Genomic DNA, 57671 nt, shown 5'->3' with positions numbered 1-57671 from the left:
TATTTGTTGATTCATTATAGTTCCGCTCGCTAAAAGATCGGCCGCAATCACAGATTCGGCCGGAATCCGCGGCTCAACCATTCGGAGTCCGGCAAATTCCCACCGGAAAACGCTAGATGTTGTGGAGAACAAAAGCGGAATAATGTGGAATCCGCGATTCGTCGCCGATTCGTTCCGGCTTTGGCCCGTTTCCTGGCGCCTTCGTCCAGTTTGTAGAAATTATAAAATTTTACAAATAATTAACCATGTCGCGACGTAAATTTTCGGGCATTCCGGATTCGTTGCTTGACTCTCATTTCCACGAAAAAGACGTCGAAACGCGATTCAGCATCTGGTAGAAATCTTCCCCCGAAAATCCATATGTTGTAGTGAACAAATAAAGAACTATAAAGAGTCAGCGATTCGTCGCCGATTCGTTCCCAGGCTGTTCCGGAATCTCCGGGACTCGTATGGGATGCAGCGTAAATGTAGCTTGTGGTTGAGACGACCAATTATGAAATCGATTGTTGCCGCATCTGTTTTTTTATTCAGGTCTTGCCTTTGTCACATATGGTCGTCATCTGTTCGTTTCCTCCAAGAGGAACTCGCAGATCGGAAGACGGCGGTTTCTCGCCCATGCACGGACCCATGACTCAGACTTCGCAGCCTATGATCCTGAGCGGACGCGGCGTGACCGCGGTGCTCGGACCGACCAATACCGGCAAGACCCATTATGCCATCGAGCGCATGGTGGCACACGGCAGCGGCGTGATCGGCCTGCCGTTGCGGTTGCTTGCCCGCGAGGTCTATACGCGCGTGGTCGAGAAGGTCGGGGCTCAGCATGTCGCGCTGGTGACGGGCGAGGAGAAGATATCGCCGCCGAATGCGCGCTTCTCCGTCTGCACGGTCGAGGCCATGCCGCGCGAGACGCGCGCCTCCTTTGTCGCCATCGACGAGGTGCAGCTTGCCGGCGACCTGGAGCGCGGACATATCTTCACCGACAGGATCCTGCATCTGCGCGGCCGGGACGAGACCCTGCTGCTCGGCGCCGGTACGATGCGGCCTATCCTCGAGCAGCTGCTGCCCGGGATCACCGTCCTTGAACGGCCGCGACTGTCGCATCTCTTCTATGCCGGCCAGAAAAAGATCACCCGCCTGCCGCAGCGCACGGCGATCGTCGCCTTTTCCGCCGACGAGGTCTATGCGATCGCGGAGCTCATCCGCCGCCAGCGCGGCGGCGCCGCCGTCGTCCTCGGCGCGCTGAGCCCGCGCACCCGCAACGCGCAGGTGGCGCTCTACCAGGCCGGCGACGTCGAGTATCTGGTTGCGACCGATGCGATCGGCATGGGCCTCAATCTCGACGTCGATCATGTCGCCTTTGCCCAGGATCGCAAGTTCGACGGTTACCAGTTCCGCAACCTCAATCCCGCCGAGCTCGGCCAGATCGCCGGCCGTGCCGGCCGTCATCTCAAGGACGGCACCTTCGGCGTCACGGGACAGGTGGATCCGTTCGACGACGAATTGGTGCGCCGGATCGAGGGGCATGAATTCGACATGGTGAAAGTGCTGCAATGGCGCAGCAAGGATCCGGATTTCGCCTCGATCGCGGCGCTGCGTGCAAGTTTGGAAGACGCGCCACGCGTGCAGGGCTTGACGCGGGCGCTGCCTGCGGTAGACCAGCAGGCATTGGAATATCTGTCACGCGATCTGGAGATAGTCGATCTTGCCAGCAGCCCGGCTCGGGTTGAGAAATTGTGGGAGGCCTGTGCGCTTCCCGACTATCGGCGCATTACGCCTGCCCAGCATGCCGATCTCATTGCCGCCCTCTTTTCCGACCTTGTGCGTTATGGCACGGTAAAAGAGGACTTCCTTGCCGAACAGGTGCACCGCGCCGATCGGACGGATGGCGAGATCGACACGCTTTCGGCGCGAATCGCGCAGATAAGGACTTGGACCTATGTGTCGAACCGGCCCGGCTGGCTTGCCGATCCGACACACTGGCAAGAAAAGACGCGGGAAATCGAAGATCGATTGTCCGACGCGTTACATGAGAGGTTGACGAAACGCTTTGTTGATCGCAGGACATCTGTGCTCATGAAGCGCCTGAGAGAGAATGCGATGCTGGAAGCTGAAATCAGTGTGAATGGGGATGTCTTCGTTGAGGGACATCATGTGGGACAATTGACCGGATTCCGGTTCACGCCTATCGCGGGAACGGAGGGGCCGGACGCCAAGGCTGTCCAGACTGCCTCGCTGAAGGCGCTTGCGCTGGAGTTCGAGGCACGCGCGGCGCGCATGCATGCGGCCGGTAACAGCGATCTTGCGATCAGCGCCGATGGTCTCGTGCGCTGGCTCGGCGATCCTGTTGCGCGCCTGTCGGGTAGCGATCATATCATGCGTCCGCGCGTCATCCTGCTCGCCGACGAGCAGTTGACCGGCAATGCGCGCGATCATGTCGCGGCGCGCATCGAGCGCTTCGTGAATCATCATATCAGCACGATCCTGAAGCCGCTCGACGATCTGTCGCGCGCCGAGGATCTGCAGGGGCTGGCCAAGGGGCTGGCTTTCCAGCTGGTCGAGAATCTGGGTGTCCTGTTCCGCCGCGACGTCACCGATGAAGTGAAGTCGCTGGATCAGGATGCGCGCGCCTCCATGCGCCGTTACGGCATCCGCTTCGGCGCCTACCATATCTTTGTGCCCGCGTTGCTGAAGCCGGCCCCGGCCGAACTCATCACGCTGCTCTGGGCCCTGAAGAATGACGGCCTGGACAAGCCGGGCTATGGCGATCTCATTCCGGTTCTCGCCGCTGGCCGCACCTCGGTCGTCACCGATCCGAGCTATGAGCGCATGTTCTACAAGCTTGCGGGCTTCCGGTTCCTCGGCAAGCGCGCGGTGCGCATCGATATCCTCGAGCGCCTGGCGGACCTCATCCGCCCGCTGCTGCAGTGGAAGCCCGGCCAGGCTTCGCGCCCCGAGGGCGCCTATGATGGCCGCCGCTTTACGACGACGACCTCGATGCTCTCCATCCTCGGCGCGACGCTTGAGGATATGGAAGAGATCCTCAAGGGTCTTGGCTATCGTGCCGATGCCGTGAAGGCCGAAGAGGCGACAGCCTTCCTCGCGCAGCAGGATGCGACCGCAAGCGCGGCCGCGCCGGCGCCGGCCGCGGATGCTGCCGTTGAAAAGGCCGATCACGACGACGCCGATGCCGTGACCGACGAGCCGGCTAAGGAGACGGAAGTCGCTGCCCCGGAAACGGCTGGACAGGAAACGACAGTTGCCGGCGATGCGCCTGCCGAAGCCGCTCCCGCGGCTGCAGAGGTCAGCGTGGTCGCCGATGCGGCTGTCGAACCGACGGAGCCGAAGCCGGTTCTGCTCTGGCGTCTGGGTGGCCGCAACGACCATCAGCAGCGTCAGGGTGGCCGGGGTCATGGTGACCGTCGCGGCCAGCAGGGCGAGGGTCGCGGTCATCAAGGCAATCGCCGCAGCGGTGGCGAGCAGGCGGCTGGCGAAGGCAACCGCGAGGGACGCGACCGTCGCGACGGTCGTGAAAATCGCGGTGGCGACAAGGGTCCGCGCGGCAATCGCGAGGGCGGACGTCCGCAGCATCAGGGCAACCGTGGTGAGCGGGGCGAGCGTCAGGAACGCAACGATCGGAACGACCGCAACAATCGCGGCGCTTCGCAGCCGTTGCGCTTCGAGGCCAAGCCGCCGCGCAAGGAAAAGCCGATCGATCCGGATTCTCCTTTCGCCAAGCTCGCTGCCCTCAAGGAGCAGATGAAGAAATAAGCCATGACGGACGAGAAACAGCCATTTTCCGGTTCGCGTCAGCGCATCGACAAATGGCTGTTCTTTGCCCGCATGGTGAAATCCCGCTCGCTGGCGCAACTCTATGTGCAGAACGGCAGCGTGCGGGTGAATGGCGAGCGAGTGGTGCAGCCGAGCCATGGCGTCAAGGCAGGCGACCGCATCGAACTCTCGCTGGAGCGGCGCAACGTCGTTCTGGTCGTGCGCGGCTCCGGCGAGCGCAGGGGGCCTTTCGAGGAAGCGAAGCTGCTTTATGACGATCTGACGCCGCCGGCGGATGAGACAAAACGCCTCACCGCTTTCGAGCAGGCTTTGAGGATGCCGGGCACTGGAAGGCCCACGAAACGCGATCGTCGTGCAATTGATCGCCTCACCGCCGACGACGATTAGAAAACTCTGCCTGTCACAGGCGGTTTTCAAGATTGTTTGTCCTTGAAATTGGCTGATAAAGTCGATACCTCACGATCAACCTGCCGGTAACCAGCTGGACGGCGCGTTTGCGCATGACGCATCCGTTTGCCCGTTCGGCTCCGCGGCGAAGTGCGACGTTCCAGGTTGCGCATCCGCGGAAGCTAGAGTCATTCCTGGAGTGCTTCATGACATATGTCGTGACTGACAATTGCATCCGCTGCAAATATACCGATTGCGTGGAAGTCTGCCCTGTCGACTGCTTCTACGAAGGCGAGAACTTCCTCGTCATCCATCCCGACGAATGCATCGATTGCGGCGTCTGCGAGCCGGAATGTCCCGCCGAGGCGATCAAGCCCGATACGGAGCCGGGCCTCGACAAATGGCTGAAGATCAATGCGGAATATGCCGCCATCTGGCCGAACATCACGGTCAAGCGCGACGCGATGCCGGAGGCCAAGGAGATGGATGGCGAACAGGGCAAGTTCGAGAAATACTTCTCGACAAATCCTGGCGCCGGCGATTGATCGAAGGCCGTGACAGGCTTTCGATAAAGGTGTAGTCGATATCGCAGACAGCGAATCACTGCCGTTGGGCTGCAGGGCGGCCAACGTGACCTTTTTGGCGCGCGTGCAGCAAATTATTGATTTCCTCAGATTTTTGTGATAGGTTCCTCATACTGATCCACTGCGGCATTTCGCATGCCCAAAACCATCACGAAAGCAAATCACCAATCCGTACGCGGTTTCCTTGACATATCAACGTTTTGTGTTGTCGGGTCCCGGATCGCGATGGATGGTTTCTTTTTGCATAAGTCTGGCTGGACCAGGATGAAGTGACCCGACGGTACGTCCGTCTCATCCGGGCCTGACTGACCCGGCCCCCGGCCCCAACCGGGCGCGTAACAGGGAGTTTTTGAAAAGAATGACGACCCAGCAGAAAAAACCTTCAGCAGCACGCCATGGCTTCAAGACTGGCGAAGCGATCGTTTATCCGGCCCACGGCGTCGGCACGATCACTGCGATCGAAGAACAAGAAGTCGCAGGCATGAAGCTCGAGCTGTTCGTAATCGATTTCGAGAAAGACAAGATGCGTTTGAAGGTGCCGGTGGCAAAGGCCATGAGCATTGGCATGCGCAAGCTTTCCGAAACGGATTTCGTCGAGCGGGCGCTGAAGGTCGTGCAGGGCAAGGCCCGCGTGAAGCGTACCATGTGGTCGCGCCGCGCCCAGGAATACGATGCCAAGATCAATTCGGGCGATCTGATCTCGATCGCGGAAGTGGTTCGCGATCTTTATCGCGCCGAGAACCAGCCTGAGCAGTCCTATTCCGAACGCCAGCTCTACGAAGCTGCGCTCGATCGCATGGCCCGGGAAATTGCCGCCGTCAACAAGATGTCGGAAACCGAAGCCGTTCGCCTTGTCGAGGCCAACCTCAACAAGGGTCCGAAGCGCGGCAAGGCTGTCGAGGAAGACGATTCCCAGGACGAAGCCGCATAAGGCCAAGGCGCCACATACCGCTTCAAAAAACCCGGCCTTCGCGCCGGGTTTTTTCTTTGGAACCTTTTTTGTGCTGCCGCGTTTAAGCTTCGTGTTGACGGTCGGTGTGGGCGCGCTCCTGTGGGAGATATGTCCGGATGGCCGTTTCATTGACATTCACGAGGACCGGCCCATGCGTTTTCATCCGAAGCCCCCCGGCGATCTGAAGATGCTTCAATCGTCAGATCCGTTCGCTGAGATCGAACTAGACTAGTCATCGATTGTCCGGCGAACCGGGTATCGGTCTCCGTTTTGCATTTCATTCATTGATTTCCATCCGAACAGCGATGTTCGGAAACGCTGCTTGCTGCCCTTTTCGTCGACCGCGGCATAGAGACGATTTGAGGCCGAACCTAGGAGATGCGTATGACGAATATGTCTGCAGATCGGCGCATGATCAAAGTTGCCATGGCTGCTCCCTATCTCGATCGCGACGAAGAGCATGATCTTGCCATACGCTGGAAGGATCACGACGATCGGGGTGCCCGCAATCAGATCGCAACCGCCCATATGCGCCTCGTCATCTCCATGGCGGGGAAATTCCGCAATTTCGGATTGCCGATGAGCGATCTCGTCCAGGAAGGTTATGTGGGACTGCTGGAAGCGGCCGCCCGCTTCGAGCCGGAACGGGAGGTTCGCTTCTCGACCTATGCAAGCTGGTGGATCCGCGCTTCGATCCAGGATTATATCCTGCGCAACTGGTCGATCGTGCGCGGCGGTACGAGTTCGGCGCAAAAGGCGCTGTTCTTCAATCTTCGCCGCCTGCGCGCCAAGCTCGCGCGCAGCAATTCGAGCGTTACCGTCCAGTCGATCCATGAGGAAATCGCAGTTGCGCTCGGCGTCAGCCTTGCCGATGTGCAGACGATGGATGCGCGCCTTTCCAGCAGCGATACCTCGCTGCAGGCGCCGTCGATATCGGGCGATTCCGAAAGCGCGGAACGGATCGATTTTCTTATCAGCGACGAGCCGCTTCCGGACGAACAGGTTTCCGACATGATCGACGGCGAGCGCCGCCGCATCTGGCTCGCCTCGGCGTTGAAACATCTCAACGAGCGCGAGATGAAGATCATCCAGGCGCGACGCCTGGTCGAAGACGGAGCGACGCTCGAGGAGCTCGGGGCCGATCTCGGCATTTCCAAGGAGCGTGTGCGCCAGATCGAAAGCCGCGCGATGGACAAGCTCCGCAACGCGCTGGTGGATGCGGATCCCCGCATGGCAAGCTACGCCTGAGCGAGGCTTGCCGTCTCGCCTGTGACATGGCGGGCTGACTGTTATTCCGCGATAATCTTGACCTTGTCGCCCGGCGCGATGTTTGCGCCGGTGGGCAGGGCATTGATCAGTTTGAACAGGTCCAGCTTGCGGTCCGTGCCCATCATGCGAGCCGCAAGCGTGGTGATGGTATCGCCGGGCTTGACGGTGACGACGCGAACGCGCAACGGCTTCAGCGACGCAGCCTCGTCCGGCGTCATATGCCGGAAGCTGGCCCTGAGCACATTCGCCGTCTGATCGAGCTGGGCGATATTGCCCTTTGGCACGGCCGTCAGGAAGCGGAAGATCTGCGTGCGGTCGCGGATCACGGTCACATCGAAATCCCAGCGGTCGGCGGAAGCGCGCGCGGTTGCGGCCGGCATGCCGTTGACGGTGATCGACTTGATCGAGGAGGGATCGAGACCCGTCACCCAGCCGCTGGAAATATAATTCGTCAGGTTCTGGTTCGCCGTGTCGGCAACGCCGTCGAAGCGGATGGCGATATCGCCGGGTCCGGTCGCCATCACGGCCTCGACCTTGTTGTCGATGCGGAAGTCGGGCGGCACGTCGAAGCGGATTCCAAGGCCGCCATGCAGGAAGGTCTGGCCGCGTACATAGCCTTCCTCGGGGCTGTCGCCATAGAGCAGGCCGTCGATGCCGTTCAGATAATAGTCGCGGCCGGTGTCGCCGACCTTGCCTTCCTCGCCGAATTCACGCGCATGCGCCTTGGCGAGGTCGATGCGCTGCGGCGTGCTCGGATGGCTCGAAAGGAAGTCCAGGCTCTGGTCCACGTCGGAGTTGGCCGACATGAAGCGGCTGTAGTCCTCCATGGCATTCAGGAAGCGGGCGGCGGCATAGGGATCGTAGCCGGCCTGGCCAAGCGTGCGGATGCCGATTTCGTCGGCCTGCAATTCCTGCTGGCGCGAGAAGGCGGCAAGGCGCAGCTTGCCGCGGGCGAGCGCCTGCTTGCCGGCCAGATCGCTCGACAGGACCTCGGCGACGACGCGGCTGGCGATGACCTCGGCCTCCTCGCGCTTCTGCCGTTCGATGCCGTGGTTGGCGGTGACGTGGGCCATTTCGTGCGACAGCACGGCGGCGACCTCCGAAGCGTCGTTGGCAAGCGCCAGCAGGCCGCGCGTCACATAGAGATAGCCGCCCGGCAGCGCGAAGGCGTTGATCGAGGGCGAATTGAGAATGGTGATGCGGTACGATTGCTGCGGATTTTCCGACACGCTGGTCAGGGCGCCGGCGATGCGGGCAACCAGCCGCTCGGTCTTGGCATCCTTGTATTCGCCGCCATAGCTCGCAAGGATGCGCGGATGCTCGCGGGCGCCCATCTGGGCACGCGGATCGTTCTTCTGCACCTCGGAGACGATTTGCGGGTTGGCGGAAGGCGAAACGCTCGGCTGATAGGATTGGTCCAGCACCGTCTGGCAGCTGTCCAATATGATCGCGGCGGCAAGGAGAGGGACAAGGCGGCGCAAATAGGCTGCGACGGTCGCACTTTTCCTTCGTTCTGCTCGCTGGCTCTGCTTCAGTACCTGTATCCTACTCATTTCGCTGCCATGCCGGCTCGGCGCCATATCCGGTTGATCGTTACCGGGCCGATCATTGTCGTGCGCCGATAAAGGTTGCTTCCACCCCCATCGATCCGCATCTACCCGGACGGTCTCCACCCCTTGCTGTAGCCGATTTGGGCACCGGTTGCATAGCGAGACTCCGTTTAAATGTGGCAGCGTTGTATTTTAGCAAGCATTTCCCAGGACTTTCAGCCGCCCGTCGCGACGAAATTAAGGCAAAGCCGGCGCCAAGATGCCGCGTCGCATTCAATGCTGCAAAAATGTGGTCAGGGCCGGAATGCCGTCTGTCTCCAGGAAGGTTTCGATGGGGGCTGCAAGCCTGATCGTACCGCCATCGATGAAGACGGCATGATCGGCAAGCCGCCGTACCTCGGCCGGATCGTGCGAGACGATCAGCACGGTATTGCCGGTCTCGCGATGGAGGGTTTTCAGAAGTTCGACCATGCCGGAGCGCAGGCCGGGATCGAGCGCCGCGAAGGGTTCGTCCAGCAGCAGGATGGGCTTGTCGCGCACCAGCGCGCGGGCGAAGGCGGCACGCTGCCGTTCGCCGCCGGAGAGCGTGCCCGGCTTGCGCTTTTCGAAACCGGGCAGGCCGACGCGCGCGAGTGCTTCGGAAACCCTTTGACGGTCCTGCGCGGAGAGCTTCAACGAGGGGCTGATGCCAAGGCCTATGTTGGTGAACAGATCGAGATGGGCAAAGAGATTGTTGTCCTGAAAGACGAGGGACACCGGCCGTTCGGCGGGGTGCAGGCCTGTCACGTCCTGTCCCGCCAGCAGCACCCGGCCGCGATCGGGCTGCTCGAAACCGGCCAGCAAATTGAGGAAGGTCGATTTGCCGGCTCCCGACGGTCCGGCGACGGCGATGATCCTGCCTTGCGGCAATGCGCAGTCGAAGCGGAAATCATGCATGCCGAGGCGCAGCTCGACGCCGGCCATGGCGATGCCTTGTTCCTTCATGTCATTGCGGTCAGTCATGTCGCCTGCTTTCATGGTCGCCCGTGCCCTGGCCCGCTGTCCCGGCAATGGTGAGGAGAAGGCAGACCAGGCCGAGGATCAAGGCATATCCATCGGCGTCGTTCGTGCGGTAGCTGCCGAGCTTGCTGTAGACCAGCCAGGGCAAGGTCATCAGGCTGCTGGAGCCGAAGAGCGCCACGGCGCCGAGATCGCCGAGCGAAAGGGCCATGGCAAAGGATAGGGCCGTGAAGAACGGCTTGCGCAGGCTCGGCCAATCGATCAGGCGAAGGCGAGACATCCCGCGAAGGCCGAGGCTGGCCGCCAGCCGCCCGGTGCGACTGACATGGACGGCGTAGGCCGGCTCGACGACGCGGATGACGAAGGGAAGCGCCATCAGCGCATTGACGATCACGATGAGGACGGCTGCGAATTCGCCGGGATCGCCCAGCGGCCGAAGCGCCAGGAACCAACCGGTTGCCAGCACGATCGGCGGGACGAGCAGGATGAGCGACGAGCTTCCGCTCAACGCGATCGCCAGGCCGCGCAAGCTGATTGTCTTGCGGCGATCCGCCGATATCACCGATCGGGCGCGAATAATCGCCAAGGATGTCAGGACAGCGAGAAGCCCGGCGGCGAAGGCGATGGCAAGGCTCGTGACGGCCGCCTGCAGGAAAATCGGCTGGATAGCCAGCTTCGGAAGGTTCGCCTCCAGGCCGGCAACGACGACCGAAGCGAGCGGCAGGCCGAGAAAGAGCGCCGCCGCCGACAGCAGCGCGGCATCGACCCATCGGGCTGCCGGCATCTGCCCGTCGATGCGTCGCAGTGTGCGGCCGCTCGTCAGGCCGTGATCGTCGGGCGAGCGGAACAGCGTCATGGCGCCGAGGATCGCGACCGTGACGACGATCTGCAGCAGCGACAGCATCACGGCGCGGGCGGGATCGAAATCGAAGCGGAGCGCCTGATAGATTGCCACTTCAAGCGTGGTCGCAGCCGGACCGCCGCCGAGAATCAGAACCAGCGTGAAACTGGTGGCGCAGAGCATGAAGATCAGGCCGGCAATGCCGGGAATGAGGCCCCGCAAGACAGGCCATTCGATGAAGCGGAAGACCGAGATGGGCCGCATGCCGAGCCCGCCGGCCACAAGCCAGTATTCCGCCGGCACGCGTTCCAGTCCGGCCAGCATCAGCCGGCATGCGAGCGGCATGTTGAAGAAGACGTGCGCCAGCAGGATGCCGGTAAGGCCATAGATGCTGACGGGCTGCGACAGGCCGATCGCGGCAAGCGCCTGATTGAGCAGCCCCTGCCGGCCCCATATGCCGAGCAGGCCGAGCGCGCCGATCAGCACCGGCAGGCCCATCGGCACGGCCATCAGCCGGATGAGCCACAGCCGGCCGGGGAAACGCGGCTGACGTGCCAATGCGCGGGCCACCGGTATGGCAAGCACGACGGAGAGCAGCGTCGAAAGCGTCGCCTGCAGCAGCGTGAAACGCAGGACGCGCAGCAGGTAGGGATCCGCCAGCGTGGTTTCGCCGCCGGACTCGATGCCGGCGGCAAGCAGGACGAGCACGGCAACCCCGACGAAGAGCACGATGCCGGCGAGGCTGAGCGCCCCGCCGGAAATGGCGCGTCTTCTTTCGGATGCCGTCAGCATGGTCAGGACGTCAGTTGCCGCTGGTGGCGGTCAGCCATTCGTCGATCCAGGCCTTGCGGTTCTTGTCGACGTCGGCGGGGCTCATCAGGAAAGTCTTCGTCGGCACGACGAGCTTGCTGAAGGCATCCGGCAGTGGCTCGGAGGTTGCCGAGACCGGCATCATCCAGTTGCTGGTGGGGATGATGTCCTGGAAGCCGGGAGAGACCATGAACTTCAGGAAATCGCGGGCGAGCTCCTTGTTCGGCGAGGCCTTGATGAGGCCGGCGACCTCGATCTGGATGTAATGTCCTTCCGAGAAGGCGGCGGCCTGGTAGCGGTCGGTCTTGTCCTCGATCATGTGATAGGCCGGCGACGTCGTGTAGGAGAGCACCATCGGCGCTTCGCCCTTGGTGAAAAGGTCGTAGGCTTCCGACCAGCCGGGGGTTACCGTCAGGATACGGCCCTTGAGCTTGGCCCAGGCATCTGCCGCCTTGTCGCCATAGATCGACTTGACCCAGAGCAGCAGGCCGAGTCCCGGTGTCGAGGTGCGCGGATCCTCGATGACGATTTTCTGCGAGGGATCGCCCTCGACGAGATCCTTCATGCTCTTAGGCGGATTCTTGACCGTCTGGCTGTCGTAGATGACGGCGAAATGGCCGTAGTCGTAGGGCACGAAGACGTCGTCCTTGAAATCGCCGGGAACCTTGAGGGCCGACGTGTCGACACCGCTCACATCGAAGAGGCCGGTATCCTTGGCCTCGTCGACAAGATTGGTGTCGAGGCCGAGAACGACGTCGGCCTTGGTGCCCGCACCCTCCAGCTTGAGGCGGGAGAGCAGCGCCACGCCGTCGGTGACGCTGACATAATTGACCGTGCAGCCGCAGGTCTTTTCGAAAGCGGCCTTGACCTTGGCGCCCGGACCCCAATCGGCAGTGAAGCTCTCATAAGTGTAGATGGTCAGGGTCTTGTCGGCCGCTGCAGCAGGCTGCATGGCGAAAAGGGTCGTTCCGGCGGCAAGGGCCAGGCCGGCGAAGAATGACAATAGCGAACGGTCTTGCATGACAGCGCCTCCTTTTTGGTTTCGTCTTGAAGGGGAAAAGGGCGCTATGATTTCGTCACGCGTCTAATCCCTCCGCCGGTGTTAGCCGGATCAGGTTCCGCGGGTTGGCCGGTCAAAGCCTCTCAGCCAGATGTCCGGTAGGACATAAGGCACCCCGTTAGAGCGTCGGCAGATTTAGCCTTGTGATGAAGGGATGACAAGGGAAATGATTCCCTTGTCGATTGCAGGCGGGAGGGCGCTACTCGGCGGCGTGCGCGGCGGCCGGGCTTTCGAATTTCTTCGTTGCGCCGGGAAGCTGCACATTCTTCAGCGTCAGCGCCGTCAGAAGGCCGAGCAGGCAGATGCCCGCGGCCGTCATGAACAGCGGGCTGAAAGCGCTGGCATAGGCGTTGGCGACGGCTTCGCGGGTCGCCTCCGGCAATGCGGCCATCATTTTCGGCGTCAGTTCCTCGATGTCGGAGACGCCGGCTATGGAGACGCCGACATTGCCGAGCTTGGCGGCGATGATGGCGCCATAGATGGAGATGGCGATGGAGGCGCCGCCCATGCGCGACAGCGTGACGGCGCCGGTCGCAGCGCCGACGTCGCGGGCCGAGGCCGCATTCTGCACGCCGATGACCGGAACCTGCTGTGCCAGGCCGATGCCGATGCCGTGCAGGAGCATCAGGCCGCCGATGAAGACGATGGGCGTGCCCGCATGGACGAAGGCGAGCGAGGCAAATGCGATGGTGCTGCAGGCGGCGCTGGCGACGGCGAAGGGCTTGTAGCGCCCTTTTGCCGCGATCAGCCGGCCGGCGGACAGCGAGCCGCAGACGAGGCCTCCGGTCAGCAGAATGAACAGCAGCCCTGCCATCGAAGGCGAGAGGCCCGTCGTCGTCTGCAGGAAGAGCGCGAAATAGTTGACCATGCCGATGGCAACCGCGCCGCTGGTGATCGAGATGACCAGCAGCAGGCCGAATGTCGGATTGCGGAACAGCGTCATCGGCACGATCGGTTCCGGCGCGCGGCGCTCGATGAAGACCCAGGTTACGGCGCAGATCACGCCGAAGGCGATGATGCCGAGGCATTGCGGCGACAGCAGCGATCCGAAGAGCTCGGTGCCGTCGGCGGCAAGCACGATGCTCGTCGTCGTCAAGGCAAGGACGATGGCGCCGGCGTAATCGATCTTCGGGCGGCGGGCCGGCTTGCGATAGGGAAGCATGAAAGCAAGGCCAGCGAGCACGACGAAGCCGATCGGCACGTTGACGAGGAAGATCGAGCGCCAGCCGAACAGATCGCTCATGGTGCCGCCGAGTACGGGGCCGATGGCGCCGGAGGCCATCAGCACCAGGCTCGAATAGCTCTGGTAGCGGGCGCGCTCGCGGGGCTCGAAAAGGTCGGCGTTGACGGCGAAGATCGACACCATGATACCGCCGCCGCCGAAGCCCTGCAGCACGCGGGCGGCAATCAGCGTATTCATCGACACGGCAAGGCCGCAGACGGCGGAGCCGATGGTGAAGATGGCGATTGCCGTCATCATCACATATTTGCGGCCGAAGAGATCGCCGAGCTTGCCGTAGACCGGCATGACGGCTGAGAGCGAGAGAAGATAGGCGGATCCGATCCAGCCGAAGCGCTCCAGATGCCCGAACTCACCGACGATCGTCGGAAGCGCCGTCGATACGATCTGGTTGTCGAGTGTCGCCATGAACATGGCAGTCATCAGAAACAGGAAGAGGATAAGCCGCCGTTTATGATCCGCCACGAGCGGCGCGAACGTTGTCTGCATGTCCATGGAGCAAGAAATCCGAGCTTGGCCGAAACGCTGCGCGGTCGATCGAATGCGCGGGGCGCCCCGGTTTTCATACTTGAGATATATGTGCCATTAGCATATAATTGTCAATGACAAGTGAATGCTGTTTGCATGTTTTATTTCCTTTCTCCCTCTGATATGGTGGAAAGATGACATCCGCGACGAATACACGAGAAGTTGAAGCCCAGCCGCCGACCGAAGACGAGAATCTTCTGCGCATCGGCCATGCGATGACGCGCATGCGCCTGCTGACCGGCCGGCGCATGATTGGCAGGCTCGCCATCCAGAGCGTTGCGCCCGGGCTTGAGCTTTCGCATCTCGACGTGCTCGATGTGGTGAGGCAGGCGGAGGCGACGGGCGAGGTCACCGTCGGGACGATCGCCGAGATGGTCCGCATCGATCCGTCGCGGGCAAGCCGCATCGTTGCCGACATGGTGGCCCGTGGCGTCCTGCGCCGCAAGGCGTCGCAAGCCGATGCGCGGCGTATCGTCGTGGTGCTCACCGCCCTTGGCCAGAGGCTGCTGTCGGAAATCCAGGCGCAGAAATATTCCGTCATCGGCAGCATCTTTGCCGATTGGACGCCGGAGGAAATCGAAAGCTTCTCGCTGCTGTTCGACCGATACGTCACCGGCTACGAGCAGGTTTTCCAGGCGCGCCTCAAGGAAACGGACGACTGAACGCCCGGCACGGTCGTTCTTGCGTATGGCGCTCTTCCCTAGGGACATGACTTTGCGCTATGGGCTTGGCCCATGAGCCAGTCCACCACCTTCACCATTCTGCTCGGCGGCGAGCTTCGCCTGACGGAGCGATTGCGCGCCGCCGTTGCCGGCAGCCGCTTCATCGCAGCCGATGGCGGCATGCGCCACGCGGTTGCTCTCGGGGTGGAGCCCGAACTCTGGGTCGGCGATTTCGATTCCACGCCCGCCGATCTGCAGGACGCCTTTCCGGATGTTCCGAAACAGCCCTATCCGGCGGCAAAGGCCGCGACGGATGGCGAGATTGCCGTTTCCGAGGCGATCCAGCGCGGCGCCGTCAGGCTCATCCTCGTGGGCGCCATGGGCGGTGAGCGGTCCGACCATGCGATCCAGCACCTGCTCTATGGCGTTCATCTGGCCGAAAAAGGCCTCGACGTGTTGCTGACATCCGGCGACGAGGAGGCCGTGCCGCTTCCGCCGGGCGATCTCACGCTCGCACTGCCGGCCAGCTCGCTGTTTTCGGTCCTTGGCTTCAGCGATCTGACGGGCCTTTTCATCGAGAATGCCCGATATCCCTTGCGTGATTTTCATTTGCCCTTCGGCGCATCGCGCACCATTTCCAACGTGGCGGAAGGCGATGTGCGTTTTTCGCTCGGCAGCGGCAGGGCGATCGTTCTTGCCCGCCCTTATGACCTTACCGGAGTCTGATCTTGGCCCCTCCCATTCTGAAACTCGACGACATCTTCCTGAGCTTTGGCGGTGCGCCTTTGCTCGCCGGTGCCCGTCTGCAGGTGGAGCCGGGCGACAAGATCTGCCTTGTCGGCCGCAACGGGTCGGGCAAGTCGACGCTCTTGAAGATCGCCGCCGGCCTCGTCGAGGCGCAGTCGGGCGAGGTGTTCCGCCATCCGTCCTCGACCGTGCGCTATCTCGAACAGGCGCCGGATTTCGCGGGCTATAAGACGGTCGCAGCTTACGCGGAATCCGGCCTTGGCCCAGGCGATGACCCTTACCGGGTAACTTACCTGCTGTCTCATCTCGGCCTGACCGGCGAAGAAGACCCGAACAATCTTTCGGGCGGCGAGGCCCGTCGTGCCGCACTTGCGCGCGTTCTGGCGCCGGAGCCGGATATCCTGCTGCTCGACGAACCCACCAACCATCTGGACCTGCCGACCATCGAGTGGCTGGAAGGCGAGCTGCAGAAGAGCCGCAGCGCGCTCGTGCTCATTTCGCACGACCGCCGCTTTCTGGAGAAAGTCTCGACCGCGACCGTCTGGCTCGACCGAGGCACCTCGCGCCGGCTTGACCGGGGTTTTGCTTACTTCGAAGCCTGGCGCGATCAGGTGCTTGAGGCCGAAGAGCTGGAACAGCACAAGCTCGGCAAGCAGATCGAGCGCGAGGAACACTGGCTGCGCTATGGCGTGACGGCGCGGCGCAAGCGCAACATGCGCCGGCTCGGCGAACTGCAGGACATGCGGTCCCGTTATCGCGGCCACAAAGGAGCCTTGGGCACCGTGCAGGCGGCTGCGTCCGATGCGCAGGAAAGCGGCAAGCTGGTGATCGAGGCGGACAAGATCACCAAGGCGTATGATGATCGCGTCATCGTCGCGCCGTTCTCGATCCGCGTGCATCGCGGCGATTGCATTGGTCTCGTCGGCCCGAACGGCGCGGGCAAGACCACGCTGCTGAAGATGCTGACCGGCCAGCTGGAGCCGGACAGCGGCACGGTGAAGCTCGGCACCAATCTGGAAATCGCGACACTCGACCAGAAGCGCGAGGAGCTGAACCCGGAAGACACGCTCGCCAACTATCTGACCGACGGTCGCGGCGAGAACCTGCTCGTCAACGGCGAGCAGCGGCATGTGACCGGCTACATGAAGGAATTCCTGTTCCAGCCGGAGCAGGCGCGTACGCCGATCAAGAATCTCTCCGGCGGCGAGCGTGCCCGTCTGATGCTGGCTCGCATCCTGTCGCGGCCGACCAATCTCCTGATCCTCGACGAGCCGACCAACGATCTCGACATCGAGACGCTGGACCTGCTGCAGGAAATCGTTTCCGGCTTTGCCGGCACGGTCATCCTCGTCAGCCACGACCGCGATTTCCTCGACCGCACCGTGACCTCGACGATCGCGCCCGCCAATCCGGAAGATCCGGATGGGCGCTGGATCGAATATGCCGGCGGCTATTCCGATATGCTCGCTCAGCGCAAGGGCGCCATAGAGGAGCGCAAGCGGGCGGAAAAGGCGGCCGAGAAGCCAAAGTCGGCCGAAGCCGCGGCCTCCGGCGGCGATGGCATGAAGGGCAAGGGCAAGCTTTCCTACAAGCAGAAATTCGCTCTCGAGAACCTGCCGAAGGAAATGGCCAAGGCCGAAGCCGAGATTGCCGCCCGCGAGAAGAAGATGGCCGATCCGAACCTGTTCTCCAAGGATCCCGCGACGTTCAACCGCCTTGCGGCGGAGATGGAAAAGCTGCGGGAGGGCCTTGTGGGCATGGAAGAGGAGTGGCTCGAGCTCGAAATGCTGCGCGAGGAGCTGGAGGGCTGAGAGCCCTTGCGCTTTATCCTGATAGCCTCCTTCTCTGCAAGGAAAAACAAGCGGTTGCGGGCATTATCGCTTCATTGCCTGTTGTCGAATTCGATAAACCGTTTATACATGAGCGCGTGGTGCCGGCCCTGAGGCCGGATGATACCCGGGTTGAAGAGACCTGTGGCGCATGTTGGGAAAGTCCGAAGTGACCTGATAGCATTGCGCCAAGTGGCGACAGGTCCTTCGCGGAAAGTTGCAGGCAAATTTCGTGAGCGCTTACCGTGATGACGGCGCTTCTTGCCGTACGCGGTTTTTCGAGGGGGGCTTCATGCCGATGCTGCCGCGTGCCGTTTTGTTCATCTGTCTTACTACCGCTTTTTCGAGTGCTCAGGCCTTGGCGCAGAGCGCTCCGCCGGCCCCACCCGTCACCGTCGCCAAGCCGGTCGTCCGCGAGGTCGTCGACAGCGACGAATTCATCGGGCGCTTCCAGGCGGTCGATGAGGTCTCCGTGCGCTCAAGGGTCGGCGGCTATCTGCAGGAGGTCCATTTCAAGGACGGATCGATGGTCAAGCAGGGCGACCTGCTTTTCGTCATCGACCAGCGGCCCTTCATCACCACGCTGAACGAATCGACGGCGGCGCTGGAAGTGGCGAAATCGTCGCTCACGCTTGCCGATGCGCAGTTCAAGCGCGCCGAATCCCTGGCGACGACGGGCAGCCAGTCGGCATCGACGCTTGATGATCGCCGCCGCGATCTGATTTCCGCCCAGGCAAATGTGCGGGGTGCGCAGGCGACCGTCGACCGCGCCAATCTCGATATGGATTTCACCAGGATCACCGCGCCGCTCAGTGGCCGCATCGACCGCCGGCTGATCTCGGTCGGCAATCTCGTGCAGGCCGACCAGACGGTGCTGACGACCATCGTCTCGCTCGATCCCATCGATTTCTACTTCGATGTCGACGAACGCCGCCTGCTGTCCTATGCCGACGAGGCGCGCAAGAACGGCAGCGCCCTGCAGCAGGGCGGCGGCGGACTTGACGTGGCCGTGACGATTGCCGATTCGCGGCAGAAGCCGTTCAAGGGCAAGCTCGACTTTGCCGAAAACCGCGTCGACAACGAAACGGGCACGATCCGCGTCCGCGCCAGGTTTCCGAACCCCGATCTCGTTCTTCAGCCCGGCCTGTTCGGACGCATCCAGGTGCAGGGATCCAACAGCTACAAGGCGATCCTGGTTCCCGATGAAGCCATCGGCTCGGATCAGAACCAGCGTGTGGTCTATACGGTCGACACCGCGGGCAACGTTACGCCCAAATCCGTGCGTCTCGGGCCGAAACTCTATGGCTATCGCGTCATCCGCGACGGCATGACCGGCGACGAGACGATCGTCGTCAACGGGCTGATGCGTATCCGTCCGGGCGTCAAGGTGACGCCGCAGCTGATCGAGCTGCCGCAACAGGCGACGGATGACGAGCCGCCGGCCCAGGCCGATGCACAGGGGACGAGCCAATGAGGTTTTCCCACTTCTTCGTCGACCGGCCGATTTTCGCGTCGGTCCTGTCCATCATATTGCTGATCGTCGGCGGCATCGCCTATTTCCAGCTGCCGGTGGCGCAATATCCCGAAGTCGCGCCCCCCACGATCGTGGTGCGCACGTCCTATCCGGGCGCCGACGCGCAGACCATCGCCGACACGGTGGCGACGCCGATCGAGCAGGAAGTCAACGGCGTCGAGGACATGCTCTACATGTCCTCCTATTCCAGCGCCGACGGCTCGATGGCTCTGACGATCACCTTCAAGCTCGGCACCGATCTCGACAAGGCGCAGGTGCTGGTGCAGAACCGCGTCGCCATCGCCGAGCCACGCCTGCCCGACGATGTCCGCCGCATCGGCATCACCACGGTCAAGAGCTCGCCCGACCTGATGATGGTCGTGCATCTTCTGTCGCCGAACAATCGCTACGACCAGCTCTACATCTCCAACTACGCCCGCACGCGAATCCGCGACATCCTCGTCCGCCTCGACGGCGTCGGCGATGTGCAGCTCTTCGGCGAGCGGCAATATTCGCTGCGCATCTGGCTCGATCCGCAAAAGCTTGCCGCCTACGGCATGACCGCCGGCGACATCGTTCAGGCGCTGCGAGACCAGAACGTGCAGGTCTCCGGCGGCACGATCGGCGGGCCGCCCGTCTCGGGCACCAATGCCTTCCAATACACGGTGACGACGCAAGGGCGTTTTTCCGATGCGCGGCAATTCCGCTATGTCATCGTCAAAGCGACGGACAACGGCCGTCTCGTGCAATTGCAGGATGTCGCCCGCATTGAGCTCGGCGCGCAGGACTATGTCACCAACAGCTATCTGAACGGCAACCCGGCGGTCGCTCTCGGCGTTTTCGCGCGGCCCGGCACAAATGCGCTTGCCGCCGCCGCCGATATCCAGAAGACCATGCAGGATCTGGCGCAGGATTTTCCGCAGGGTCTCGAATATCGCATCATCTACAACCCGACCGAGTTCATCTCCGAATCGATCACCGAGGTCTACAAGACGATCTTCGAGGCGGCGGTACTGGTTGCCATCGTCGTGCTGGTCTTCCTGCAATCGTGGCGGACGGCGATCATCCCGATCATCGCCATCCCGGTTTCGCTGATCGGCACCTTCGCTTTCCTGCTGGCCTTCGGCTTCTCGCTGAACATGCTGACACTGTTCGGCCTGGTGCTGGCCATCGGCATCGTCGTCGACGATGCGATCGTGGTGGTGGAGAATGTCGAGCGCAATCTCGCGCTCGGCATGACGCCGAAGGAGGCGTCGCATGTAACGATGAACGAGGTGGGCACGGCCGTCCTGGCGATTTCGCTGGTGCTCATCGCCGTGTTCGTGCCGACCGCCTTCATTCCGGGCATTTCCGGGCAGTTCTACAAGCAGTTCGCCGTGACGATTTCGGTCGCGACGGCGATTTCCTGTCTGAACTCGCTGACACTGTCGCCGGCGATTGCCGCGATCGTGCTGCGCCCGCACAGCCACGAGAAATCCAACAACGTCTTCGCCCGCTTCGGCCGGGCCCTGGGCGACGGGTTCAATCGTGGTTTCGAGCGCATGAGCGGCGGCTATTCCTGGATCGTGCGGCACCTCGTCACCACCTGGACGGCTCTCGCCTGCGCGCTTCTCGTCTTTGCCGCGCTGCTGGCCGGCACCTGGTACATGGGCAGGATCGTGCCGCAGGGCTTCGTTCCCACAATGGACCAGGGCTATGCCATCGTCGTCGTCCAGCTGCCTGACGGGGCCTCGCTCGCGCGCACGAATGCCGTCATACAGAGGGCGACCGAGATCATCGACAAGACGCCGGGCATCGCGAATGCGGTCGCCTTCGCCGGCTTCAACGGTGCGACCTTTACCAATGCCTCGAACTCCGGCGTCATCTTCACGCCGTTCAAGCCTTTCGAGGAGCGGCTTAAAACCGGAGATACCGCCACCAAGATCATCGGGTCGCTCTATGGCGGCCTCCAGGGCATTCAGGAGGCCTTCATCATCGCCATTCCGCCGCCCTCGATCCGTGGCGTCGGCAATTCGGGCGGCTTCAAGATGCAGATCATGGACCGCGAAAATCCGGACATGCGCCGCATCCTGCCGCTTGCCTACCAGCTGATGGGGGCCGCCGCGCAGAACAAGGGCGTCAGCGGTGTCTTCACGACATTCTCCGCCAACAGCCCGCAATATTTCCTGGCCATCGACCGCGACAAGGCGCGTGCGCTCAACGTGCCGATTCCGAATATCTTCGAGACGCTGTCGATCAACCTCGGCACATCATACGTCAACGATTTCAATGCTTTCGGTCGCGTCTACCAGGTGAGGGCGCAGGCCGACCAGCAATATCGCATGGAGCGGGAGGATATTCTGGCGCTGAAGGTGCGCTCGGCGACCGGGGCCCTGGTGCCGCTCGGCACTCTGGTCGATATCCGGGACACGACCGGACCGGCGCTCGTGCAGCGCTACAACATGTACGTCTCGGTTCCCGTCCAGGGCAACCCGGGGCCGGGCGTCTCCACCGGTACGGCTCTCGACGTCATGGAGGGGCTGACAAAGAACCTGCTGCCTTCCGGCACGACGTTCGAATGGACGGAACTGGCCTATCAGGAGAAGCATACCGGCAATACGGCGATCTATATTTTCGCCCTGTCGGTCATCTTCGTCTTCCTGGCGCTGTCGGCGCAGTATGAAAGCTGGATCCTGCCGCTTGCCATCATCCTCATCGTGCCGCTGGCGGTTCTGGCGGCGTTGATCGGCGTGCATTTGAGGGGGATGGACAACAACATCCTGACGCAGATCGGCCTGATCGTGCTGATCGGCCTTGCGGCCAAGAACGCGATCCTGATCGTGGAGTTTGCCCGGCAGGCGCAGCTCGAAGGAAAAAGCGCGGTGGAAGCGGCGATCGAGGCCAGCCACCTGCGCCTGCGCCCGATCCTGATGACGGCTTTCGCCTTCATCTTCGGCGTCGTGCCGCTGATGATCGCCACCGGTCCGGGTGCGGAAATGCGTCAGTCGCTCGGCACGGCCGTCTTCTCCGGCATGCTCGGCGTGACGCTGTTCGGCCTGTTCCTGACGCCCGTCTTTTATGTCGTCCTGCGCCGGCGGCGCCAGAAGGTGGAGGCCGCCACACAGGAGCCTTCGGCTACCGACGCGGCGGCGCAATGATATCGGCTAGAGCAATTCCAGGAAAAACGCATCGCGGTTTTCCGTCCGGAATTGCGTAAAAACAAAGGGATAGAGAGTTTTCGCGATTCGAAGAAAAGCGGAAAAGCTCTAAGGCGGCCGAGCGTTTCACGGGAATCGCTCGGCCGCGCCATTTTTCCGTTTTTCCGCAATCAAGGACGGAAATCCGCCAATCGTTCAGAGATGCGGATTGCGCGGCCGGTATTTCCTGACCAGCTGCTGGTTGATTTCCTTGGCGCCCGGCATGTTGGCGCTGAGATAGACCGGCGGATCGCCATCCTTGCAGAGCTCGGCGGCGACATCGGCGAATATGGCATTGAGCACCGTCGTTCCGACGGCCGTCGATGCCGGGCCGACCTTCAAGCCGGTGCGCGGCAGGTCGATCATGGCGTCGCCCGGCGGCAGGCCGTTATCCAGCACGATATCGGCGATATCGGCGAGCTTCCTGCGTCCGTTGGCAATGGCAGCCGAATAGGCAAGCGATGTGATGGCGATGACCGTGGCGCCGATTTCCCGGCCATAGTCCGCCGCTTCGAGTGGAGCGGCGTTGACGCCGGAGTTGGAGGCGATGATCAGCACGTCGCCCGGCTGCATGCCGTAGCGCTCGAAGATCGGGCGGATGAGCCCCTCGGTGCGCTCGTAGACCGAGCTGATGACGGCGCCCTCGTGCAGCATGGCGGATCCCACAAGCACCGGAATGGTGAAGGCGAGGCCGCCGGCGCGATAATGGACCTCTTCCGCCAGCATATGCGAATGGCCGGTGCCGAAGACGTAGACGCGGCGGTCGCCGCGCGCGGCCGCGCAGATGGCTTCCGAAGCCCTGGCCATGGGCTCGGCAAGCGCTTCGCGCAGGGTTTCCAGCCGGCCGATGAGGGCGGAGAAATAGCTGTCCGTGACTGCGGTCATGCCGCGCTTCCTCGCTTGCTGTGTCAGGCCGAAGGCTGGCCGGAAATCCAGGTTTCGGTGACTTCGATGCCGTCGTTGATGTGAACGAGATCGGCACGGGTTCCCGGCGTCAGGTGACCGCGATCGGCAAGCCGCAGGAAGCGGGCGGGATAGGAGGTCGCCATGCGCAGGGCTTCGGCCAGCGGCAACTCGAGGAAATTGACGCCATAGCGGATCGTGGAGATCATATCGACATCCGAGCCGGCGAGCGTGCCGTCGTCCAGCGTCAGCTTGGAGCAATAGCCGCCCTTGGTGCGGTAGACCGTGCGGCCATTCAGCGTGAAGCTCGGAAGGTCGGTGCCGACGAGCGACATGGCATCCGTGACGAAGAACAGCCGGCCCTCGCCGCGCTTGGCGCGCAGCGCGATCCGCAGTGCCGTCGGCTCGACGTGATGGCCATCGGCGATGATGCCGCACCAGGCGGCGGGATGGTCGATCGCCGCGCCGACGAGGCCGGGCGCGCGATGGCCCATCTGGCTCATGGCGTTGAAAAGGTGGGTTACCCCGCGGGCGCCGGCATCGAAACGCGCATTCGCGGCTTCGGTGGTGGAGTCGCTGTGGCCGAGGCTGATGATGACGCCACCTTCGCTCAGCGCCTGTACCTGGCGCTCGGTGACCTGTTCTGCCGCCATGGTGATCAACAAGGTGCCGATCGCCTCGCGAGCGCGAATGAAGGTCTTGACGTCGCTGTCTTCGACCGGACGCATCAGCTCGGCGAGGTGTGCGCCCTTGCGGGCCGGCGCCAGATGCGGGCCTTCCAGATGCAGGCCGATGACGCCGCGATTGGTCTTCACGGCCTCGACCGCTGCTTCGATCGCCGCCATTGTCGCCGCCGCGACATCGGTTATCAGCGTCGGCAGCACCGATGTCGTTCCGTAGGGGCGGTGCCCGGCGGCAATCATGTACATGGAGTCGGGCGATGGCTCGTCGTTCAGCATGCGGCCGCCGCCGCCGTTCACCTGGGCATCGATGAAGCCGGGGGCCAGGACGCCGCCGTTCAGGCGGATGGTCTCGGCATTGTCGGGCACATCGTTGGCGCCGGTGATGGCATGGATGCGGCCGTTGCCGACCACAAGCGCGCTGTCTTCATGAAAACGGTCGCCGTCGAAGATGCGGGCGCCGGTAAAGACCTTGTAATCCATCACATGGTCTCCGTTACCTTGAGAAGGTTAGCCGGCTTGTCCGGGTCGAAGCCCTTGCGACGCGTCACCGATTCGATGAGGCGATAGTAGCATAGCAGCGACACCAGCGGATCGAGCAGGCCGTTGCCGGTGGTCGGCATGCGCAGATTGATGCCTGCGAGCGGCGCGGTCGAGAAGGAGACGGCGGTTGCGCCGAGCTTCTGCAGGCGCTCGAGGGCCTGCGCGTTGTTGGCGAAGGCGGCATCGTCGGGCGAGAATGCCACGATCGGGAAGCCCGGCTGCACGAGGCGCATCGGGCCGTGCATGAGTTCGGCCAGCGAGAAGGCTTCGGCGTGCAGGCCGGCGGTTTCCTTGGCCTTCAGCGCCGCTTCGAGCGCGATGGCGAAGGCGGGGCCGCGGCCGCCGGTATAGAGCGAGGACGCATTGAAGAGCACGTCTTCGGCAGCCTTGCCATCGATGCCCGAGGTCGCGGCAAGCGCCTCCGGCAGCTTTGCAAGGCCATCGACGAGCGCCTTGTCCTGAGAAATCGCCGCGGTGACGCCGGCCAGCGCTGCAACCGACGCGATGAAGGATTTCGTCGCGGCGACGCTCTGTTCCTTGCCGGCGTTGAGGCCGAGCACGATGTCCGCTTCCTTGGCAAGCGGGCTGTCGGTGACGTTGACGACGGCGATCGTGGTTGCGCCGCCTTTCTTGGCAGCGGCCTGCAGCGCGATGATGTCAGGGCTGCCGCCGGATTGCGACACCGTGAAGTGGATACCGCCCTTCAGATGGAGGGGCGCACCGTAGACCGAGGCGATCGATGGGCCGACGGAGGCGACCGGGATGCCGCAGGATATCTCGAAGAGATATTTGAAGAAGGTGGCGGCATGGTCGGACGAGCCGCGCGCCGCGGTCGTTATCAGCGACGGACGGCCCGAGGAGAAGAGCTTCGCGATCTCGGCGAAGGCGGGCTTTTCCTTTTCAAGCAGCGTCGCAACCACCTCAGGCGATTGGCCGGCCTCCGTCAGCATCAGGGACTGGGTCTTGCTCATAGGTCATCTCCAATTCTCAATTCAGCAACGAAATCATAGGCATCGCCGCGATAGTGCGAGCGGGTATATTCAACGACGCGCTGGTCTGCGAGGCGAGAGACGCGCTCGATCAGAAGCGCCGGCGCTCCGGCCTTGACGGTCAGGATCGATGCGGATGTCGGGTCCAGCGTCACGGCCGTCAGTCTTTGCTGGGCGCGTACGGGCTTGAAGCCGTTGGCCGCCAGCGCATCGTAGAGCGACCCTTGGGACACGGCATCCTCGCCGAGGAACTTGACGGGCACGACGGCGCGCTCGATGGCGAGCGGCTGGCCGTCGGCAAGGCGCAGTCGGTCGAGCCGCAGGACGGGTTCATCGACGCTGAGGCCGAGGAGGAAGGATTCTTCCGGGGCCGGGGCGCTGACGGTGCGCGACAGGATGCGCGCCGCCGGCTCGCGGCCGCGCGAGCGCATGTCGGCCGAAAAGGAGGAGAGGCGCCAGAGCGGCTGCTCGATGCGTTCGACATGCTGCGAGACGAAGGTGCCGCTGCCATGGCGGGCCTCGATGACGCCCGAAGCCAGCAGGTCGCGATAGGCGGTTCGCACGGTGACGCGACCGATCTGCAGGGCTCCGGCAAGATCCCGCTCGCCCGGCAGAGCCGTGCCCGACTTCAGCAGCCCTTCCTGGACGAGACCTGTCAGCGCCTGTGCCAGGCGCTTGTAGAGCGGCCCGCTCCCGGTCCCGTCGCCAAGGCCGCGATTGTTCAATTCGGCGATCAAACTGGTTCTATCCATGAGCGCTATATAGAACCTATTTAGAACCAATTCACAAGGTGAATCTGCCTGCATGGCTGAAAAAGAATCGGCCGGGCGCTACGAACGCCCGGCCGAGTTTCAGAAGAGCGGACATGCCCGGCTCAGTTCTTGGTGAAGATATAATCCGTTTCCTGCCGCAATACCTCGCCCGGGCGGAGCACGGCATTGGGAAAGCCTTCATGGTTGATGGCGTCGGGCCAGACCTGCGTTTCCAGGCAGAAGCCGGCGAACGGGCCGATCTTGCGGCCGTCATGGCCGGGAACCGGCACGTTCAGCTTGAAGCCGGTGTAGAACTGCACGCCGGGCTCGGTGGTGCGCACTTCCAGCGACACGCCGGAATTGACGCTGCGGGCGAGCACGACGGAGCGTTTGGCGCTGCGTTCGCCGGAGAGGCAGAAATTGTGGTCGTAGAGAGCCTGCTCGCCGCCCTCGAAGCGCTTCATTGGCGTCATCTCGCGGAAATCGAACACCGTGCCGTCGATCGAGCGGATCTCGCCCGTCGGCACCTGCTTGTCATCCGTCGGCGTATAATGGTCGGCGGCGATCATGATGTCGTGGCCGAGGGCATCGTCACGGCCGTCGAGGTTGAAATAGGCATGCTGGCAGACATTGGCGAGCGTCGGCTGGTCGGTGGTCGATTCGTAGGTCACCGTCAGCTCGCCGTTGCCATGCACCCGATAGGTCGCGTGGATGGTGCAGTTGCCCGGATAGCCGGCTCGGCCGTCGGGGTCGACGATCTTCAGGACGACGCGGTCGGTATCGTGCTCGACGATGGTCCAGTTGCGCTTGGCGGTGTTGTCCTTGCCGCCGTGCAGATGCGTGACGCCCTTCTCGTTGAGTTCGAGCTGGTATTGCTTGCCGTCCAGCGTGAAACGGCCGCCGCCGATGCGGTTGGCGCAGCGTCCCGGCGTGGCGCCGAAATAGGAGGAATGGAGGGGGTAGTCGGCGAAATCGTCGAAACCGAGCAGAAGCGCCGGCTCGTGGCCGTCAAGCCGGAGATCCTGGATGACCGCGCCCCACGACATGATATGCGCCGTCAGGCCGCCACCGACGATCTTGACGCGATAGACGGTATCGCCATCGGCCGTCGTCCCAAAAACTTCCCGTTGCAAAGTGCTTTCCGTCATATCAGCTCTTCCATGGCTATCGAATATATGTGGCCAGACCCTGCCCCCATTCTCGTCGTTCCGCAACCGGTCCGATGGCGAAATGTCGGGGCATGGGGCTGCTATCGCCCCCAGGCTCTGCCTCATGGTTCACAGACTGCACCAAACGCATGCAATGTGTGCGACAGACAGGGTTAGGGTAAGGTCGGAGGTGCGAATGTTACCGCGACAATTCCCTTGTCGCCTTTTCCAGCCCGCCGAGCGTCAGGGGATACATGCGATCGGTCATCAGGCGGCGGATGATCGAGATCGAGGTCGTATAGCCCCAATAGTTCTCCGGCACGGGGTTGATCCAGATGCATTTGCGGAAATGGCCGGTCATGCGGGCGAGCCAGGCTTCGCCCGCTTCCTTGTTCCAGTGCTCCACCGAGCCGCCGGCCTGAGTGATTTCGTAGGGGCTCATCGATGCGTCGCCGACGAAGACGACGCGGTAGTCGGAGCCGAAGGTGCGGATCAGGTCCGTCGTTGCGGTGATGTCGACGCGCCGGCGGCGATTGTCCTTCCACACGCCCTCGTAGAGGCAGTTGTGAAAGTAGAAATATTCCATGTGGCGAAACTCTGATCGGGCGGCGGAAAACAGCTCTTCCACCACGCGGATATGGTCGTCCATCGAGCCGCCGACATCGAAGAACATTAGGAGCTTGACGGCGTTGCGGCGCTCCGGCCGCGTCTGGACGTCGAGATAGCCATGCTCGGCGGTGGAGCGGATGGTGCCGGAAAGATCCAGCTCCTCGGTGGCCCCCTCGCGCACCCAGCGGCGCAGGCGCTTCAGCGCTACCTTGATGTTGCGGGTGCCGAGCTCGACGCCGTCGTCGAGATTCTTGAAGTCGCGGCGATCCCAGACCTTCACCGCGCGGCGATGGCGCGATGTTTCCTGGCCGATGCGCACGCCTTCCGGATTGTAGCCGTAGGCGCCGAAGGGCGAAGTGCCTGCCGTGCCAATCCATTTCGAGCCGCCCTGATGGCGGCCCTTCTGCTCGGCGAGGCGTTGCCGCAGCGTCTCCATCAGCTTGTCGAAGCCGCCGAGCGCCTCGATCTCTCTTCTTTCCTCCTCGGTCAGATGCCGCTCGGCGAGCTTGCGCAGCCATTCCTCGGGAATGGCGGTCGCCTCGACCGCTTCCGCGTCGGCATTGCCGCCGATCGCCTCGACGCCGCGAAAGTAATCGGCGAAGATCTGGTCGAAGCGATCGATGAAGCGCTCGTCCTTGATGAGCGTCGTGCGCGCCAGATAATAGAAGGCCTCGACGTCATAGTCGGCAATTCCCTCTTCCATCCCCTCGAGCAGCGACAGGAATTCCCGGAGCGTTACCGGCACCTTCGCTTCCTTCAGTTTCAGGAAGAAGGGAATGAACAAGCCTATGCCCTTTCCTGGCCGATCTCCTCCACATCATACGGCGTGGTCTGGTAGATCTCGTTGATCCAGTTGCCGAAGAACAGGTGCGCGTGGCTGCGCCACCGGTTCTGCGGAGCGATTTCCGGGTCGTTGTGCGGGAAGTAGTTGTGCGGCATCTTGATCGGCACGCCCGCATTCACATCCCGGAAATATTCGTCCGCCAGCGAGGTGGAATCATACTCCACATGATTGAACATGTAGAGCCGGTTACAGGCCTGTTCATGCGCGAGGCAGACGCCCATTTCGCTCGAATCCATCAGGATCTGCAGGCCGGGCACCTTCTCGATGTCGGCGCGCTTCACCTCGGTCCAACGTGAAACCGGCACGGCGAAATCGTCGGAAAAGCCGTTGAGGTAGACGGAGGAGGGTTTCAGGTTCTGGTGGCGATAGACGCCGAACGCCTTTTCCTTGAGCGTATATTTCGGCACCTTGTGGAAGTGGTAGATCGCCGCCATCGCGCCCCAGCAGACGTTGAGCGTCGAATGGACGTTGGTGGCCGTCCATTCGAAGATCTGCTGCATTTCGTCCCAGTAGGTCACGTCCTCGTATTCGAGCAGCTCGATCGGCGCACCGGTGATGATGAAGCCGTCGAACTTGCGGTGCTTCACTTCTTCCCAGGTCTGGTAGAAGGAGAGCAGATGTTCCTCGGAGGTGTTCTTGGCCTTGTGGCCGCCGATGCGTATCAGCGAGAACTCCACCTGCAGCGGCGAGGCGCCGACGAGGCGCGCCATCTGGACCTCGGTCTTGATCTTGTTCGGCATGAGGTTGAGAAGCCCGATCTGAAGGGGGCGGATATCCTGACGGAACGCCACCGTTTCGGTCATTACCCGCACCCCCTCGCTCTGGAGGGTTTCAAACGCGGGCAGCGTATCGGGAATCTTGATGGGCATCGTTTCACTCGACCAAATACAAAAAAACCGGCCGCGATCATGAATCGCTACCGGTCCGCACGCGGCCCTTTAGCGATTTATTTAACGTGGCTGCAAGCCGGCCGGCCAAATCACCACAAGGGGAAATCCATAAACCTGCTGTCCCGGCGGGTCAATGGGCAAGCTTGGAGGCGGATTGGCGGCCGCGTCCTGATGTCGGTTATCAGTTGCAGATGTTCAAGATGGCGCGGATGGCATCGCAGATAGCTATGGAAATGCATTCGGGAAATCATAGCTTAGAAGATAGAAATGATTGCTAAGCTTCTCTACGCGAATGTATTCGTCCGGCTGAGCATTGAGATTTACACAATCTTTGCTTTTGTCACACGCTTTCTGAATGCGTTGGTGCCAAGCTTCTGATTGTTGACCGATGGGCAAGCCAATCTCATCGCTCTCGTCGTAAACGAGAAACACATAAGCCTTTGAAATAAAAGTGTCATCCCAGACAAACGTGTTGAAGCGGGGCTCTGTACTTTGCGTGCCGCTTTGCCGGATTGCCGTTAGGTATGCGCTTTGAGTTAAAGCAAATCTCACCCTGTCGGGAGTTATGCCAGCAGCTGCAAGAAGAGCGAGTGGAATCAGCAGAAAAAGCGGAGTAGCTAAAAGCGATATCACGCGCCGCCAGCGGCGACGTATTGAATTGACGCAAAGAGAAACGATAATTGCAATCGTGAGCACTAGACACGCTAAGAGATCGATGCCCCACCAATTCCATCCAGCGGGGAACCAGCCAACCCATGGCTGCGCCAACACTGGTAGGAACCAGAGGGCATAAGTCCAGGTGAACTTGTCGCCATGTTTTATATTTAAACTCGCCATATCAGCTTCCGCCGATTCTCACGTGTCGATGATCCAGAAGCGCTCCGACCCGATTACGCCGTTGCTCTACTTCCCCTGCCCCCGCGCTATGAAGGCCAGCCGTTCGAAGAGGTGGACGTCCTGCTCGTTTTTCAGCAGCGCGCCATGCAGCTTCGGCAGTGCGTTCTTCGCATCGGCGCGCAGCGTGGCGGGATCGACGTCGTCGGCGACCAGCAGGCGGATCCAGTCGAGCGCTTCGGAGGTCGAGGGTTTTTTCTTCAGGCCCGGCACGTCGCGGATTTCGAAGAATTGCGTCAGCGCGGCATGCACGAGCGTCTGCTTGATGCCGGGATAGTGCACCTCGACGATGCGGGCGAGCGTCTCCATGTCGGGAAAGCGGATGTAGTGGAAGAAGCAGCGGCGCAGGAAGGCGTCCGGCAGCTCCTTCTCGTTGTTGGACGTGATGATGACGATCGGGCGGACGGCCGCGCGGACGGTCTCGCCGGTCTCGTAGACATGAAATTCCATGCGGTCGAGTTCCTGCAGCAGATCGTTCGGGAACTCGATGTCGGCCTTGTCGATCTCGTCGATCAGCAGCACGCATTTCTGCGCCGAGGTGAAGGCCTGCCAGAGCTTGCCCTGGCGGATGTAGTTGCCGACGTCGTGAACTCTGATGTCTCCGAGCTGGCTGTCGCGCAGGCGCGAAACGGCATCGTATTCGTAAAGGCCCTGCTGCGCCTTCGTCGTCGATTTGACGTTCCATTCGATGAGTTCGAGGCCGAGCGCTGCCGCCACCTGGCGGGCAAGCTCCGTCTTGCCAGTCCCCGGTTCACCCTTTACCAGAAGGGGGCGCTCGAGCCGGATGGCGGCATTGACCGCGACCATCAGATCCTTGTCGGCGATATAATCGGCTGTTCCCTGAAATTGCATCGGAAGGCTTTCTCAATCTTTCAGGTGCAAGCTAATTGCTGACCTTATTCGGTTCAAGGCGTGAAACCGTGTATATAGGAACGTGATCGCATCGATCTATTGAAGGATGGACATGAGGGCGGGTCATGATTAACTGACGGACGTGCGTCGCAGGGAAGTGCTGATGGCAGTTGAAACGCAAGCTAAGCCGAATATCCAGGGAAACGAGCAGGTCGGGTACGATTTGAGCCTTTTCTTTCGGCTGAGAATGATGTTCTCCGCTTTCTGGAATTCGCCGGTACGCATCAAGATCATTTCGCTTACCGTCGCGCTTTTCGTGATTATCCTGGTCACCGCCTATGTCCAGGTGCTGCTGAACAACTGGAACGCTCCTTTCTACGATTCGCTGGCACGGCGCGATATCTCCGCCTTCTTCCACCAGCTCGGCGTTTTCGGCATTATCGCCGGCTCGCTTCTGGTCCTCAACGTCATCCAGGCCTGGCTCAATCAGATGACGGCGCTCTACATGCGCGAGGGTCTGGCGAGGGATCTGGTAAACCAATGGCTGCAGGCCAAGCGCGCGCTTCGGCTTGCCTCCTCGGGCCTGATCGGCGTCAATCCCGATCAGCGGCTGCACGAGGATGCCCGCAATCTCGCCGAAAGCACGACAGGTCTCGCCATCGGGCTGGTGCAGGCGACGATCCTGCTGCTCAGCTTCATCGGCGTGCTCTGGGAGCTGTCGAGCGGCATGGTGTTCCATTTCAGGGACATGAATTTCTCCGTCCCCGGCTACATGGTCTGGGCCGCGATCCTCTATGCCGGATCTGCCTCGTTCCTCAGCCAGTTCGTCGGCCGCCGTCTCGTGCGGCTGAATGCCGATCGCTATTCGAAGGAAGCCGAGCTGCGCTTCGCATTGATGCATGCCAACGAGCACATGCCGGCGATCACGATTGCCGGCGGCGAAGAGAACGAGCGCCGGCGGATCAATCTCGACATTTCCGCCGTGCTTGGCGTCATCCGTCAGCTTGCCATCGCCAATACCAATCTCACCTGGGTTTCCGCCGGCTACGGCTGGCTGGTGCTCATCATCCCGATCCTTGTCGCCGCCCCCGCCTATTTCTCGGGCGGGCTGACGTTCGGTCAGCTGATGGTGGCCGTCGGCGCATTCAACCAGGTCAATTCGGCCTTGCGCTGGTATGTCGCCAATTTCGGCCCGATCGCCGAGTGGCGCGCCACGCTCATGCGCGTCACCGATTTCCGCAAGGCGCTGACGGAGATGGATGACAAGACGCCGATGCCGCATACCCTCGTTTTCGACAGGGCAGCCCCCGGTACCATGGTGTGGACCGACCTGGAGGTATCGACGAAGACCAACGACGACGCGACGGAGAACGGTTTCCGGATCGCCGAGGGCACGGTCACCATCAATGCCGGCGAGCACATCATGATCAACGGCGATCATGGCGTGAACCGGAGATTGTTGTTCGAGGTGCTGGCGCATCAATGGTACAACGGCGCCGGAACGGTCAGCCTGCCGCCGATGGAAGACATGCTGTTCGTGCCGCACACGCCCTATGTGCCGACCGGTACGCTCAGGGAGGCAATCTGTTTCCCGGACGATGGGGACGCCTATGACGATGCCGCCGTTGATGCGGTCATGGACAAGGTGGGCCTCGGCCGTCTGAAGAGCCGTCTCGACACGCAAGCCCGCTGGGACCGGCTGCTGGATACCGAGGAGCAGAAAGCCGTCGGTTTTGCGCATCTGTTGCTGGCGAAGCCGAAATGGATCGTCCTTGACGATGCCTTCGAGGGGCTGGAGGCCGAAGTTCAGGCAAAGGCCTGCGCAATGCTGGCCGAGCTCGCGGATGCGACGATGATCTATATCGGCCGCTCCGATGCCTATATGCACGCCATGTCACCGCGGGTTCTGCATCTGCAGACTTTGGCCCCGCAGGAGCATGGCATCGAGATGGCCGCGCCTTCGGAAACCGCCGATGCGGAACAGAAGGATGAGAAAAAAGCCAACGCGCCGTGACGTGATCGTTAGATCTCGCCGGCGTTGCCCAGGCTCTGGGATGGCTTCAATTCCTCCACAACGCAAAACGCCCCGTCGCGGCGACGAGGCGTTCTCAATGCAAGCAAGGCGGCTGAGGCTCAGTCCTTGGCGCGCTCGACGTAGGAGTTGTCTTCCGTTGCGATGACGACGCGGGTGCCGGCGTTGATGTGCGGCGGCACCATGGTGCGGACGCCGTTCGACAGCATGGCGGGCTTGTAGGAAGACGATGCCGTCTGGCCCTTGACGACCGGCTCGGTCTCGGTGATCTCGAGCGTGACGTGACGCGGCAGTTCGAGGGCCAGCGGAATGCCTTCGTGGATCGACAGGATGCAGGTCATGCCTTCCTGGAGATAGGCCTTCTGGTCGCCCATGGTTTCGACGTCGACGACGACCTGGTCGTAGGTGGCCGGGTTCATGAAGTGGAAGCCTTCGCCATCTTCATAGAGGTACTGGAAGTTCACGTCTTCGACGAAGGCGCGCTCGACCTGCTCGGTGGTGCGCCAGCGCTCGGACACCTTCACGCCGTCGACGATGCGGCGCATGTCGACCTGGGTGACCGGAGTACCCTTGCCCGGATGAAAATTCGCGGCGGTGAGAACGACGTAGAGCTTGCCGTCGACGTCGAGAACGTTGCCCTTGCGGACCGAAGAGGCGATGACCTTGACCATAAGACTTCCTTGTAACGCTGCGTTTTGCGTCGTAGAGGGACTGTCGAAATGCTCTCCGAGACGCAGCAATTGTTTGCTTGGGGGCGCAACTACCCTAAATCAATGGAAATTGCCACCCCCAACGCGGCCTGCGCCCCGAAGAAAGCTAGGAATGAAGCCAACGACGAGCAAAGCGTCCCCCTGGTGGACCCGCAATGTCCATGCGGACCGGCGGCCGTTCCTCATCGGCCGCAACGCGATCCAGGCGGCGCTGCGCATCTTCTTTGCGAAGAACGACTTCATCGAGGTCGATACGGCGACGCTGCAGGTATCGCCGGGCAACGAGGCGCATCTGCACGCCTTCGAGACCGAGGCGCTGACGACCGATGGCAAGGTGCTTCCCCTCTATCTGCACACGTCGCCCGAATTCGCCTGCAAGAAGCTGCTGGCAGCCGGCGAGGAGCGCATTGCCTGCTTTGCCCATGTATATCGCAATCGCGAGCGCGGCCCGCTGCATCATCCAGAATTCACCATGCTGGAATGGTATCGGGCGGGAGAGAGCTATGAGGCCCTGATGGCCGACTGTGCGGCATTGCTGGCGCTTGCGGCCGAAACGGTGGGGGCGAAGAAGTTCAGCTTTCGCGGCGCGGAAACGGATCCGTTCCTGCCGCCAGAGCGCATCAGCGTGGCGGCGGCCTTCGAACGCTATGCCGGCATCGACCTCTTCGCGTCCATCGGTTTCGACGGGTCGACCGATCGCGACCGTCTGGCGGCGGATATGCGCCAGGCGGGCATACGGGTTGCCGACGACGACGTTTGGGCCGATCTTTTCAGCCGGGTGCTGGTCGAGAAGGTCGAGCCGAATCTCGGCTTCGGGCGCGCCACCATTCTCGACGAATATCCCGTCTCCGAGGCAGCACTTGCCCGGCCGTCGGCCGGGGATCATCGCGTTGCCGAGCGCTTCGAGCTCTATGCCTGCGGCGTCGAGCTTGCCAATGCCTTCGGCGAGCTCACCAATGCCAAGGAACAGCGCCGACGGTTCGAAATCGAGATGGCGGAAAAGCAGCGTGTCTATGGCGAGACCTATCCGCTGGACGAGGATTTTCTGCAGGCGCTTGCCGTCATGCCTGAGGCAAGCGGCATTGCGCTCGGTTTCGACCGGCTTGTCATGCTGGCAACCGGGGCCTCTCGCATAGACCAGGTGCTGTGGGCGCCGGTCGCGGAGTATGACGCATGAATGTAATGCGCCCAATCCGGACTATCGGCGAGCTTGAGCGCACCGGACTGATCGACGCCGATCAGGCGGTGGCGCTCGAAGCCGTGGCGGAGCGTTATGCAGTCGCTCTGACGCCATCCGTCATGCGCCTGATCGACCCTGCCGATCCCTCGGATCCCATTGCCCGGCAATTCGTGCCCGATGCGGCCGAATTGACCGTCACGCCCGAGGAGCGTGCCGATCCGATCGGCGATCACGCGCATAGCCCGGTCGAAGGTATCGTTCATCGCTATCCGGACCGCGTGCTTCTGAAGGCGGTGCATGTCTGCCCCGTTTATTGCCGCTTCTGCTTCCGTCGCGAGATGGTCGGGCCGCAGGGGCTTGGCACGCTGGATGGCGATGCGCTGGATGGCGCCTTTGCCTATATCCGCGACCACAAGGAAATCTGGGAAGTGATCCTGACCGGCGGCGATCCGCTGGTGCTGTCGCCGCGGCGTCTGGAAGACATCCTGCGGCAGCTGGCCGATATCGGCCATGTGAAGATCGTCCGCTTCCACACGCGCGTTCCCGTCGTCGATCCCTCGAAGGTCGATGCCGCGCTGATTGCGGCGTTGAAGGCGAGTGGCAAGACCATCTATGTGGCGCTGCATGCCAATCATCCGCGCGAGCTGACGGAGGAGGCGCGCGCGGCCTGCGCCCGGCTGGTCGATGCCGGCATCGTGCTCGTCAGCCAGTCGGTTCTGCTGAAGGGCGTCAATGACGATCCGGACGTCCTGGCGGCGCTGATGAAGGCTTTCGTCGAAACACGGGTGAAGCCTTACTATCTGCACCATCCGGACCTCGCGCCAGGCACCAGCCATTTCCGCCTGACGATCGCCGAGGGGCGGTCCATCGTTGCGGCATTGCGCGGCCGCATCTCCGGCCTTTGCCAGCCGACCTACATTCTCGACATCCCCGGCGGCCATGGCAAGGCGGACATTGGCCGCAGCTCGGTAAGGGAACAGGGCGAGGGCTGCTATTCGATTTCCGACTATCGCGGCGGCGAGCACATCTATCCGCCGCAAGATTAAAGTCCGTTCTGGCGATCTTATAGTTTCACTGACGCTCTGATTGTTATGAGTCTTTTCGAATAAAACGTGGCAGCGAATTTTGTCGCATTAACCTTCTTTCAGGCCTCATCTTTCCAAAAATCGCCACACCTTAATATTAGATATATATAATATAATCGTACGGACCATCGGTTAGATGGCTTACATATGGTAAATTTCAATCAGACAAATGTTGAATATAGCAATTTTCTACGAAGTATAAGTTGCGTGTATTTACCACGTCGCTTAGCGGAATGTTCTAATTTGCCTGTTACTTCTTGGTGAAAGATAAGACGGCGTAACTGTGGTTATGCTTACAATTGCCAGAAGGGACTAGACTATGAACAAGACGATTCGCGAATTGCTGGCCAAGTTCGGTGCGCTTCCTGTTGCTGTCGACCAGATCGAAAACGATGCCGATCTCTATGCGACCGGGCTTTCCTCCTTCGCTTCCGTGCAATTGATGCTCGGTATCGAGGAAGCCTTCGACATCGAGTTTCCGGATAACCTGTTGAACCGCAAGTCCTTCGCCAGCATCGCCGCGATCGAAAAGACCGTCGGCATGATCCTGGACAACCGAAAGGTCGCATGATGAGCGCGGCCATCGCTTTGCTTGAGGTTGGCTCGGGAGACGGGCTGGCGGTGCGAGCCGCGCGCGTCGCCGTTATCGCCAGCCAACACGCCGATGCCGTCGACGTCGAGGGCCGGTTCCCACGCGAAGCTGTCGACGCGATGCGCGCCGAGAAGCTGCTTTCCATCCAGATCCCCGCCGAGTTCGGCGGCGAGGGTGCGTCGATCACTGAAATTGCCGAGCTCTGCTCGATCCTCGGCCAGACCTGCGCGGCCAGCGCCATGGTCTTCGCCATGCATCACATCAAGCTTTCGAGCCTGGTCGAGCACGGCGCCGGCAGCGATTGGCACCGCGACTTCATGCGCCGCATCGCCCGGGAACAGCTGCTGCTGGCCTCGGCGACGACCGAAGGCGGGATCGGCGGCAACCTGCGCAACAGCATCTGCGCCATCAAGGTCGAAGGCGATACCTGCTTCCTGGAAAAGGACGCAACCGTCATCTCCTACGGCGCTCATGCCGATGCGATCCTGATTACCTCGCGCAGCCACGCCGAAGCAGCCTCTTCCGATCAGGTGCTGACGGTTTTCCTCAAGGATCAATACACGATCGAGCGCACCGTCGAGTGGAATACGCTCGGCATGCGCGGAACCTGCTCGGACGGCTTCCTGTTCAAGGGCAAGGCCCCGGCCGTGCAGATCCTGCCGAAGCCTTTTGCCGAAATTGCCGCGCAGTCCATGCTGGCAAGCTCGCACCTCCTCTGGAGCGGCGTCTGGTACGGTATTGCCGCCGACGCGGTTGCCCGCGCGCAAGCCTTCGTGCGCGCCGCCGCCCGCAAATCTCCCGGCGCACCGCCACCCGGCGCGCTGCGTCTGGCCGAGACGTCGAGCATGCTGCAAATGGTCAAATCCAATGTGGTTGCAGGGCTGAAGGTCTATGAAGAGGCGAAGCTCGATGCGGATCGCCTGTCGTCGATGGCCTTCGCCGTGGCGATGAACAACGTCAAGATCGCTTCGTCCGAGATGATCCTGCCGATCATCAACCACGCCATGCTGATCTGCGGCATCATGGGTTACAAGAACGGTACGCCCTACAGCCTCGGCCGCCATCTGCGCGATGCGCACTCGGCGCAATTGATGATCTCGAATGACCGCATTCTCGGCAACACGTCGACCATGCTGCTCGTCCACAAACAAGATACCAGCCTGTTGGGGTAATCGTCATGGATATGCAAACCTCGTTTCTCGACCGCCTTTTCGAATCCGGTCTGCTGATCGATACCGGCGTTGACGGTCTCTATGGCCGCAGCGGCCAGTTCGAAGATGTGATCGCCGCCTTCGAGCGGCTGATCGACCAGTTCGGCGGCGCCGACGGCGCCGAAGCCATCCGCTTTCCGCCCGGCATGAACCGCGCCTTCTTCGAAACCAGCGGCTACATGAAGAGCTTCCCGCAGCTCGCCGGCACGGTGCACAGCTTCTGCGGCAACGAGCTCGATCACATGAGCCTGCTGAAGTGCATGGAAGTCGGCGACGACTGGACGAAAGACCAGCAGGCGACCGATATCGTGCTGACGCCGGCGGCCTGCTATCCGCTCTATCCGACGGTTGCCAAGCGCGGCGCCATTCCGGAAAGCGGCGCGCTCTACGATCTGCAGTCCTACTGCTTCCGCCACGAGCCCTCCAAGGACCCGGCCCGCCAGCAGCTCTTCCGCATGCGCGAATATGTCTGCATGGGCAGCGAAAAGCATGTGACCGATTTCCGCCAGAGCTGGATGGACCGTGGCGTCGAAATGATGAAGGCCGTCGGTCTCGACGTGACCATCGACGTCGCCAACGACCCGTTCTTCGGCCGCGCCGGCAAGATGCTCGCCAACAACCAGCGTGACCAGAACCTGAAGTTCGAGCTGCTGATCCCGATCACCTCCGCCGCCAAGCCGACCGCCTGCATGAGCTTCAACTACCACCAGGACGCCTTCGGCACGAAATGGGGCCTGAACTTTGCCGATGGCAGCGTCGTGCACACGGCCTGCGTCGGCTTCGGCCTGGAGCGCATCGCGCTGGCGCTGTTCCACACCCACGGTCTCGACGTCAAGGAATGGCCCGAGAGCGTGCGCAAGGCGCTGTGGGGCTGATCGCTTCCATGGCTGCCGTGTTTCAGGGACTGGATCCCGCCGCCTACAAGCCACATGCGCTGCACGACAGCGAGCGCATGTGGCCCGAGACGAACTGCTATATCGATCTCTGGATCGAGGTGCTCTCGACCCTGAAGCTGCCGCCGGAAGCCATGCTCGGCTTCACGGTGACACAGGATTTCGAGGGCGACCAGTTCACCTTCTTCAAGGTGCCGCTCGAGGATCTGGAAGCGCTCTACGGCGTCCGCTGCACCGAGCTTGCGATCTACGACAAGGTGCAGAACCATGTCGCCGAGCAGATCGGCCGCGGCCGGCTCTGCCTGGTGGAGATGGATTCCTTCTTCATGCCGGATACGCAAGGCGTCGGCTATCGCCGCGAGCACGGCAAGACGACGGTGGCGATCAACCGGCTCGACATGGAAGGCCGCACGCTCGACTATTTCCACAACGGCGGCTTCTTCCAGCTTTCCGGCGAGGATTTCGACGGGCTGTTCCAGCTGCATCTGACGGACGAGGACCTGCCCTTCCTGCCCTACACGGAATTTGCGAAATTCCCTGAAAAGGCACCGGCGGAAGCCGCCATCCGCGAGACGGCGCGGCAGCTTCTGTCCTTCCATTTCCGCCGCCGTCCGCGAGCCAATCCGATCCGCGCCTTTGCAGAGATCTTCCCGGCGCAGGTTGAAGCGGTTGCCGAACGGCCTTTCGGCTTCTTCCACAAATACGCCTTCAACACGCTGCGTCAGCTTGGCGCCAATTTCGAACTTGCCGGCAGTCACTTCGACTGGCTGACGTCGGATTTGTCCGAAGCAGCGGCGGAAGCACGACGGATTTCCGAGACGGCGAAATCGGTGCAGTTCCAGCTTGCCCGCGCCATCACGCGCAAGAAATTCGAGCCGTTGCGCACGGCGCTTGATCCGGCCGCCGATGCATGGGATTCCATGATGGCTGAGCTCGAGCGGAAGCTTTGACCGGCTTCCGTTCGATTGCGATACGGCTGGGTCATTTCTGACAATATTGGGGCGGGGACATCCCCGGAAAATCTCATGGGCGGGCGCTTGGCTGATCTCGGCGATGGAATGCGGCTGAGCGAAGGTTGGAATCTGGTATTGACGGAGGCCGGCACCTGCATCGCGCCTTCCGACGTGCCGCTGACGTCGGGCTTCCTCCCGGCGCCCGTGCCCGGCACGGTGGCGGAAGCCCTGGAAAGGGCCGGGCGTTTCGACCGGACCAGGCCTCATCCCCTTCATGACAGCGATGCCTGGTACATCTGCCGTCTGGTGGATGCGGAGGCCGGCGAGGCCGTCCTGCGGCTGGAAGGATTGGCGACGCTCTGCGAGGTCTTCCTGAACGGCCAGAAAATCCTCGTTTCCGAAAGCATGTTCGAAGCTCATGACGTCTCCGTCACCCTGCTTGGCGGCGACGAGCTGGCGCTCTGTTTCCGCGCGTTGGAACCAAGGCTTTCCGAACATGGTCCTCGCGCCCGCTGGCGGCCGCAGATGATCACGCCGCAGGGCCTGCGGACGGTACGCACGACGCTGCTCGGCCATATGCCCGGTTGGTGCCCGGAGGTTCAGGCCGTCGGCCCGTGGCGGCCGATTTCGCTTCTGCGGCCAAGTGCGCCGGTTGTTCGTGATCTTTCCTTGCGGCCGGATCTGCTCGAAAACGGCGAGGGCAGGCTCTATGCCTCGCTTTCGATCGAGGGCGATGTCGATGCGCTGGTACTGCGGTGCGGCGATGTCGAGCAGGCCTTCGAACGGGATAGTCCCGGCCGCTATACCGCCATCCTGAAAATTCCCGGTGTCGAGCCCTGGTGGCCGCATACGCATGGCGAGCCGCACCTCCATGACGTCGCGCTCGTCGTTGACGGCATCGAACATGCGCTCGGGAAAACGGGCTTTCGCCGACTGTCGATCGACCGCGGCAGCGATGGGCAGGGTTTTGCCCTGATCGTCAACGACGAGCGGGTTTTCTGCCGTGGTGCGGTCTGGACAACGGCCGACATCGTGCGCCTGCCCGGCGGCCGGGAGGATTACCAAGGCTGGCTGCGGCTGGCGGCCGACGCCGGCATGAACATGGTCCGCATCGGCGGCACCATGGCCTATGAGACGCCGGAATTCTTCCGCCTTTGCGACGAACTCGGCCTGCTTGTCTGGCAGGATTTCATGTTCGCCAACTTCGACTATCCGAAGAACGACAAAGCCTTCAATGCCCATGTCGAGGCGGAGGTTTCCCAGCTTCTGGGCCGCACGCGCCTGTCGCCTTCCCTGGCCGTCCTTTGCGGCGGCAGCGAGATCCACCAGCAGGCGGCGATGATGGGCCTGCCCGAGCGCTTCTGGTCAAGCCCGATCGTCGAGGAGATCATCCCGCCGGTGGTGCAATCGCTTCGGCCCGACGTGCCCTATGTGGTCAATTCGCCCTCCGGCGGCGCCATGCCGTTTTCGCCGAACGCCGGCGTCACGCATTATTATGGCGTCGGCGCCTACATGCGGCCGCTTGCCGATGCGCGCCGTGCCGATGTCCGCTTTGCCGCCGAGAGCCTGGCTTTCGCGCATGTGCCGCAAGCGCGCACGCTCGGCCAATACCTGCCGGTCCCCGCCGTTCATAGCCCGCTATGGAAAGAGCGCGTGCCACGGGATCGCGGCGCATCCTGGGATTTCGAGGATGTGCGCGACCACTATCTTCAGGAGCTCTACGGCTTCGAGCCCAACCGGTTGCGGCGGGAGGATCCCGATCTCTATCTCAATCTCTCGCGGGCCGTGACCGGCGAAGTGGCCGAGGAGACCTATGCCGAATGGCGGCGCCACGGTTCCGGTTGCGGCGGCGCGCTCGTCTGGACGCTGCAGGACCTGCTTCCCGGCGCCGGCTGGGGCGTCATTGACTCGACCGGGGAGCCTAAGCCGGTCTGGTATGCATTGCGCCGGGCCTTTCGGCCGGTGCAGGTGCTGCTATTGGACGAGGGCACCAACGGCCTCGACGTGCATGTCATCAACGAGAGCGATGCGGCGCTCGACCTGACGGTCGAGGTCTCCTGCCTGCGCGACGGCCGCCAGATCGTGGTGGGCGGCGGTCGCGACCTCGTGGTCGAAGCGCGCGGCAAGCAGAAGATCGCCTGCACCGATCTTTTCGGCGCCTTCTTCGACACGACCTACGCCTTCCGCTTCGGCCCGCCGTCGCATGATGTCACGGTGGCGCGGCTGACGGCGGCGGCAACCGGCGCGGTAGTCGCCCAGGCCTTTTACTTCCCGCTTGGACGAACCAGGGCGTTCCATGATGCCGAGATCACCGCATCGGTCCTTCGGGAAGGCGAGGATTGGTATCTGGAGCTGAGCAGCGATCGGCTGGCGCAATCGGTGCAGATCGATCTGGAATCCTATCGGGCGGAGGATGACTGGTTCCATCTCGCGCCGGGCAGCAGCCGGCGAATTCCCCTGCATCGGCGGCCGGGCGTTCCGGCCGATGTCATCCCGTCCGGCCAGATCCACACGATAGGCAGCCGGCGGATCGTCGAGGTGTGAAGACTTATCTCGCCCGCCAGGAGCGAGATAACCCCCAAAATCACCGCCAGCCCCAACTACAACGTCACACCATCCGGACCGAACAAGTGGCAGCGCTCCGGATCGATGCGGATATCAACCGTCTCGCCGGCGCGGATGGCCTGCTGATCTTCCAATGCGACCGTCAGCGTCTGACCGCCGTGCAGCGTCGCATAGAGGATCGTCTGGCCGCCCAGATGCTCGACCAGATCGACATGCGCGCTGCCGAGCGCCACGCCCCGATCGCCGACATTCAGGTGCTCCGGGCGCGCGCCGAGCGTCACGGCTTCTCCGGGCTGGAGGCCGCCGAGCCGGCGTGGCAGGCGCACCGTCTGGCCGTGCAGGTCGATGACGGCGGAGCCATCGTCCGACGCCACGATCTTCGCATCGAGAAAATTCATTTTTGGCGAGCCGATGAAGCCGGCGACGAACTTGTTCTTCGGCTTGTTGTAGAGGTCGAGCGGCGCGCCGACCTGCTCGATCTTGCCGCCGTTGAGCACGACGATCTTGTCGGCCATGGTCATGGCCTCGGTCTGGTCGTGGGTCACGTAGATCATGGTGTTGCCGAGGCGCTGGTGCAGGCGGGCGATCTCGACGCGCATCTGCACGCGCAGTTCCGCGTCGAGGTTCGAGAGCGGCTCGTCGAACAGGAAGATGTTGGGTTCGCGGACGATGGCGCGGCCGATGGCGACGCGCTGACGCTGACCGCCGGAAAGCTGTTTCGGCTTGCGTTGCAGCAGCTGCTTGATCTGCAGCACCTCGGCCGCCTTTTCGACGCGCGGCTGGATGTCCTGCTTCTTCATGCCGGCGGTCTCGAGGCCGAAGGCGAGATTCTTGTAAACGGTCATATGCGGGTAGAGCGCATAGGACTGGAACACCATGGCGATGCCGCGCTTGGAGGCGGGGACATCGTTCATGCGGCTGCCGTCGAGATAGAGGCCGCCGCCGGAAATCGGCTCCAGACCGGCGATCATGCGCAGGAGCGTGGACTTGCCGCAGCCGGAGGGGCCGACGAAGACGGTAAATTCCCCCGGCTCGATTTCCAGATCGATCCCGTGAACCACCTGAAGCTCGCCATAGCGCTTGATGACCTTCTGCAGCGAGACGCTTGTCGCCATGGGTGCTTCCTCCTTGTTCGTCCTGATGGCTCGCGGGGCAACGTTCATGCCGGCCTCCAGCTCTTGTACTTTGCGCTTTCCGGCCCGACAGGAAAGCGGACTTCGGCGCGTGTTTCCGATGATTCGTAGAACGCGGTGACGAGTTCCAGCGCCTGGCGGGCGTCGGCTGTCGTCACCGGCAGCGGCCCATTCGACACCAAGGCTTCGTGGAACAGCTTCATCTGCGTGTTGAAGCGGATTGGGATCGGCGTCCAGCCGGAGAGGAGCGCATCGATCTTCGCGCCGATTTCCTCATTGGCGGGGATGATCTTCCAGGGGTCCTGGCCGGGGCTGTAGGGCTCGTGGTTACTCTCGATCAACACGTTTTCGAAGCAGAGCCGCAGGCGGCTGATCTGCTCCTGCGAGCCGAGCGTGGCGCTGATGGTGGCGAGCGCGCCGTTTTCCATCAGCAGGCTGGCACTGGCGCAATCCTCCACCTCTATATCGTTGACGCGAGTGGCGACACGGCCGAAGAGGCCCGCGATCGGGCCCATCAGATAGGTCAGCATGTCGTGCAGGTGAATGGAGTGCGTCATCAGCACGCCGCCGAGCTCGGTCTCCCATTTGCCGCGCCAGGGAACCGCATAATAATCGGCGCCGCGCACCCAATGCGTTTCCGACGTCGCGACATAGGGCTTGCCGGCGATGCCGGCGTCGATGATGCGCTTGGCCTTCTGGATGCCGTCGCCGTAGCGATATTGGAAGATCGGCATCAGCCGGCCCTTGGCCGTCTTCTCGGCGGCGATCACGGCATCGATATCGGCGAGCGATCCCACAAGAGGCTTCTCGCAGACCACATGCTTGCCGGCTGAAAGCGCCTGCATGATGAGCTGAAAATGCGAGCCGGGCGGCGTGCAGATGTCGATGATGTCGATTTCGGGCATGTTCACGACTTCGGAGAAATCCTTGACGCGCTTCTTGATGCCGAATTCATCGCCGACCGCGTTCAGACGTTCCTCGTTAAGATCGCAGAGAACGGCGACTTCATAGCGATCAGAGTAAGGCAGATAGCCTTCGACGATGTGTGAACGGCCGATGCCGAGGCCGATGATCGCGACTTTCTTGATGTCGGACATAGCGCAATTACCTCTGAATGCTGTTGAGCGATGTTGCCTCGGCAAGCGCCTGCGCCTTCAGCGCCAGTTCCATGGCCTTGAAGCAATGCTCCTGGCCCATCGCCGTTTCGGTGCGGTCTCTTATGTCGGCGGCAAGCTGGCGACCATAGGGCAAGTCGAGGCCGGTGCAGTCGATATGCTGCATGCCCTTGCGGTCGGTGAGGAAGAGGTGATCGGTGCCGGGCCGGCCGGCGACGTCGATATATTTGCGCAGCTCGATCGTGCCTTCGGTGCCGACGATAAAGAGGCGGCCGTCGCCCCAGGTCGAAAGACCGTCCGGCGTGAACCAGTCGACGCGGACATAGCCCGTCACGTCGGGCGTGCGCAGGTGGAAATCGCCATAGTCCTGCAGGCCGGGGGTGTCGGGATTGGCGCGGTTGGAGACGGTCGCCGACAGCACTTCGGCTTCAAGTGAATCTGCGAAGAACAGGAATTGCTCGCATTGATGCGAGGCGATGTCGGTGATGATGCCGCCATAGCGCTTGCGGTCGAAGAACCAGTCCGGCCGGGTCGGCTTGCGCAGCCGGTGCGGACCGAGGCCCGTCGTGTGGATGACCTTGCCGATGGCGCCGGCCTTCACCAGCTCGCCGGCCTTGACGGTCGATGCCGTCTCGAAATGTTCGGAATAAAGAATGGAAAGGATGCGCCTGGTCTCGGCCTGCACTCTGCGCACGTCGGCGAGCTGATCCAGCGTCACCATGCCGGGCTTGTCGAGCATCACGTCCTTGCCGTGGCGCATGGCCTCGATGGCAAGACCCGACCGTTCGCTGGAAATGGCGGCGCTGACGATGAGATCAATCGAGCGATCCTCGAGGATTGCCCTCTTGTCGGCAACGCGTTTCGCCTGTGGAAAGCGCCCGGCGAAGACGGTGGCGAGGTCATCCTCGATAGCGTGGAAGGCGACGAGTTCGGCGCCGGCGCGCAGCATGACGTTGACCTGGCCGTAAATGTGATCGTGATTGAGGCCGATGGCGGCAAAGCGCAGCGCGCTCATGCGACATTCCTTTCAATGGGTTTCTGAAATGCGGTCCCGAACCTTGGGTGTTCGGGGCTGCATGGTTCATATCAGCGTTTGAGGCCTGCCGTGGCGATGCCGTCGATCAGCAGCCTCTGGAAGAACAGGAAGATCAGGAAGACCGGGATCAGCGACAGGCTCGACATGGCGAACAGGCTGCTCCAGTCGGAGCTTCCGGTGGAGTCCACGAAGGAACGCAGGCCGAGCTGCACGGTGTAGGTGTTGATGTCCGAGAGGTAGATCAGCGGCCCGAAGAAATCGTCCCAGGTCCAGATGAAGGAGAAGATGGCGGCCGTCGCCATGACCGGCAGCGACAAAGGCAGCATGATGCGCCAATAGATGCGCCACGGGCTGCAGCCATCCATCATGGCGGCCTCGTCCAGTTCGCGCGGGATGCCGCGGAAGAACTGCACCATCAGGAAGATGAAGAAGGCGTCGACCGCGAGGAATTTCGGCACGACGAGCGGCAGCATCGTCTTCACCCAGCCAAGCTTGAGGAAGAGGATGTACTGGGGAATCAGCGTGACGTGATAGGGCAACATCAGCGTGCCGAGCATCAGTGCGAACCAGAAATTCTTGCCCCAGAAATTAAGTCGCGCGAAGGCGTAGGCGGCAAGTGAGCAGGACATGACATTGCCGATGACCGAAAGCACGGCGATGATAGCCGAATTCCAGACGAAGGTTCCGAAGGTGACCTGGCCGCCAAACCAGCCGCGGGCATAGGCGCTGAAATCGAATTGCGACGGGATCAGCGATGCCGTGCCGAAGATCTCGTTCTGGTCCTTGATCGAACCGGAGAGCATCCACAGCAGCGGATAGAGCATCACGATCGAAGCGGCGACGAGGGCGACGTGGATGAGGACGGAGAGGAACCACGGGCGCTCGCGCGGCGGCTTCATGTCCTCGGCAAAATGGGTGAGCTTCGCGTCAGTCATCGTAGTGGACCCAATAACGAGCGGAGAGGAAGGAGAAGGTGGTGAATATGGCGATAATGATCACCAGAACCCAGGCGAGCGCGGCGGCATAGCCCATGCGGAAGTAGCCGAAGGCTTCCTGATAAAGATAGAGCGTGTAGAACAGCGTCGAATCGATCGGGCCGCCGGTGCCGGAGGAAATCACATAGGCCGGCGTGAAAGCCTTGAAGGCGTCGATGGTCTGGACCACGGCGTTGAAGAAGATTACCGGCGTCAGAAGCGGCAGGGTGATCTTGAAGAAGATCCGGGTCTTGGAAGCGCCGTCGAGGTTGGCGGCTTCGTAAAGATCCGTCGGGATCTGCCTGAGCCCGGCGAGGAAGATGATCATCGGCGATCCGAACTGCCAGATGGCGAGGATCACGAGCGTATAGAGCGAATAGTCCGGATTGGAGATCCAGCTCGGGCCGTTGATGCCGAAGGCGTACCAGAGCAGCGTATTGACGATGCCGTCGGCATCGAAGATCTGCCGCCACAGCACCGCGATCGCGACGCTGGAGCCGAGCAGCGACGGCAGGTAGAAGATGGCGCGATAGACCGGCAGGCCGCGGATGCCGCGGTTGAGCAGCAGCGCCACCAGAAGCGCGAAGGCGAGCTTCAGCGGCACGGAGCAGACGACGTAGAACAGCGTGACCTTCATCGACGACAGGAATTTATCGTCCGCCGTCGCGATCCGCACATAGTTGTCCAGCCCGACAAGGTTCGGCGACTGGAGCAGATTGTAGTCGGTGAAGGACAGATAGAGCGAGGCGATCGCCGGCCCGAGGGTCAGCCCGAAGAAGCCGATGAACCACGGCAGAAGGAAGAGATAGCCGGGCGCGTTGCGCGCGAATGCACTCGGCGCCTTATAGACGGTTTCCACGCGCAACGGCGCTCGCGTACCGACGGCCATGCCGCCGGCAACGCTCTTGCTGTTTGTACCCACGGTATCAGCCTCGCGTAATGTTTGCTGCTGCCTGTTCGGTGAACTTCGCGCCAGCGTCCTGCGCGCTGGTTTTGCCGAAAGCCACTTCCTCGGCGATCTTCTTCAGCAGGAACGCATTCTCGCCGGCGCCGTTCGGCGGAGACGGCGGCAATGCTCCGACATGCGGCGTCAATCGGCCGATATAGTCGACGACCTGTTTGCTGACGGCATCGAGATCCGGCGTCAGCAGATCGCGGATCTTCGGCGAGGCGGGAACGCCGCGCTCGACGCCGAGCGTCCTGGCGCCTTCCGGGTCTTCCACCAGATAGTTGACGAAGGCGACGGCGGCATCCTTGTTCGGGGACGTGGCCGAAACCGACATCAGCATCGAGGGCTTCAGATACTGGCCCGGCTTGCCGTCCGCGCCGGCGGTCGGATAGGAGACGATATCGAGCTTCTCCTTCACCAGGCCCTGGATGGCGACGAACTGGTTGGAATGGGCGTAATCGACGGCCGCCTTTTTCTGCACCAGCATGCTGGTTTCGATGGTCTGCTGGTCGAGCGACTGCATGTCGGCCGGCACGCAGGCGCCGCTCTTGCGCAGGGTGCCCCAGAAATCGAACCAGTCGGCGGCATCCTTGGCCTCGAAAGCCAGCTTACCGTCGGCCGTGTAGAGCGCCTTGCCGTGCTGGCGCAGCCAGCATTCGAAGGCGGGCTCCAGCCCGCTCGAGTCGGCCGTGCCATAGAAGCCGCGCCGCTTCTTGGCGGCCGTCAGCTTGGCAGCGGCATCGCCGAGCTGTTCCCAGGTCATGCCGTCATGTGGCGGCTCGACGCCGGCTTCCGCCCAGGCTGCGGTATTGACGACCACCATCGACGAATTCACGCCGAGACTGACGCCATAGATCTTGTTGTCGACCTTGCCGGAATCGATGTTCGCAGAGCCGAAATCCTCGATGGCAAGGCTCTTGCCGAGATAGGGCGTCATGTCGAGCAGCGCGCTGCGGCGGGCATATTCGAAGATGTAGCGGTAGTCCATCTGGATGAGGTCTGGCGCATTGCCGCCGCCGGTCTGTGTGGCAAGGCGCGTCCAGTAGCTGTCCCAGCCGAAGGATTCGCCGGCGATGGCGATATCCGGGTTCTTGGCCTGATAGGCCTTTACTGCTGCAAAGGTACGGTCGCTACGCTCCTTCGACCCCCACCACAGAAGGCGCATCGCGGTCGCGGCTTTGGCGCGGGAAAGCCCCATGCTGCTGAAAGCTACCGTCGCTGCAATACCGGCAAGCATCTGCCGGCGGTCGATCGTCAACGTCATCCTGGTCTCCTCCCCAGTTTACCGATGATTTACGAACTGCTTTGCATGATATAACTATTTGGTTACAAGTTGGATAGAAACACAACTGCTGTCAAGCGCCAATCGCGTCACAATCAAACGATGCATGCCGGAATCGGCAACGTCCATCGCGGGAGACACCCATCGGGAAGGAGGCCATCCATGGCGGTCAGGGCGAAGCAACGGACTGAAAATATAGCGGAAACGGACGCCGACAAGGCCATCAAGGCGCGGTCGGGGAAGATATCGCGCAATCCGCAACGCACCCAGGATACGATCCTCGAGGCGGCGACGGAAGAATTCGCCGCGCATGGCTTCGGCGGTGCGAGGGTCGATGCGATCGCCGCGCGGGCACGGACCAACAAGCGGATGCTGTACCATTATTTCGGCGACAAGGAGGGGCTGTATCTCGCCGTGCTGGAAGCGACCTATGCGACGATTCGCAATGCAGAAAAGCAACTCGATCTGGCGAGCCGCGATCCGGAGGAGGGAATGCGGGAACTCGCCTTGTTCACCTGGCGGCATTTCCTCGCGCATCCGGAGTTTTTGAGCCTGCTTGCCACCGAAAACCTGCATCATGCGCATTATCTGCGCCGCTCCGAAAAGGTCTCGGTCATGCATTCCCATCTCATCGACGAGCTTTCGGAGGTGCTGCGCCGTGGCGAGGTTGCCGGCATCTTCCGGCCGGCGGTCGATCCGATATCCGTCTATCTGACGATTGCCGCGCTCGGCTTCTTTTATCTGTCGAACCGGCACACGCTGTCGACGATTTTTGCGCGCAAGCTGACGAGCCAGGGGGCGCTCAATGCCTGGGGCGAGCACATTGTCGCCGTCACGCTCGCCTCGATCCGGATGTAGGGTGCCTCGAAACACGCAACCTGCGGCACTTTCGACAAATTTTCAAAAGACGATTGACAAGAATGGAGTTGTCGCGCGATCTTGTAACCATATGGTTACATTTCTTGGGCGACCAGGCATTTGCTTTTCCTGATTCTGGAGGGAATCAGGGCGAGGAGGAGATATCGTGAAGCGCGTCGGCTGCAATGTGGCGTGGCTGGAGATTCGAAGAACCGCTTCTGCAACGAACCGCATGGACGCCGGTGCCGATGCGAACAGACCTGCCTGACCATCACGGGAGCTGCCTAAACAATGACCGATCCATTGAACATCAGGCTTGTCGAGGCCGAGGCATTCGAGCGTCCGGTCAGGCTGCGGCTTCCGTTCCGCTTCGGGGCGGCAACCTTGCGGGAGGCGCGGCAGATTTTTCTGCGCCTGCGCATCGAGGATGCGCAGGGACGCTCGGCTCAGGGGATGGCGGCCGAGCTGATGGTGCCGAAATGGTTCGACAAGTCGCCCGAGCTTTCCAACGCCGACAATGAAAACCAGCTGCGGCGGTCCCTGGCGCTGGCGCTCGATGCGCTGAGAAGTGTGGGTTCGGGAACGGCTTTCGGCCTGCATGCCGCCGTCGAAGCCTCGCATCACGCACGGGCGGCGGCGGAAAAGCTGAACGGGCTGGTGGCTTCCTTCGGTCTCGCGCTCGCCAATCGGGCCGTCCTCGATGCCCTCTGCCGGCTGGAAGGGTTGACGATTGCGCAGGCGATCCGGGCGAACCGCCCCGGCATCGACGCCTCCACGGCGCGCGATCTCTCGGGTTTCGATCTCCCGGCCTTTCTGTCGGCATTGGAGCCATCGGCAAGCCTTGCCGCCCGTCATACCGTCGGCCTCGTCGATGCCATCGTGCCCGCCGATATTCCGGCGACCGAGCGCCTGAACGACGGCTTGCCGGAGAGTTTCGAGGAGGCGATCGACGCCTATGGCCTGACCTTTTTCAAGGTCAAGGTTTCGGGCGTGGCCGAGGCCGATATCGATCGCCTCTGCCGTGTCGCCGCTGTCATCGATGCCAAGGTGCCCGCCTATTCGGTGACGCTTGACGGAAACGAGCAATTCCCGTCCGACGAGGCGGTCGCAGACCTGCTTTCCCGCGTGAAGGAGGAGCCGCGGCTGGCGCGATTTGCCGCCTCGATCCTGTTCGTCGAGCAACCGATTGCCCGCGCGCATGCCTTCGAGAAGCCCGTGAAGGCGCTCGCGGCCTTCAGGCCGGTGGAAATAGACGAATCCGATGCCGATATCGATGCCTTCGTCACGGCGAGAGGGCTCGGCTATACCGGCATCTCCTCGAAATCCTGCAAGGGTTTCTATCGCTCGCTCTTGAACCGCGCGCGCGTTGCCAAATGGAGCGCGGACGACGGCGTTCCCTATTTCATGTCGGCGGAGGACCTGACGACGCAGGGAGGTCTTGCCGTGCAGCAGGATCTGGCGCTCGCCTCCCTGATCGGCATGACGCATATCGAGCGCAACGGCCATCATTATGTCGACGGCATGGCCGGCGCGCCGGAGGCGGAGCAGGCGGCCTTCGCGCAGGCGCATTCCGATCTCTATCGCATCAGCAATGGCCGTACGCGGCTGCGGATCGAGGGCGGCCAGCTTGCGATCGGCTCGGTTATAGGCGCTGTCGGTCTTGGTTCATCCGTGGAGCCGGATTGGAAGGCTATGGAGGCATCGTAACACCTTCTCCCCGGCGGGGAGAAGGTCGCGCGTAGCGCGGCTTGAGGGGGCGTTGCACCGTAAGTTGCCCTCGAGTTCGCCGTGCTGCCCCCTCATCCGCCCTTTGGGCACCTTCCCCCCGAGGGGGGAGGAAAAGCAGACTCTGGAGGAGGAGACATGCAGTCGTCATCGAAGAAACGTTATGTTCTGGTCGGCACGGGCAATCGCGGCGTGACCATGTGGGGCAAGGACCTGGTCGAGCGCTGGAGCGACGAGGTCGAGCTTGTGGCAGTGTGCGATCTCAACGCCATGCGGGCCAAGCGGGCGCTCGAGTATATCGGCGCCTCCGTCCCCGTTTACACCGATTTCGACGAACTGCTGCGGGTGGAGAAGCCGGATCTCGTCATCGTCTGCACGCGCGATTCCACCCATGACGATCTCATCGTCAAGGCGATGGAGGCCGGCGCCAATGTCATCAGCGAGAAGCCGATGACGACGACGGTCGACAAGATCAAGCATATTCTCAACGCCGAGGCGCGCACCGGCAGGCGGCTGGACGTTTCCTTCAACTATCGCTTCGCCCCGACGCCGGCGAAGATCAAGGAGCTGATCAATTCCGGCGTCATCGGGGATGTGACCTCGGTCGACTTCCATTGGTATCTCGACACCAGCCACGGCGCCGACTACTTCCGACGCTGGCATGCTTTCGTCGAAAATTCCGGCAGCCTCTTCGTTCACAAGGCGACGCATCATTTCGATCTGTTGAACTGGTATCTGGATTCCGATCCGGAAACGGTCGCCGCCTTTGCCGATCTCAAGCATTATGGCCGCAAGGGGCCGTTCCGCGGCGAGCGCTGTCGTAGCTGTCGCTACAAGGGCGAATGCGACTACTATCTCGATATCAGCGCGACGCCGCTGCTCGAAAGCCTGTATGAGGACCCGTCCACCGTCGACGGCTATGTGCGCGATGCCTGTGTCTTCCGCGAGGATATCGATATCCCGGACACGATGGTCGCCTCCATCCGCTACCGCAGCGGCGTCAACGTCTCCTATTCCCTGAATACGTATATGCCGATCGAGGGGCACCACATTGCCTTCAACGGCCACAAGGGCCGTATCGAACTCAGGCAGTATGAAAAGCAGAACTGGACGACGCCGCCGGCCGACGAGATCGTCGTCATGAAGAATTTCGGCGATGTCGAGCGCATATGGGTGCCGCACTCGTCCGGCGGGCACTATGGCGGCGACGACCGGCTGCGCAACATGCTGCTGCGCTCCGGCCCGAACGATGAGCTCAAGCAGCGCGCCGGCTCGCGCGCAGGGGCGCTGTCGGTGCTATGCGGCATTGCCGCGCTGCAAAGCAGCCGCACCGGCCAGCAGGTGTCGATCGCCGATATCTGGGGCGAGGATGGCGGCCTCAACCTGCTTGAGCCGCGGCCTTAGGGGGCCGTGGCCTTGCAGCTGCGCTGAAAATGGGTCTCGACTTCTTGCCGGTCAGCTGCAGTTCGGCAGCTGCTGCGCGTAGATTCTCGTCATGCCATTGAAGCGCCGGGCGCCGGCCAGGGCGGTCCCGTTGCCGCGCCAGGATCCCTGCAGGTAGCCTTTGGCGCCTGAATAATAGGCGAGATAGAGATTGTAGGAATCGTTCAGCGGAATGCCCGTCTGCAGGTGGGTCTGGTAGTGATACCAGCCGACGAAGTCGATGGCGTCGGAGAAGTTGGTGCGGCTTGCCGTCCAGTTGCCCGTTTCACGCTTGTACTTATCCCATGTGCCGTCGAGTGCTTGCGAGTAGCCATAGGCGGTCGTCGGGCGCTTCCAGGGAATGAAGCCGAGCAGATAGCGCCGCGGCGGGCGGGCGCGTGGTCGGAAGCCGGATTCGGTGTAGATCGTCGCCATCAGGATCGGCACCGGCACGCCGTATCTGCGTTGTGTGCGGTCGGCGGCCCGCTGCCAATTGTTGAACCATCCATCGCGCTGATCGAAGATCGCGCAGATGTTGCGGGTACGCGACGGCGCGGTGGCACAGCCTGCCAGCACGCCGAGCATCATCACGGCCAGAATGGAAAGGACGCGGGTACGCATGACTAGAACCTCTTTGCTGAAGAGATTGCTAGCGCGGAATGATTAAAAACGGGTTGTTCGCCTGTGCCGAAATGAGGCGATTTCGGGGAGTTTTCATGGATTTGCTGCGCCGCATCATGCCATGCGCGCCATGTCCTCGCGGCGGATTTCATGGAGCAGCGGCTTGCCCTCGATGAAGCGGATGGCTTCGTCGACCGCCATCTCACCAAGGCGGGTGCGCTCCAGCCCGACAGCGCCGGCAATATGCGGTGTCAGGAAGACGTTCGGCAGATCGTAAAAGGCCGACGTCGCCTCCGGAATTTCCGGATCGGTGACGTCGATGATCGCATCGATCCGACCCGTCTTCAGCACGGCGAGGAGGGCTGCCTCATCGACGAGCGCGCCGCGCGCCGTGTTGATGAAGGTTGCTCCTTCCTTCATCAGCGACAGACGGTGGGCGTCGATCATGTGCCGTGTGGCGGGCAGGGAAGGCGCGTGCAGCGAGACGATGTCGGCCGATGCCATCAATGTATCCAGCTCCGTCTTCTCGGCACCCAGCCTGGCGGCCTCGGAGTCACTGACCATCGGGTCATAGAGTAGAATCCGGTAGTCGAAGGGCGCGAGCAATTCGATCACCAGCCGGCCGATCCGCGAGGCGCCGATGATGCCGACGGTGCGGTGATAATTGCCGATGGCCTCTGCCTGCATCGGTATCGTCCGCTTGCGGTTTCGGTCGGCGACATAACGTTCGCGGAACTGGAAGACCTTCTTGCCGGCAAAGACGATGGCGGCAAGCGTGAATTCGGCAACCGGCCGGGCATTGGCCTGCGCGGCATGGCTGACCAGTATGCCGCGATCGAACAGGCTGTCGCCGAGCAGGCCTTTCACCGTGCCGGCGGCATGGACCACCAGTTTCAGATGCGGCGCCAGCGCCAACGCGGCGGCGTCGATCCTCGGCGAGCCCCAGCCCGTGACCAGGATTTCGGTTTCGGCAAGGAGCTTACCGGCGCGATCGTCATCGAAACGCAGCATCGGCGCGCGGTCGAGCACATGGCCGATGGTATCGAGGCGCCGGATCAGCGCCTCCGGCAGAACATGCCGTGTGCGCGACGGCTGCATGGCAAAGGCGATGGCCGGGCGGCCGGAAACAGATTGCGTCATGGCAGCCGACCGGGCGCCTCGATGGCGCTGACGGTGACGCCCTTGTCACGGACGAGGGCGCGCAGGGCATCGATATCGGGCCGGGCGGGCGGCCTTGTCCAAGCATGGTCGACGGCGGATGGATTTTTCTCCGCAAGCACGGCGGAGACGAGAATGGTCTCGCCCGCGGGAATACCACCACGCAGCTGCGGCACCAGGGTCTTCGAGACGATCAGGTTGGTGTTCGGCGGCGCTTTTTGTGCCACGCCCTCACGCTCGATCGTCGAGCCGAGATCGAGAATGCCGCTGAAATCCTCCTCGCCGATCGCATAGGCGGCGCTCATGGCGGACGAGAGCTTGTCGGCTTCGAAATCGCGCCGTGCGATGGCGAAGCCGCCTTCGGCCGTCTGCAATGGTCTGGGGGTTCTGATCCGGTGCAGGCGGATATGCCAGGGCGCCGCCGGTACGAGCCATGTCTCCACCGTCACGTCCGCGTAGGGGGACCATTTGGCGTAGAGCGTATCGCCGGCAAGCTTGGCCTCCTCGTTGGTTTCGCGCACGCGGTAGTGCAGCCCGTCCTCGCTGAAGGCGAGCATGCTGTCGAAGGCGCCGCCGGCAAAGATGCGCTCGTCGCTTTCGACGCTGAAGCCGTAGCGGGCGGAATAGGCGAATTTCGAATATTTCTCCGCGCCGAAACGCATCTGCTGGTTTTCCTGGCCGGAGGACAGCGCGACGACGTCGGCCCCGCTGCGCATCAGGACCATGCCGGGATGTTTCTGCGGGACGATAGCCGGCTCATTTTCCAGCGGCTTTTCTTCGGCTGTCCAGAATGGATGCGTTTCGGGCAGCGCCAAGGGCAGGAAGGCCTTGAAGGCCCAATAGGGAGAGCCGGCGGAATTGTAGTTCTCCGACATCAGCAGGTTGGGATAGGCGTAGCCGATCGGCAGGGTGCCGTCGCGATTGGCGATCGGCTTGTCGGCCCACCAGCGCAGGTGCCTGAGGCACAGGCCCTTGATTTCGCCCCATGGCAGCGCCTCGACATCGGCAAAGGCAAGCCCCGACCAGAAGCCGGCGCAGGCGAAGCGATAGGTCAGGCTGCGGCCGAAGGGGATGGTAGCGCCATCGGGCGCGAACCAATGACGGAAATCCCTGGCGAAAAGGACGGCGCGCTCGCGATAGCGCTCGGCACGGGCGTCATTGACGAGCTTGGAATAGATCAGCCCGTAGAAATGCATCGCGAAGGGAATGTAGTGATCGATGCGCCGGACATCGCCATCACGATACCAGCCATCGCCGATGTAGAAACCGTCGAGTTCGTTCAGGTAGCTTTCCGTCAGGCTGCGGTCGAAGGAGGCGCCGAGCCGGTCGAGCGCGATATCCACGAAGATGCGGAAGAATTTCCAGTTGTTGTCGGCGTAGTCGAAGGTGCGCGCATGTTTGAGATAGGCGATCAGGTTGTCGCGCGCACGCTGGTCGAGCGGTTCCCAGATCTTTTCGGGCACGAGGGCGAGCGCGAAGCCGAGCGCGGCAAGCTCGACCATGCGCTGATCGCGGCCGTTGACCGTGCCCCAATATTCCGGATGCCTCGGATCGACGCCATTGGCGAGACCTTCGGCATAGCGATCCCAATGATGAAACTCGCTGCCGCCGGCGCCGAGCGGCGCAAGGCCCCAGAGCGGGCGGGCGAAACCTTCGAGATCGGCTGCCGCACGGTCGAAATGCGCCCCGGCGGCATCGATGTGAACGCGGGCATTGCCTTCGGAAAAATAGGGCAGCAGCGGATCGAACAGGTCGGTCAGCGCGCGGCGCATGTCCGGGAGGGTCTTCAACGGGTTGCCGGCGAGCGGATTGGAGCTGGCGGGGTCATAGATCATCGGTTCGGCTTTCTCGATCGTTTCCGCGGCGGGATTGAGCTTCAGGTTTCGGGTGGCAGCGTGCCGCCGGCGATGGGCTGGACGCCGTGGCAGATGTGACGGGCCGGCGCGTCGCGGTCGCGGAAGCGGGCGATCATCAGGCCTATGGCTTCACGCCCCAGGGCCGCGCGGTCGACGCGCATGGTCGCCAGCCGGGGATTGGTCATCAGGGCGCAGGGCAGATCGTCGAAGCCGACGATAGCGAAATCCTCAGGCACCCGCAGGCCGGCTTCGACAACGGCATCGAGCACGCCGACGGCGATGAAATCGTTCATGCAGAAGGCGGCGGTAAAGCCGCCTTTTTCAGCGAGGATCGCAGCGGTCTTATCATGTGCTTCCTGGCTGGAGCTGCCGGCGAACGTCATCGGCACAAGCCGGCCCTCGGCGCCTTCCATGGAAGCGATAGCAGCTTCGAAGCCGCGGATGCGTTCGCGGATGGTCTGGCGATGCGAGCCGGTCAGATGCAGGATGCGGCGGTGGCCGGCGTCGATGAGGCGCCGGGTTGCACTATAGGCGCCGAAGAAGTTCGAGGGCGAAACGCCGTCGAAGCGCAGCTTCGGATCGGTGCCGTTGACGAGCACGACGGGCGTACCGCTCGTCTCCAGCCACCGGCAAAGCTCGTCTGAGGGATCGATGCCGACGAGAAACAGGCCCTCGGCGCCGGCTGCCTGCAGATATTCCTTCACCACCTCCGGCTCCGTTCTCGCCTCGCGGATCAGGCGGATATCGAAGCGCATGCCGCGCTCGGCGGCACCGGCGCGCAGGCCTTCCAGAATGCCTTCGTAAAAGACGCTCAAGCCGCCCGTGACGCTATCGCTGGCGATCAGTGCCAGGCCGCCTGATGTCGTCTCGGCTGCCGTTTTCAGCGGATAGCCGAGGTCGCTCGCAACCTTGAAGATATGCTGGCGGATCGTCTCGCTGATGCCGGGCTCGTTGGTGAGAACGCGCGACACGGTGGAGACGGAGACGCCGGCTGCGGTGGCAATATCGGCCTGCCTGATACGTTTGGAGCGAATGTCGTTCATATCGCAAAATTATGCAAAATTACGCAAATTTGCAATAGAGAGATTTTTTATTGCGTGCTGTAATCAAGTTGCATATCCTCACGCCGACTTGTCCGCAGGAGGCGTCGGGGAGACCGCCGCGGATGACAACGCAAGAGAAGGAGGAATCTCATGCGCATGAATCGTCGTTCGTTCATGATCGGAGCTGCCGGAACCGCGGCTGGCCTCGCCTTCGCGGGAGGAGCGATGCCGGCCTTTG

At 62.2% G+C, this 57671-nt stretch carries 47 protein-coding genes and 2 riboswitches (1 of these 49 running past the window's edge); of the genes, 22 read left to right on the top strand and 25 right to left on the bottom strand.

What is annotated here, in order from left to right; all coding sequences use genetic code 11:
• The first annotated feature begins 627 nt into the window (after positions 1-627).
• From ACQZ6J_RS15585 to ACQZ6J_RS15565, 5 genes are all read left to right on the top strand, one after another.
• Positions 628-3768, top strand: a complete 3141-nt coding sequence (locus ACQZ6J_RS15585; protein ID WP_449084701.1) for a helicase-related protein — start codon at positions 628-630, stop codon at positions 3766-3768.
• A 3-nt stretch (positions 3769-3771) separates the two neighbouring features.
• Positions 3772-4176, top strand: a complete 405-nt coding sequence (locus ACQZ6J_RS15580; protein WP_163987242.1) for an RNA-binding S4 domain-containing protein — start codon at positions 3772-3774, stop codon at positions 4174-4176.
• Positions 4177-4382: 206 nt separating this feature from the next.
• A complete protein-coding gene (fdxA, locus tag ACQZ6J_RS15575) occupies positions 4383-4721 on the top strand; it encodes a ferredoxin FdxA (RefSeq protein ID WP_163987241.1) in 339 nt (112 codons plus the stop codon).
• A 397-nt stretch (positions 4722-5118) separates the two neighbouring features.
• Positions 5119-5691 (top strand): CarD family transcriptional regulator, encoded by a 573-nt coding sequence (locus tag ACQZ6J_RS15570; protein ID WP_163987240.1) that lies wholly within the window; start codon positions 5119-5121, stop codon positions 5689-5691.
• A 405-nt stretch (positions 5692-6096) separates the two neighbouring features.
• Positions 6097-6960, top strand: a complete 864-nt coding sequence (locus ACQZ6J_RS15565; protein ID WP_163987239.1) for an RNA polymerase factor sigma-32 — start codon at positions 6097-6099, stop codon at positions 6958-6960.
• Positions 6961-7001: 41 nt separating this feature from the next.
• Here ACQZ6J_RS15565 and ACQZ6J_RS15560 read toward each other — a convergent pair whose 3' ends face one another.
• The 5 genes from ACQZ6J_RS15560 to ACQZ6J_RS15540 all read right to left on the bottom strand — a co-directional run bounded on the left by ACQZ6J_RS15560 (position 7002) and on the right by ACQZ6J_RS15540 (position 13976).
• Positions 7002-8534, bottom strand: coding sequence for a M48 family metalloprotease (locus ACQZ6J_RS15560; protein WP_163987238.1), 1533 nt, complete (start codon positions 8532-8534; stop codon positions 7002-7004).
• Between the two features lie 270 nt (positions 8535-8804).
• Complete coding sequence (locus ACQZ6J_RS15555; RefSeq protein ID WP_449084700.1) at positions 8805-9533, bottom strand: thiamine ABC transporter ATP-binding protein; 729 nt, start codon at positions 9531-9533, stop codon at positions 8805-8807.
• Positions 9526-11163 (bottom strand): thiamine/thiamine pyrophosphate ABC transporter permease ThiP, encoded by a 1638-nt coding sequence (gene thiP, locus ACQZ6J_RS15550; RefSeq protein WP_449084699.1) that lies wholly within the window; start codon positions 11161-11163, stop codon positions 9526-9528. The genes ACQZ6J_RS15555 and thiP overlap by 8 nt, the downstream gene beginning before the upstream one ends.
• Positions 11164-11173: 10 nt before the next feature.
• Positions 11174-12202: a thiamine ABC transporter substrate binding subunit gene (gene thiB, locus ACQZ6J_RS15545; RefSeq protein WP_449084698.1), complete on the bottom strand. Its 1029-nt coding sequence runs from the start codon at positions 12200-12202 to the stop codon at positions 11174-11176.
• Between the two features lie 50 nt (positions 12203-12252).
• A riboswitch (TPP riboswitch) is annotated at positions 12253-12369 on the bottom strand.
• Positions 12370-12440: 71 nt separating this feature from the next.
• Positions 12441-13976 (bottom strand): MDR family MFS transporter, encoded by a 1536-nt coding sequence (locus tag ACQZ6J_RS15540; RefSeq protein WP_163987234.1) that lies wholly within the window; start codon positions 13974-13976, stop codon positions 12441-12443.
• A gap of 167 nt (positions 13977-14143) precedes the next feature.
• Between ACQZ6J_RS15540 and ACQZ6J_RS15535 the strand changes: the two genes are divergently transcribed.
• The 5 genes from ACQZ6J_RS15535 (at position 14144) to ACQZ6J_RS15515 (ending at position 21897) form a co-directional block, all read left to right on the top strand.
• Positions 14144-14671 carry a MarR family winged helix-turn-helix transcriptional regulator gene (locus ACQZ6J_RS15535; protein WP_163987233.1) on the top strand — a complete coding sequence of 176 codons (528 nt, stop codon included), beginning with the start codon at positions 14144-14146 and terminating at the stop codon, positions 14669-14671.
• Positions 14672-14743: 72 nt separating this feature from the next.
• A complete protein-coding gene (locus ACQZ6J_RS15530; protein ID WP_449084697.1) occupies positions 14744-15397 on the top strand; it encodes a thiamine diphosphokinase in 654 nt (217 codons plus the stop codon).
• Positions 15398-15399: 2 nt separating this feature from the next.
• Entirely contained in the window at positions 15400-17229 is a 1830-nt protein-coding gene (locus ACQZ6J_RS15525; RefSeq protein ID WP_449084696.1) for an ABC-F family ATP-binding cassette domain-containing protein, read from the top strand.
• Between the two features lie 310 nt (positions 17230-17539).
• Entirely contained in the window at positions 17540-18721 is a 1182-nt protein-coding gene (locus tag ACQZ6J_RS15520; protein ID WP_449084695.1) for an efflux RND transporter periplasmic adaptor subunit, read from the top strand.
• A complete protein-coding gene (locus ACQZ6J_RS15515) occupies positions 18718-21897 on the top strand; it encodes an efflux RND transporter permease subunit (RefSeq protein ID WP_163987229.1) in 3180 nt (1059 codons plus the stop codon). The genes ACQZ6J_RS15520 and ACQZ6J_RS15515 overlap by 4 nt, the downstream gene beginning before the upstream one ends.
• Positions 21898-22092: 195 nt before the next feature.
• On the opposite strand, the gene ACQZ6J_RS15510 is transcribed toward ACQZ6J_RS15515, so the two are convergent.
• From ACQZ6J_RS15510 to ACQZ6J_RS15470, 9 genes are all read right to left on the bottom strand, one after another.
• On the bottom strand, positions 22093-22821 hold the full coding sequence (locus ACQZ6J_RS15510; protein WP_163987228.1) for an SIS domain-containing protein: 729 nt from the start codon (positions 22819-22821) through the stop codon (positions 22093-22095).
• 23 nt (positions 22822-22844) lie between these two features.
• On the bottom strand, positions 22845-24002 hold the full coding sequence (gene nagA / locus ACQZ6J_RS15505; RefSeq protein ID WP_163987227.1) for an N-acetylglucosamine-6-phosphate deacetylase: 1158 nt from the start codon (positions 24000-24002) through the stop codon (positions 22845-22847).
• Positions 24002-25033, bottom strand: coding sequence for an SIS domain-containing protein (locus tag ACQZ6J_RS15500; protein WP_449084694.1), 1032 nt, complete (start codon positions 25031-25033; stop codon positions 24002-24004). Before ACQZ6J_RS15500 ends, nagA begins: the two co-directional genes overlap by 1 nt.
• Positions 25030-25803: a GntR family transcriptional regulator gene (locus ACQZ6J_RS15495; RefSeq protein WP_163987225.1), complete on the bottom strand. Its 774-nt coding sequence runs from the start codon at positions 25801-25803 to the stop codon at positions 25030-25032. The genes ACQZ6J_RS15500 and ACQZ6J_RS15495 overlap by 4 nt, the downstream gene beginning before the upstream one ends.
• A 122-nt stretch (positions 25804-25925) precedes the next feature.
• Entirely contained in the window at positions 25926-26951 is a 1026-nt protein-coding gene (locus tag ACQZ6J_RS15490; RefSeq protein ID WP_449084693.1) for an aldose epimerase family protein, read from the bottom strand.
• A 199-nt stretch (positions 26952-27150) separates the two neighbouring features.
• Positions 27151-28344, bottom strand: a complete 1194-nt coding sequence (locus ACQZ6J_RS15485) for a vWA domain-containing protein (RefSeq protein ID WP_449084692.1) — start codon at positions 28342-28344, stop codon at positions 27151-27153.
• 2 nt (positions 28345-28346) lie between these two features.
• Positions 28347-29273, bottom strand: a complete 927-nt coding sequence (metA, locus tag ACQZ6J_RS15480; RefSeq protein ID WP_449084691.1) for a homoserine O-acetyltransferase MetA — start codon at positions 29271-29273, stop codon at positions 28347-28349.
• Between the two features lie 49 nt (positions 29274-29322).
• Positions 29323-29400: riboswitch (SAM riboswitch) on the bottom strand.
• A 119-nt stretch (positions 29401-29519) separates the two neighbouring features.
• Positions 29520-30131: a hypothetical protein gene (locus ACQZ6J_RS15475; RefSeq protein WP_449084690.1), complete on the bottom strand. Its 612-nt coding sequence runs from the start codon at positions 30129-30131 to the stop codon at positions 29520-29522.
• Positions 30132-30197: 66 nt separating this feature from the next.
• The gene (locus tag ACQZ6J_RS15470; RefSeq protein ID WP_449084689.1) at positions 30198-31040 is read right to left on the bottom strand and encodes an AAA family ATPase; all 843 of its coding nucleotides are present in this window, start codon (positions 31038-31040) and stop codon (positions 30198-30200) included.
• Positions 31041-31203: 163 nt separating this feature from the next.
• On the opposite strand from ACQZ6J_RS15470, the gene ACQZ6J_RS15465 reads away from it, so the two are divergent.
• A complete protein-coding gene (locus tag ACQZ6J_RS15465) occupies positions 31204-33054 on the top strand; it encodes an ABC transporter ATP-binding protein/permease (RefSeq protein WP_163987220.1) in 1851 nt (616 codons plus the stop codon).
• 119 nt (positions 33055-33173) lie between these two features.
• Here ACQZ6J_RS15465 and efp read toward each other — a convergent pair whose 3' ends face one another.
• Positions 33174-33743, bottom strand: coding sequence for an elongation factor P (gene efp, locus ACQZ6J_RS15460; protein WP_163987219.1), 570 nt, complete (start codon positions 33741-33743; stop codon positions 33174-33176).
• Between the two features lie 151 nt (positions 33744-33894).
• On the opposite strand from efp, the gene epmA reads away from it, so the two are divergent.
• From epmA to ACQZ6J_RS15425, 7 genes are all read left to right on the top strand, one after another.
• Positions 33895-34959, top strand: coding sequence for an EF-P lysine aminoacylase EpmA (gene epmA / locus ACQZ6J_RS15455; RefSeq protein ID WP_163987218.1), 1065 nt, complete (start codon positions 33895-33897; stop codon positions 34957-34959).
• Complete coding sequence (locus ACQZ6J_RS15450; RefSeq protein ID WP_163987217.1) at positions 34956-36008, top strand: lysine-2,3-aminomutase-like protein; 1053 nt, start codon at positions 34956-34958, stop codon at positions 36006-36008. The genes epmA and ACQZ6J_RS15450 overlap by 4 nt, the downstream gene beginning before the upstream one ends.
• 358 nt (positions 36009-36366) lie before the next feature.
• Positions 36367-36618, top strand: a complete 252-nt coding sequence (locus tag ACQZ6J_RS15445; protein ID WP_163987216.1) for an acyl carrier protein — start codon at positions 36367-36369, stop codon at positions 36616-36618.
• Positions 36618-37811, top strand: coding sequence for an acyl-CoA dehydrogenase family protein (locus ACQZ6J_RS15440; protein WP_449084716.1), 1194 nt, complete (start codon positions 36618-36620; stop codon positions 37809-37811). The genes ACQZ6J_RS15445 and ACQZ6J_RS15440 overlap by 1 nt, the downstream gene beginning before the upstream one ends.
• Positions 37812-37816: 5 nt before the next feature.
• On the top strand, positions 37817-38725 hold the full coding sequence (locus ACQZ6J_RS15435; protein ID WP_449084688.1) for an amino acid--[acyl-carrier-protein] ligase: 909 nt from the start codon (positions 37817-37819) through the stop codon (positions 38723-38725).
• Between the two features lie 8 nt (positions 38726-38733).
• Positions 38734-39693, top strand: coding sequence for a DUF1839 family protein (locus ACQZ6J_RS15430; protein WP_449084687.1), 960 nt, complete (start codon positions 38734-38736; stop codon positions 39691-39693).
• Between the two features lie 75 nt (positions 39694-39768).
• Positions 39769-42240: a glycoside hydrolase family 2 protein gene (locus ACQZ6J_RS15425; RefSeq protein ID WP_449084686.1), complete on the top strand. Its 2472-nt coding sequence runs from the start codon at positions 39769-39771 to the stop codon at positions 42238-42240.
• A 56-nt stretch (positions 42241-42296) separates the two neighbouring features.
• On the opposite strand, the gene ACQZ6J_RS15420 is transcribed toward ACQZ6J_RS15425, so the two are convergent.
• From ACQZ6J_RS15420 to ACQZ6J_RS15395, 6 genes are all read right to left on the bottom strand, one after another.
• The gene (locus ACQZ6J_RS15420) at positions 42297-43376 is read right to left on the bottom strand and encodes an ABC transporter ATP-binding protein (RefSeq protein WP_449084715.1); all 1080 of its coding nucleotides are present in this window, start codon (positions 43374-43376) and stop codon (positions 42297-42299) included.
• Positions 43377-43420: 44 nt separating this feature from the next.
• Entirely contained in the window at positions 43421-44491 is a 1071-nt protein-coding gene (locus ACQZ6J_RS15415) for a Gfo/Idh/MocA family protein (RefSeq protein ID WP_449084685.1), read from the bottom strand.
• A 7-nt stretch (positions 44492-44498) separates the two neighbouring features.
• The gene (locus ACQZ6J_RS15410) at positions 44499-45524 is read right to left on the bottom strand and encodes a Gfo/Idh/MocA family protein (RefSeq protein ID WP_449084684.1); all 1026 of its coding nucleotides are present in this window, start codon (positions 45522-45524) and stop codon (positions 44499-44501) included.
• Between the two features lie 71 nt (positions 45525-45595).
• Complete coding sequence (locus ACQZ6J_RS15405; RefSeq protein ID WP_449084683.1) at positions 45596-46480, bottom strand: carbohydrate ABC transporter permease; 885 nt, start codon at positions 46478-46480, stop codon at positions 45596-45598.
• A complete protein-coding gene (locus ACQZ6J_RS15400) occupies positions 46473-47408 on the bottom strand; it encodes a carbohydrate ABC transporter permease (RefSeq protein ID WP_204326590.1) in 936 nt (311 codons plus the stop codon). The genes ACQZ6J_RS15405 and ACQZ6J_RS15400 overlap by 8 nt, the downstream gene beginning before the upstream one ends.
• A gap of 37 nt (positions 47409-47445) precedes the next feature.
• Complete coding sequence (locus ACQZ6J_RS15395) at positions 47446-48732, bottom strand: ABC transporter substrate-binding protein (protein WP_449084682.1); 1287 nt, start codon at positions 48730-48732, stop codon at positions 47446-47448.
• Between the two features lie 180 nt (positions 48733-48912).
• Between ACQZ6J_RS15395 and ACQZ6J_RS15390 the strand changes: the two genes are divergently transcribed.
• From ACQZ6J_RS15390 to ACQZ6J_RS15380, 3 genes are all read left to right on the top strand, one after another.
• Positions 48913-49608 (top strand): TetR/AcrR family transcriptional regulator, encoded by a 696-nt coding sequence (locus tag ACQZ6J_RS15390; RefSeq protein WP_449084681.1) that lies wholly within the window; start codon positions 48913-48915, stop codon positions 49606-49608.
• A gap of 291 nt (positions 49609-49899) precedes the next feature.
• On the top strand, positions 49900-51315 hold the full coding sequence (locus ACQZ6J_RS15385) for a mandelate racemase (protein WP_449084680.1): 1416 nt from the start codon (positions 49900-49902) through the stop codon (positions 51313-51315).
• 156 nt (positions 51316-51471) lie between these two features.
• Positions 51472-52737, top strand: a complete 1266-nt coding sequence (locus ACQZ6J_RS15380) for a Gfo/Idh/MocA family protein (protein WP_449084679.1) — start codon at positions 51472-51474, stop codon at positions 52735-52737.
• 51 nt (positions 52738-52788) lie between these two features.
• On the opposite strand, the gene ACQZ6J_RS15375 is transcribed toward ACQZ6J_RS15380, so the two are convergent.
• The 4 genes from ACQZ6J_RS15375 to ACQZ6J_RS15360 form a co-directional block, all read right to left on the bottom strand.
• A complete protein-coding gene (locus tag ACQZ6J_RS15375; RefSeq protein WP_163987203.1) occupies positions 52789-53376 on the bottom strand; it encodes a transglycosylase SLT domain-containing protein in 588 nt (195 codons plus the stop codon).
• Positions 53377-53490: 114 nt separating this feature from the next.
• Positions 53491-54516, bottom strand: a complete 1026-nt coding sequence (locus ACQZ6J_RS15370; protein ID WP_449084678.1) for a hydroxyacid dehydrogenase — start codon at positions 54514-54516, stop codon at positions 53491-53493.
• Complete coding sequence (locus tag ACQZ6J_RS15365; RefSeq protein WP_449084677.1) at positions 54513-56369, bottom strand: DUF2264 domain-containing protein; 1857 nt, start codon at positions 56367-56369, stop codon at positions 54513-54515. The genes ACQZ6J_RS15370 and ACQZ6J_RS15365 overlap by 4 nt, the downstream gene beginning before the upstream one ends.
• A 41-nt stretch (positions 56370-56410) precedes the next feature.
• Positions 56411-57433: a LacI family DNA-binding transcriptional regulator gene (locus tag ACQZ6J_RS15360; protein WP_449084676.1), complete on the bottom strand. Its 1023-nt coding sequence runs from the start codon at positions 57431-57433 to the stop codon at positions 56411-56413.
• A gap of 150 nt (positions 57434-57583) precedes the next feature.
• Between ACQZ6J_RS15360 and ACQZ6J_RS15355 the strand changes: the two genes are divergently transcribed.
• Positions 57584-57671 carry the 5' end (the start) of an ABC transporter substrate-binding protein gene (locus tag ACQZ6J_RS15355; protein WP_449084675.1) on the top strand. Its footprint extends 1205 nt past the window's final position, so the window shows 88 of its 1293 coding nt (coding positions 1-88); its start codon is at positions 57584-57586; its stop codon lies off the right edge, out of view.

The organism is Rhizobium sp. A37_96, assembly GCF_053521765.1.
Note: the sequence above shows the minus strand (reverse complement) of the source record. Positions and strands in the feature narration are given on the sequence as shown.

What these genes read in the sequence shown, in the direction of transcription:
- ACQZ6J_RS15450 (WP_163987217.1), top strand. Translation starts at nt 34,956, where the DNA reads ATGAATGTAATGCGCCCAATCCGGACTATCGGCGAGCTTGAGCGCACC.
- ACQZ6J_RS15370 (WP_449084678.1), bottom strand. Translation starts at nt 54,516, where the DNA reads ATGACGCAATCTGTTTCCGGCCGCCCGGCCATCGCCTTTGCCATGCAG.
- ACQZ6J_RS15365 (WP_449084677.1), bottom strand. Translation starts at nt 56,369, where the DNA reads ATGATCTATGACCCCGCCAGCTCCAATCCGCTCGCCGGCAACCCGTTG.
- ACQZ6J_RS15375 (WP_163987203.1), bottom strand. Translation starts at nt 53,376, where the DNA reads ATGCGTACCCGCGTCCTTTCCATTCTGGCCGTGATGATGCTCGGCGTG.
- ACQZ6J_RS15410 (WP_449084684.1), bottom strand. Translation starts at nt 45,524, where the DNA reads ATGAGCGCGCTGCGCTTTGCCGCCATCGGCCTCAATCACGATCACATT.
- thiB (WP_449084698.1), bottom strand. Translation starts at nt 12,202, where the DNA reads ATGCAAGACCGTTCGCTATTGTCATTCTTCGCCGGCCTGGCCCTTGCC.
- fdxA (WP_163987241.1), top strand. Translation starts at nt 4,383, where the DNA reads ATGACATATGTCGTGACTGACAATTGCATCCGCTGCAAATATACCGAT.
- nagA (WP_163987227.1), bottom strand. Translation starts at nt 24,002, where the DNA reads ATGGATTACAAGGTCTTTACCGGCGCCCGCATCTTCGACGGCGACCGT.
- ACQZ6J_RS15570 (WP_163987240.1), top strand. Translation starts at nt 5,119, where the DNA reads ATGACGACCCAGCAGAAAAAACCTTCAGCAGCACGCCATGGCTTCAAG.
- ACQZ6J_RS15490 (WP_449084693.1), bottom strand. Translation starts at nt 26,951, where the DNA reads ATGACGGAAAGCACTTTGCAACGGGAAGTTTTTGGGACGACGGCCGAT.
- ACQZ6J_RS15440 (WP_449084716.1), top strand. Translation starts at nt 36,618, where the DNA reads ATGAGCGCGGCCATCGCTTTGCTTGAGGTTGGCTCGGGAGACGGGCTG.
- ACQZ6J_RS15405 (WP_449084683.1), bottom strand. Translation starts at nt 46,480, where the DNA reads ATGACTGACGCGAAGCTCACCCATTTTGCCGAGGACATGAAGCCGCCG.
- ACQZ6J_RS15415 (WP_449084685.1), bottom strand. Translation starts at nt 44,491, where the DNA reads ATGTCCGACATCAAGAAAGTCGCGATCATCGGCCTCGGCATCGGCCGT.
- ACQZ6J_RS15555 (WP_449084700.1), bottom strand. Translation starts at nt 9,533, where the DNA reads ATGACTGACCGCAATGACATGAAGGAACAAGGCATCGCCATGGCCGGC.
- ACQZ6J_RS15585 (WP_449084701.1), top strand. Translation starts at nt 628, where the DNA reads ATGACTCAGACTTCGCAGCCTATGATCCTGAGCGGACGCGGCGTGACC.
- ACQZ6J_RS15390 (WP_449084681.1), top strand. Translation starts at nt 48,913, where the DNA reads ATGGCGGTCAGGGCGAAGCAACGGACTGAAAATATAGCGGAAACGGAC.
- efp (WP_163987219.1), bottom strand. Translation starts at nt 33,743, where the DNA reads ATGGTCAAGGTCATCGCCTCTTCGGTCCGCAAGGGCAACGTTCTCGAC.
- ACQZ6J_RS15380 (WP_449084679.1), top strand. Translation starts at nt 51,472, where the DNA reads ATGCAGTCGTCATCGAAGAAACGTTATGTTCTGGTCGGCACGGGCAAT.
- ACQZ6J_RS15470 (WP_449084689.1), bottom strand. Translation starts at nt 31,040, where the DNA reads ATGCAATTTCAGGGAACAGCCGATTATATCGCCGACAAGGATCTGATG.
- ACQZ6J_RS15360 (WP_449084676.1), bottom strand. Translation starts at nt 57,433, where the DNA reads ATGAACGACATTCGCTCCAAACGTATCAGGCAGGCCGATATTGCCACC.
- thiP (WP_449084699.1), bottom strand. Translation starts at nt 11,163, where the DNA reads ATGCTGACGGCATCCGAAAGAAGACGCGCCATTTCCGGCGGGGCGCTC.
- ACQZ6J_RS15560 (WP_163987238.1), bottom strand. Translation starts at nt 8,534, where the DNA reads ATGAGTAGGATACAGGTACTGAAGCAGAGCCAGCGAGCAGAACGAAGG.
- ACQZ6J_RS15430 (WP_449084687.1), top strand. Translation starts at nt 38,734, where the DNA reads ATGGCTGCCGTGTTTCAGGGACTGGATCCCGCCGCCTACAAGCCACAT.
- ACQZ6J_RS15530 (WP_449084697.1), top strand. Translation starts at nt 14,744, where the DNA reads ATGAGCCAGTCCACCACCTTCACCATTCTGCTCGGCGGCGAGCTTCGC.
- ACQZ6J_RS15475 (WP_449084690.1), bottom strand. Translation starts at nt 30,131, where the DNA reads ATGGCGAGTTTAAATATAAAACATGGCGACAAGTTCACCTGGACTTAT.
- ACQZ6J_RS15395 (WP_449084682.1), bottom strand. Translation starts at nt 48,732, where the DNA reads ATGACGTTGACGATCGACCGCCGGCAGATGCTTGCCGGTATTGCAGCG.
- ACQZ6J_RS15510 (WP_163987228.1), bottom strand. Translation starts at nt 22,821, where the DNA reads ATGACCGCAGTCACGGACAGCTATTTCTCCGCCCTCATCGGCCGGCTG.
- ACQZ6J_RS15495 (WP_163987225.1), bottom strand. Translation starts at nt 25,803, where the DNA reads ATGGATAGAACCAGTTTGATCGCCGAATTGAACAATCGCGGCCTTGGC.
- ACQZ6J_RS15520 (WP_449084695.1), top strand. Translation starts at nt 17,540, where the DNA reads ATGCCGATGCTGCCGCGTGCCGTTTTGTTCATCTGTCTTACTACCGCT.
- ACQZ6J_RS15420 (WP_449084715.1), bottom strand. Translation starts at nt 43,376, where the DNA reads ATGGCGACAAGCGTCTCGCTGCAGAAGGTCATCAAGCGCTATGGCGAG.
- ACQZ6J_RS15445 (WP_163987216.1), top strand. Translation starts at nt 36,367, where the DNA reads ATGAACAAGACGATTCGCGAATTGCTGGCCAAGTTCGGTGCGCTTCCT.
- ACQZ6J_RS15580 (WP_163987242.1), top strand. Translation starts at nt 3,772, where the DNA reads ATGACGGACGAGAAACAGCCATTTTCCGGTTCGCGTCAGCGCATCGAC.
- ACQZ6J_RS15435 (WP_449084688.1), top strand. Translation starts at nt 37,817, where the DNA reads ATGGATATGCAAACCTCGTTTCTCGACCGCCTTTTCGAATCCGGTCTG.
- ACQZ6J_RS15500 (WP_449084694.1), bottom strand. Translation starts at nt 25,033, where the DNA reads ATGAGCAAGACCCAGTCCCTGATGCTGACGGAGGCCGGCCAATCGCCT.
- ACQZ6J_RS15515 (WP_163987229.1), top strand. Translation starts at nt 18,718, where the DNA reads ATGAGGTTTTCCCACTTCTTCGTCGACCGGCCGATTTTCGCGTCGGTC.
- epmA (WP_163987218.1), top strand. Translation starts at nt 33,895, where the DNA reads ATGAAGCCAACGACGAGCAAAGCGTCCCCCTGGTGGACCCGCAATGTC.
- ACQZ6J_RS15465 (WP_163987220.1), top strand. Translation starts at nt 31,204, where the DNA reads ATGGCAGTTGAAACGCAAGCTAAGCCGAATATCCAGGGAAACGAGCAG.
- metA (WP_449084691.1), bottom strand. Translation starts at nt 29,273, where the DNA reads ATGCCCATCAAGATTCCCGATACGCTGCCCGCGTTTGAAACCCTCCAG.
- ACQZ6J_RS15425 (WP_449084686.1), top strand. Translation starts at nt 39,769, where the DNA reads ATGGGCGGGCGCTTGGCTGATCTCGGCGATGGAATGCGGCTGAGCGAA.
- ACQZ6J_RS15565 (WP_163987239.1), top strand. Translation starts at nt 6,097, where the DNA reads ATGACGAATATGTCTGCAGATCGGCGCATGATCAAAGTTGCCATGGCT.
- ACQZ6J_RS15540 (WP_163987234.1), bottom strand. Translation starts at nt 13,976, where the DNA reads ATGGACATGCAGACAACGTTCGCGCCGCTCGTGGCGGATCATAAACGG.
- ACQZ6J_RS15400 (WP_204326590.1), bottom strand. Translation starts at nt 47,408, where the DNA reads ATGGCCGTCGGTACGCGAGCGCCGTTGCGCGTGGAAACCGTCTATAAG.
- ACQZ6J_RS15385 (WP_449084680.1), top strand. Translation starts at nt 49,900, where the DNA reads ATGACCGATCCATTGAACATCAGGCTTGTCGAGGCCGAGGCATTCGAG.
- ACQZ6J_RS15535 (WP_163987233.1), top strand. Translation starts at nt 14,144, where the DNA reads ATGACATCCGCGACGAATACACGAGAAGTTGAAGCCCAGCCGCCGACC.